We start from the raw sequence: 56,225 nt of genomic DNA, 5'->3' as shown, positions 1-56,225 counted from the left end.
TGGTCAGAACCGCCGCCGCCCCGATGCTCGTCAGGCGCTTGAACCGCCCTCGTGGGGCAGGATGCCTCATGAAGATCCTTCCGCACTGCTTCCGGCTTGCCGACACCGGAAGCGCACGGCGAGTCATGTCGCCGTAAACCCCCGGTGATAGCGATGTCGATCGTTACGATAGTCGTCGTGACCCTCCCATGGGGACGCTTGCCGGAAAGGAAATACATGCAACACCGACGCGCGTGGGCCCTGACCGCCGCAACCGTGGTACTTCTCGGCACGGTGGGAATTGCCCTTTTCGCCCGGTTCTCCAACGATGATCCGAAGCCGGCGGCCGCGCCTTCCGCGTCCTCCTCACCGGCTCGGGTCCTCGTGCCCGGCAAGCCCGGGGAGTCCGCGTCGGTCACCGATGCCGATCACGTGCAGCCCCCGGACGCCTCGCCGTACAACAAGGCCGACGTCACGTACGCCCAAATGATGATCGCCCACCACGCGCAGGCGCTGCAGATGGCAGATCTTGTACCCGACCGGGCAGCGGATCAGGGCGTGAAGAACATCGCGAGCCGGATCACCGCCGCTCAGGGGCCGGAGATCGCTATCCTCCGCACCTGGCTGAAGGACCGCGGGCAGCCCGAGTCGGATCCGGCGCACGACCACACCACCATGCCGGGCATGCAGTCCGCCGCCGCCCTCACCGATCTGGGCGCGGCCCGTGGCGCGGACTTCGACCGTCGTTTCGTCACGATGATGACCGAGCATCACCGGGGCGCCCTGCAGATGGTCGACGTCCTCTTCACGAGCGGCTCGGAGGAGCGGCTGGCGAAAATGGCCAAGGAGACCGCCATCGAGCAGGACATCGAGATCCGCCGGATGGCCGACCTCGGGGTGAGCTGACCCCGGGGCCGGCCGGGCCGGGGTCAGAGCAGCATGCCGCCGGAGACCTCGATCCGCTGGCCGGTGACCCATCCGGCGCCCGGGCCGAGCAGCGCCGCGATCACGCCGGCGATCTCCTCGGGCTCGCCGACCCGGCCCATCGCGGTCACCGATCCGATGTGGGCGCGGACCCGCTCGTCGTCGCGGAGCGCGCCACCGCCGAACGTGGTGGCGACCGGCCCCGGGGCCACCACGTTCGCGGTGATCCGGCGCGGCCCGACCTCCTTGGCGAGATAGCGGGTGAACACCTCGACGGCGCCCTTCATCGAGGCGTACGCCGCATACACGCCGTCGCCGGTGAAGCGGGCCAGGCCGGTGGAGAGGTTGACGATCCGGCCGCCGTCGGCGATCAGCGGCAGCAGCGTCTGGGTCAGGAAGAAGACGCCACGGAAGTGCACGTCGAGCATCTCGTCGAAGGCCTCGACCGGGGTCTGCGCGATCGTGCCGGCATGGCCGACACCGGCGTTGTTGACCAGGAAGTCGAAGTCGGCACGGTCGTACCGGTCGGCGAGCACCCGGCGCAACTCGGTCGCGAAGGCGGCGTACGACCCGAGGTCGCCGACGGTGAGCGGCAGCGCCACGGCGTCGATCTTCTCGCCGGGGTCGCCACGGTACGTGTAGATCACCTCGACGCCGGCCTCGATGAGAGCCAGGGCGGTGGCCCGTCCGAGTCCACGGTTGCCGCCGGTGATCAGAGCGATTCTGGGCATGGCGAAGCCTTCTTTCGTACCGGAGAAAATGGTGTGCAGGGGTTTGTCAGGCGCTGACGGCGGCGAGCATCTGCAGCTTCTCGTAGCTCGGCGAGCCGGGCGCCGCGGTGAAGACCAGCAGCGTCTGGAGCTGGCCGGGGTCGTGCAGGGTCTGGCAGTAGAGGTCGAGCGGCCCGAGCTCCGGGTGCAGGAGCGTCTTGCGGTCGGTGTGCGCCAGGCCGATGCCGTGCTCGGCCCAGATCCCGGCGAACTCCGGGCTGGCCGCGAGCAGGGCGGTCACGATCTCCCCGGCCCGGCTCCGCGGGACGGCCGCGTACGCATCGCGCAGCTGGGCCGCGAAGATCCGGCCCTGCCGGTCGTGGTCCTCGGCCGGGTAGAGCCGCCGGGCGGCGGGATCGGTGAACCACCGGTACCAGCAGCTGCGGGCCAGCCCGGTGAACCGGCTCTCGTCGCCGACCAGCGCGACGGCGGGCGCGGTCTGCAGCAGCGTCTCGCCGTATCGGGAGATGACCATGGCCGGGGTGTCGCCGAGCCGGTCCAGGATCCGCATCATCCCCGGGGCGATGTGATCGTCGCGGGACACCCGCTGCGGCGCCGGGTGCCCGCCGAGCCGGAACAGGTGATCCCGCTCGGCGAGGCTCAGGTGCAGCGCCCGGGCCAGGGCGGCGAGCATCTGCTCGGACGGGCCCGGGCCACGCTGCTGCTCGATCCGCCCGTAGTAGTCGGCGGACATCCCGGCGAGGGCGGCCACCTCCTCCCGGCGCAGGCCGGCGGTGCGCCGGCGAGGCCCGCGCGGCAGGCCCACGTCCTCCGGCCGCAACGACTCGCGCCGGGTGCGGAGAAAGTCCGCGAGCTGTGCCCGATCCATGTCCCCGCCCCTTCCGGCCCGGCCTGTGGGATCAAGCCTGGCGCGTCACCGGGACGCGATGAAGGCCACACACATCCCCGGACAGGTGATCCCTGGACATGGGTCAGCCCCGGCGCAGCGCGGCGCGTACCTGCTCGGCGCCCTGGCTGAGCAGGCGGAAGCCGTCGTCGCTGAGATCGTCGTCCGTGCGCAGGTCGCGGAGCTTGCGCTGGAACTCCTCGACCTTGCGCAGGGCCCCTTTCGTGTCACCGCGGGAGAGCCGCTGGGCGGCCTGCTCGAGCCGCCGGGCCAGGGACTCGGCGTCGTCGTCGTCGACCTGGTCCTCGTCCTCCAGGATCCCGATCGCGCTCACCAGCGCGGAGATCAGCTCGGCCGGCTGGGCCGGTCGCACGGACGGCGTGGTGGTGGTGGTCGCGGACGGCTCGGGCTCCTCGCTCTGCCCGGCCGTCCCGGTCGCCTCGGGCTGCGCCGGGGCGCTGGTCGCGGCCGCCGAGGGCGCCGGGGCAGCCGTGATCGGGACGGGCTCGTCGTCGTCGGCGAACAGCCACACCACCAGCAGGAGCAACGCGGCTGCGGCGCCGCCGGCCACCACCAGGCCGGCGCGCCGGTGGTTGGCCGCCCGGTACACGCCGCGCGGCTCGACCACCGGCAGCTGAGCGGTCGGCTGGTGAAGATCGTGAGGCTCCGGCACGGCCGACATCATGCCAGGTCAACCCCCGGTACGGCGCTCACCGGTGTCTCAGCGGGCGCGAGACACCGGTGAGCGCCACACGGGTCACAGCAGGACGGGCAGGTGGTAGAGGCCACGCAGCAGGGTGCCGGGCCGCCAGGGCAGCTCGTCCGCGTCGACGGCCAGCCGCAGGTCGGGGAACCGGTCCAGCAGGGCGGTGAACGCGATCTGCGCCTCCAGCCGGGCCAGTGGCGCCCCGAGGCAGTAGTGGATGCCGTGCCCGAAGGCCAGGTGGTTGTTGTTGGCACGATCGAGCCGCAGCTCGCCGGCGTCCGGGAAACGGTCCTCGTCGCGGTTGGCCGAGAGCAGCACCACGATGACCGGGTCACCGGCCGCGATGGTCACGCCGCCGATCTCCACCGGCTCGGTGGCGATCCGGAACGTGGACGTCTCGACCGGCCCCTCGAACCGCAGGAACTCCTCGATCGCGGCGGGCAGCAGGGAGCGGTCGGCGCGCAGCCGCTCCCAGCGCTGCCGGTCGCGCAGCAGCAGCCAGACCCCGTTGCCGATCAGGTTGACGGTGGTCTCGTGACCGGCGATGAGGAGCAGGAAGACCATCGAGGACAGTTCCTCGGCGGAGAGCCGGTCACCCTCCTCACGGACCTGGATGAGACCGGAGAGCAGGTCGTCGCCGCCGTGCTCGCGGCGCTCGGCGAGCAGCGCGGTGATGTACTGGATCAGCGCGGTCACCGCCGGGGCCAACCGGTCACCGGCCAGCGATCCGGCGACGATCACATTGGACCACTCCCGGAACTCGTTCTGATCCTCGGCCGGGACGCCGAGCAGCTCACAGATCACCTGGATGGGCAGGGGGAAGGCGAACGTGTCGATCAGGTCGGCCTCGTGCCTGCCCGCCAGCGCGTCCAGCAGGTCGGTGGTGATCTCCTCGATCCGCGGCCGCAGGCCCTCGATCCGCCGGGCGGTGAACGCCGCCGAGACGAGACGGCGCAGGCGGGTGTGGTCGGGCGGGTCGACGGCGAGCATGTGCCGGGAGATCGGCGTGGTGAGATTGGGCTGCCCGGCGCCGGCCGACCCGGCCGCGTGGATCGACTTGGACAGCCGCGGGTCGGTGAGCGCACGCCGGGCGTCGTCATACCGGGTGACCAGCCAGGGCTCCAGGCCGCTGGGCAGTTTCACCCGTCGCACCGGGCCGGTGCGCCGCATCTGCGCATACACCGGATGGGGATTGTTCTGGAACGCCGGGTCGGTGAAATCGATCTGGAGATCCTGCGTCATCACGCCCTCCGGGCCGCCGGGAACCGGATTCCGACGATACCCGTCGATACCGCTCCCCGGTGCCCCGTCGGGCGTTCAGACCGGGCTGCGGCGGGGCGCGCGGGGCGACCGCGGCGGGCGGATCGGCAGGTGCGGGCGGCGGGCGGTAGGGCGGCGGGGACGGCGCGGTCGCGGCACCGGCGAGGCGACGACGATCACGACGTACGCCCGGGGCTGCGCGGAATCGGCCACTGGCATGGATCACCTCCAGGGAAGGCGTCCACTATCCGCCGTGCCGGCCGCCGATCGGCCGTCGTTCAGACTTTCTTAATGATCATCTGTGCCAGAGGTAAGCCATTCGGGCGCCTCGTCGCCGCGGTGACGCTGCTGATCACGGCCGGCTGCACCGCGGACCCGGCACCGCCGGCCCCGGTCGTCACGCCCGCCACGTCGCCGCCCGCCGTCCTGGCCTCCCCGGCCCCGCCGCCGAACATCGTGCTGGTGCTCGTCGACGACCTGTCGATGAACCTCGTGCCGTACATGCCGAACGTGCGCAAGCTCCAGCGGGACGGCACCACGTTCACCGGCTACACCGTCACCGACTCGCTCTGCTGCCCGTCGCGCGCGTCCCTGTTCACCGGGCGGTTCCCGCACAACACCGGGATCGTGAAGAACCACGGGTCGGACGGCGGGTTCCGGCTCTTCCACAGTCGCGGCCTGGAACGGTCCACCTTCGCCACCGACCTGCGCGGCGCCGGGTACCGGACCGCGTTCCTCGGCAAGTACCTGAACGAGTACGAGCCCGGGGAGCGGATGGGCGGCGACCGGCCGTACGTGCCGCCGGGCTGGGACCAGTGGTACGCCGGTGGCAACGCCTACCCCGGCTTCGACTACCAGCTCAACGAGAACGGGCGGGTCGTCTCCTACGGGTCGAAGCCGAAGGACTACCTGACCGACGTGCTCGCGGGCAAGGCGGTGGACTTCATCAGCGCCACGGCGACGACCGGGAAGCCGTTCCTCATCGAGGTCGCCACCTATGCGCCGCATCACCCGTACACGCCGGCGCCACGGGACGCGAACCTCTTCCCCGGCCTGCGCGCGCCCCGGACCGCCGCGTGGAACCGGGCGCCCGAGGACACGGTGTGGCTGGCCGGCAAGCCGGAACTGACCGCGCGGCAGGAACGGGACATCGACGAGGACTTCCGGCTGCGGGTCCAGTCGGTGCAGTCGGTGGACCGGATGATCGGCCGGCTCCGGTCGGCACTGGCCACGGCGGGCGCCGCCGACCGGACCGTGGTGGTGTTCACCTCGGACAACGGTTACCACATGGGTGAGTACTCGCTGCCCGCCGGCAAGCAGACCGCGTTCGACACCGACGTCAACGTGCCGCTGGTGATGGCCGGGCCGGGGATCGGCGCCGGACGGGACGCCGCCGCGGTGGTGACGAACGTCGACCTGCGTCCCACCTTCGCCGAGTGGGCCGGCCTGCCCGCCCCCGCCGAGGCCGACGGGCGCAGCATCACGCCGCTGCTGTCCGGGAGCACGCCGGCCGGGTGGCCCCGTGCCGCGCTGATCGAGCACCACGACCCGGCCACCGATCCCCGGGACCCGGACTTCGAGCGGGACAGCATGAACATCCCGCCGTCCTACGACGCGCTGCGCACCGCCACGTTCACCTACATCGAGTACGTCGACGGAACTGTGGAGTACTTCGACCGTACGTCCGATCCGGACATGCTCCGCAACGTGGCGGGGACGCTCGGCCCGGAGCGGCTCACGGCGTTGCGATCAGCGGTACGCGGCCTCGCCACCTGTGTCGGCGCGGACGCCTGCGGAGCCGCCGCCGACGCGGTCAAGTGAGCCAGCTCGGCGCGCTCTGACCGCTCGCGTGCCCGAACGGCGCATCGCCCGACCCGTCCGGGCGCCGCACCACCGGGTAGACGCTGGAGTGCGCCTGCCACGACGGCTGCGGGCGCGGGCGGGCCTCGGACAACGCCCGGACCAGCGCCTCCAGCATGTCCTGGAGAGCCACGTGCAGGCGGCCGTCGGTGATCACCCCGGCGCCGTCGATCGACGCCATCTCCAGCGGCAGGCGGATGCAGGCGGGCCGCAGCAGCCGGGCGCCGCCGTGATCGAGCACCGCCTCCAGGCCGGCCCGGGCGCCCTCGTCGACGCCCGGCCGGACCACGGACAGCCAGGCGGCCGGCTTGCCACCCAGCTCCCCGCCGTCGATCAGCCAGTCGAGCAGGTTCTTCAGGCTGCCGGGCAGCGAGCCCGCATACTCCGGGGTGCTGAACAGCAGCGCGTCGGCCGCGTCGACCATCGCGCGCAGCTCGGCGACCACTCCCCGCGGGGTCTCGCCGGGCACGAAGGCGGGCAGCTCGGGCAGGTCCTCGTACAGTGTCGCGTTGATCTCCTGCGGGGCGAACCGGGCCGCGGTCCGCAGGGCGGCGGTGTGCAGGGAGCCGGGCAGGGTGCTCCCCGAGATCAGCAGGACGCGGGTCATGCCGCCGACGATACGACCCCGCCGGGCCTCAGCCGTCCATCCGGAGGGCTCGGACCGTGGCGGCAATCCGACCGCATCCCAACAGTCCCACCGCCCGGAAGAGACCGGCCACCGCTCGAAAAAGGCCGGCCGCCACCCGGAAGAAGCCGTCACCCGGGAGAAACCAGCCGCCACCCGGGAGAAGCCGTCACCCGGGAGAAACCGGCCGCCACCCGAAATAAGACCCCGGGAGAAGCCGGCCGCCGCTCGAAAGAGGCCGGCCCGCCGCCGGGAAGGGTCAGGCCGTGGCGGCTTTCCGGGCGATCAGCAGCCGTCCGATGCCGGCCATCGCCATGATCGTCAGCACCACGAGCATCGCCTGGTAGTTGGCGCCGGCCGCGTCGGCGGTCTCGGCGACCGGGTTGGACACGCCGAGCCGGTCGAGCACCCAGCCCACCGCGGCCGCCCCGGTCAGCGCCGCCCCGCCGATCCGCAGCCACGGCTGGACCGGCAGCCGGGCGAGCGCCAGCAGCGCGGGCAGCGCCAGCGCGACCAGCAGCAGCTGGACCAGTTCGATGCCGAGGTTGAACCCGAGCAGGCTGAGGGCCAGCTGCCCGGTGGACAGCTGCAGTCCGGCGAGGGTGAACGAGAACGCCATCCCGTGCCCGAGCCCGAACAGGCCCGCGACCAGCGCCTCCTGTCCCGGGAAGAGCGGGCGGACGGCGTGCGCGGCGCCGATCAGGATGCTCACCGCGATGAACACCTCGACCGGCCGCGCCGGGATCTGCACCCGGAACAACGCGCTGAGCACCAGCGCCACGGAGTGCCCGAGCGTGAAGGCGAGCGTGATCCAGCCGATCCGCCGGATCGCCCGCCGTGGCCCGGCCGCTCCGGTCCAGCGTCCCCGTCGCGCGATCAGGGGCGCGGGCAGCAGCAGGATCAGCAGGAAGAGCAGGTGGTCGGTGCCCTCCAGGATGTGCAGGCCGCCGAGCCGGAGCATGGCCAGGAAGCCCTGCCACGAGCTGCCCGCGCCGAGGTCGACGGTGAGCTTCGGCACGGTCATCGTCCGGTTGTCGACGGCGATGACCCCGACCTGCTCGGTTTCGCCGCACTCGGTGATCCGGCCCGCCGCCCAGTCCTGCCGGACCGAGACGAGAGTGGTGTGCGTCACGACCTTGTGCACGATGACGTCGTAGCCGAGTGTGAAGTGCCGTACATCACCACCGGCCGGCGGGGCGAATTCGATCTCCACGGCGACCTCCTGATAGGGCCCGGTGGCCGTCTGCTCCGCCGCGGTCAGCTCGGGGTCACCGACGGTCACCGTCCAAGCGGCGCCGTCCGCTCCGGCGGGCCGCACGTGCGCGGCGAGGTAGGCCCGCAACTCCGCGGCGCGCGCGGGCAGATCGGTGGCGATCCCGCTGGCGGTGGCCAGGTCACCGGCGGGCAGCTCCAGCGATGCGGTGACCGACGTCTCGTGCACGTCGAGCAGGACCACCGAGTGCGGCATCGGGTGCGCGGCCGCGGGCTTCGCGCCGAGGAACACCAGCAAGGGTACGGCCAGGAGCACTGCAATCCGTCTCACCTGCCACATGATTGTCAACGAAATCGTCGGCAAACAGTGCCTGGGCCGTCTTCACAGCAAGTCACAGAAACGCCGATGGCCCCACCGGATCGGTGAGGCCATCAGTCAGAGGTGCGCCGCGTAGGACTCGAACCTACAACCCGCGGATTAAGAGTCCGCTGCTCTGCCAGTTGAGCTAGCAGCGCGTTACAACGGGCGAAATTTTATCACACCCATCGGTCGTCAGCAGGGAGAGTGCGCCGCGTAGGACTCGAACCTACAACCCGCGGATTAAGAGTCCGCTGCTCTGCCAGTTGAGCTAGCAGCGCTCTGCCGTGCAACGAGGAAAACGTTAGCACGGGCTCGGAAGATCCTTGAAATCGGCTGCTAACCACCGGAAGGGGGACCCGCTGCTTGCACCGATGCGTCAGGATGTCTGCGCTGAGAACTAAAGAACGGGGCTTGACGATGGTTGTCCTCCGCCGCTCACTGGCGACGATCATGGCGATCGGCCTGATCGCCTCCACCGCCGCGTGCAGCGACGATTCCGAACCGGCCTTCGCCGAGCCGGGCCCGTCCGCGGGCGCCGGTTCCGGCGCGCCCGCCCCGGTCACCGAGAGCACGACCGCCGCCGAGCCGGTGACGCTGGCCATCACACCGGCCGCGAACAAGAAGGACGTGCCGGTCAGCGCAGAGATCGGGGTCAAGGTCACCGGCGGCGAGGTGTCCTCGGTCACGCTCACCGACGGCAAGGGCAAGGCGGTCTCCGGCAAGCTGCGTGAGGACAAGTCGGCGTGGGTGCCCGACAAACCTCTCAAGACCCGGCAGAAGTACGCCGCCAAGGTCGTCGCCACCGGCGCGGACGGCAGCAGCACCACCGCCACCACCTCGTTCACCACGATGGGCGCGCCCGGCCGGGAGACCGGGACCGGTCTGTACCTGTTCGACGGCAACACCTACGGCGTGGCGATGCCGGTCGTCGTCGAGTTCAACCCGGGCATCAAGAAGGCCGACCGCGCCGCCGTGCAGAAGCGGATGTTCGTCGAGACCTCGCCGGCCCAGCCGGGTGTCTGGTCGTGGACCGAGGCCGGCACGCAGGCCTACTACCGCGCGCCGGAGTACTGGCAGACCGGCACCTCGATGAAGGTCCGGATCGCGGTCGGCGGCCTGCCCACCGGCGGCGGGCGCTACGGCGACCAGGACCGCTCGGCGACCGTGAAGATCGGCCGCAAGCTGGAGATGAACGTCGACAACAAGGCGAAGAAGATGACCGTGCTCAAGGACGGCGCGACGGTCAAGACGATCCCGGTGAGCCTGGGCAAGAGGAGCACCCCGTCGTCCAGCGGGCACATGGTGGTGATGGAGAAGAAGGCGGCGACCGTCTTCGACACCACCGACACCGACGGCGCGGCCGGTTACCGCACCGACATCGAGTACGCGCAGCGACTGACCTGGAGCGGTCAGTACATCCACTCGGCTCCCTGGTCGACCGGATCGCAGGGACGCACGAATGTGTCACACGGATGTGTCAACGTGTCCCCGTCGAACGCCCGCTGGCTCTTCGAGAAGACCTTGATCGGCGACCCGGTCGTGGTGAAGGGCACCGAGGACGAGCTGGACTACGGCGACGGCTGGACGCCGTGGGACGTGAGCTGGGAGAAGTTCAAGGAGGGCAGCGCCCTCTAGGGTTCTCCTCGTGGTTTCTTCTCCCCGGCGGGGTACATCGATGGCGTAAGGCCGGTCACGGCACGAAACCGGGATTGGTGCGACGCTGTTTTTGGAGCACTATTGGGCGCCGGGGAGAACGACGCCGTGAGGGGACCATGGAGATGGATGGATTTCGGTCGGCAGAGCGGTCAGCGCCGGCCGGTCGCCGCGGGCGCCTGCGTCTCGCCGTGGCCGCGGTGCTCGCGAGCACACTGCTGCTGACCACCGCGTGCAGCGGTGACGACAAGCCCTCCTGGCAGGGCGGCGGCAACACGCCCGAGGGGACCAGCGCGTCACAGCCCCCCGCGTCCCAGCCGGCCCTGAGCACCGTCGCGGTGACGTCCCCCGCGGCCGACGCGAAGAGTGTCGAGCTCTGGTCCGAGGTGAAGTACAACAGCGAGGACCCGGCGAACACCGAGGTCAAGGTGACCGCCAAGGGCAAAGAGGTCAAGGGCACCGTCGACAAGGACGCGAAGGTCTGGCGCCCGGCCGAGGGCCTCGCGTGGAACACGACGTACACGGTGGACGTCAGCACGCCCGCCGCGGACGGCAAGACCACCAGCGCCACCAGCACCTTCACCACCATGAAGGAGCCGTCGAAGGTGGTCCGGGCGACCAGTTTCCTGGCCGACGGGCAGAAGGTCGGCGTCGGCATGCCGCTGATCATGAAGTTCGGGCGGGCCATCCCGGAGAAGTATCGGGCCGAGGTGGAGCGCCGGATGGTCGTGACGGCGACCCCCGCGCAGGAGGGCGTCTGGCGCTGGAGCAGCCCGACCGAGGTGCAGTACCGGCCGAAGACCTACTGGAAGCCCAACTCGAAGATCTTCTACAGCGTCAACCTCAAGGGCGTGGAGATGGGTGACGGCTGGTACGGCCGGACCAACCTGACCGTCGACCTGAGCATCGGCCGCGAGATGATCATGACGGTCAACAACAAGACCAAGCAGATGACGGTCAAGCAGGACGGCAAGGTCATCAAGACGCTGCCGGTCAGCCTGGGCAAGGCCAGCACCCCGTCGGCCAGCGGCACCATGGTCGTCATGGAGAAGGCGGCGCACACCGTCTTCGACACCACCGACGAGGACCCGGTGAACGGCTACAAGACGCCGATCGACTGGGCGCAGCGCCTGACGTACAGCGGCCAGTTCATCCACGCCGCCCCGTGGTCGGAGGGCGTGCAGGGCAAGCGCAACGTCTCGCACGGCTGCGTCAACGTCTCCGAGGCGATGGGCAAGTGGCTCTTCGACCGGACCCTGATGGGTGACGTGATCGTCGTCTCCGGGACCGAGGAGAAGCTGAAGAACGGCGACGGCTGGACCAACTGGAACATGAGCTGGGAAGAGTACAAGAAGGGCAGCTACCTGAGCTGACGTCTTCTCCCCCGGCGTGCGAGGCGGGCCCCCGGTCATCCGGGGGCCCGCCTCCGTCATTTCGCCGGGAAGGCGCCGGTCACACCGGCCTGTTCGGCGCCCGCGGTGGCCACTGCCGCGTAGGTGTCGTGTGCCGCGTCGCGTTCGGCGTCGGCCCGGGTGTACTGCACAGCGAAGACGTAGCTGCCCGGCGCCAGGGTGCCCTGCTTCAGCGTGAACCGGTAGACGAACCGGTCCTTCTCCTCGGTCACCGCCATGGTGATCATGTCGACCGGGATGGTGGTCCACCGGCCGGCGTCCTTGACTCCCGCGGTCTTCGCCACGGTGACCACCACGTCCAGCGCGGTGACCGCCGCGGTGGTGGTGAGGGTGACGTTGCCCTGCGCCCACGTTCCGACCGAGTGCCCGTCGACGACGGCGGCCGAGCTGAGGAACCGGTCGGCGGCCTGCCGGCTCGGGGTGACGACGGCCGGGGGTGGTGGCGGTTTCTCCACCGGCTCCGGCGGCTCCGCACGGCCCGGCTTCTCCTCGCGGGCCGGCGTCTTGCTGCGAGCTGCCGGGGACGGCGACGGCGCCGGTGAGGGCTCGGTGGCCGCCGGCGTACGGTCCCCTTCGGGACGGTCGCCGGCGAGCTTGATGCCGGCGAACCCGACGACGAGCGTGGCCACCACCGACGCCGCGGCGGCGACCGGCCGCAGTGACCAGGCCCACCGGCTCGGCGCCGGCTCCATACGGCGCTGGACGATCCGGGTCAGCATGAGATCCCGGTCCGGCAGGTGCCCGTCGGCCTCGTGGCGCAGCACCGTGCCCAGGTCGGGCTGGGGGCGCTCAGCCATGGTGGCCTCCCATCATCAGCGGCATCCCGCGCAGGAACTCGCTCAACTGGGCAGCGCCCCGCGAGGTGTGACTCTTCACCGCACCGACCGAGATGCCGAGGATCGTGGCGACCTCCCGCTCCGGCACGTCGAACGCGTACCGCAGGACCACGCATTCGCGGCGGCGCTGCGGAAGCCGCTGCAGGGCCGCGCGCACATCGAGCACCGCGGGGGTGTCGCTCTCGCCGCGCTCGCGGCGCAGCAGGCCCAGCCGGAGCAGCCCGGATCGTTCCCTGGTCTGCTTCCTGATCCACTGCCGGGCCAGGTTGGTCACGATGCCGCGAGCGTACGCGATCGGGCTGTCCGCGGCCTGGACCCGCTCCCAGTGCCGCCACACCTCCACGAACGCGTCCGCGGCCAGGTCGTCGGCGGCCTGCGAGTCGCCGGTCACCAGGTAGGCGAGCCGGGACAGGTCGATGTGGTGGTCGTCGAAGAACCGCCGGAAGGCGTATTCGGTACCGATCTCGGACAAGGGGACCGTTCCTGACCGTCGGGGTTTGGGGGGAACGACGGTCGCCCCGGGCCGTGGGGACGAGCCCGGGGCGACCGGGATCAGGCGATCTTCACGGAGTACGCGCTGGTGTCGAGCCGCCCCGAGCCGGTGAAGATCTCGGCGCCCTGGGAGGCGGCCGGGGTCTTCGACACCGATGGGGACGGCATCACCGACGGCGAGGAGGAGAAGGAAGCCGCCGGCGACGCGACGGCGCCGCAGATCATCCCGTTGACCGTGAACACCGTGGGGATGGCGTTGCCCTCGCTCCAGCCGCCGTTGAAGCCGACCGTCACCGTGGCGCCCGGGGCGATCGTCCGGTTCCAGCCCGCGTCGGTGACGCTGATCTGGGCGCCGCTCCGATGCCCGGAGCCGTTCCCGCCGCCGGCCGGCAGCCGGCCCGACGGGAAGGCGAACGCCAGCTTCCACCCGTCGATGTTCGTACCGCCGGTGTTCTTGATCCTCACGTCGCCGAAGTACGTGACCGAACAGCCGGTGGCCTCGGCGGCGTTGAGGACACCGGCTACGGCGGCCGCGCTGCCGACGGCCGGCACCGAGAGCGGTGCGACGATGCGCTTGGCGAGCATAGGGGTCTCCTGGGGACGACGAGTGATCCACACCCCTGTGGCTCGGAAGTCGCAAAAGGTTGCGCGCTCCCACGAGAAATTTTTCGGCCGCTCACCATATGGGAGCGAGCCCACCGAAAGACTTGCAGAACGAAAGGCCCCGTCCGCAGACGGGGCCTTTCACATGGGGTGATCGACGGGATTTGAACCCGCGACACCCGGGACCACAACCCGGTGCTCTACCAACTGAGCTACGACCACCATGCCCACGACGGTCTTCCAACCCCGTGGTGCCGCACAATCATAACGACCGCCCCCCGGGGGTCGTCGAGCGGGTTACCTACAGCTCGGCGGCGACCGCTTTCGCGGCCTCCACGTCCGGCCCGGGCTGGGGAACGAAGATCGTGCGACGGTAATACTCCAGCTCGCGGATGCTCTCCCGGATGTCGGCGAGCGCCCGGTGCGAGAGGCCCTTGGCCGGCTGACCGAAATACACCCGCGGATACCACCGGCGGCACAGCTCCTTGATCGACGAGACGTCGATCATGCGGTAGTGCAGGTGGGCGTCGAGCGCCGGCATGTCGCGGGCCAGGAAGCCGCGGTCGGTCGCGATCGAGTTGCCGCAGAGCGGCGCGGTCCGCGGGTTGGGCACATACTCCTTGATGTACGCCAGGACCGCCTCCTCCGCCTCGGCCATGGTGATCGCCGACCGCCGGACCTCGTCGGTCAGCCCCGACTTGGCGTGCATGTCGCGCACCACCGGCGGCATCGCGTCCAGCGCCTCGTCATCGGCGTGGATGACCAGATCGACGCCCTCGCCCAACACATTCAGCTCCGGATCGGTGACCAGGGCCGCGACCTCGATGAGCTTGTCCTTGCCCAGGTCGAGACCGGTCATCTCACAGTCGATCCACACCAGAAGATCCGCCACGCCGACAGCCTACGCCGGGCGGCACGCCGTTGTTCGGCACGTACGTGACCCCAGCCGCTCTCCGTGCTGTTTGTCCGGTTTGTAGCCCCGACTTCCCAGTTCGCCGAATGCCGGGTAAAGTGTACTTAACGGACGAAGCCCCCCTTCGGTTACTCCGTTCCCCCCGGTAAAGGGCCCTCCGTGTCGGCAGCACGGAGGGCCCTTTCATGCCCACCGGACCTGCGGCGTCTTCCCCGGCGCCACGAAACCGGCCAGCCGCTCCGCCTCCGCCTCCACCGCCGACCGGTCCGCGGCGGCCAGCGGACGAAACGGGGCGATCTCCACCAGCGGGCCCTTCCGTGACCAGGTCGCCGCCACGAAACCGTCCACCAGCACCGTCGGATGCACCACCGACCCGCCCGGCATCACCAGCGGGCGATCACCCGGACGCAGGATCCTCGACCGGTCCGCGTGCCCCAGGACGGCGTTGTCGAACTCGGGCAGGAACACCACCGGGGCCGGGGTGTCGCCGTCCTCGATCGGCGCGTGCGGTAGGTCGTACAACTCCCGGCCGTCCTCGCCCCGGAAGACCCGCAGCCGCGGCCGCAACGTCTCGAACAACGCCGCCATGCGGGTCAGACCCGACCAGACCTGGACATCCTTGGCCGACGCCGGCCCGAACGCCGCCAGATAGCGCAACACCAGCGTCTCCGCGCTCGGCGCGGCGTCCAACGGACGCCCCAGCCAGACCCCGGCCGGGACACATCCGATCCGCCCGCGATGCCCCCACGTCCCGGCAGGCGGCGGGTGCAGGAGCGCAAATCGCAGGTGTACGACCAGAGCGAGCTCCCCGAGGTCCGCCTCCGGGAACCGTGCCGCCAGGCGCCGGGCGATCTCCGGCCGGGTCAGCACACCCTCCGCCATGATCTCCCGGCCGGCCGCGTCGAACGCCTCCGGATCGCAGCCGCCCAGCCGACCGGCCCGGCCCGCCATCCGCTCCAGCGCCGGTTGCATCGTCGGCCGCAGCCAGCGGTAGTCGTCGGCGGTGGCCAGATGCTGGGTGCCGCGGAGCAGAGCGCTGCGCACCACCGTCCGGTCGTGCAGCGCTCCGGTCAAGTCGGACATCGCGAACCCGGGCGAACGCGCCCACAGCCCCAGGTAGGGCGCATCCGGCTCCTGGCCCTGCATCGCCACCAGATGCCCGACGATCTCGGCGGCGGTCCGCGGCGTCCGGCCGGTCAGCAACTGACGTCGTAGGTAGGTCCGGTTCAGGACGCGCGTGGAGAGGACTGTCATGGTGTGACAGTAGGTTCGTTTGCGGCCACTTCCTGACCGCAAAGGCGAGTGGGCCGCCCCGATCCTCCGGGACGACCCACTCGCCTGCTTCCCCGCCTACCCCTTGGGGCCGGCGTCACCCTGCCCGCCGGTCGCCGGAGGATCGGTACGCGGCTCCGATCCGGGACGGCTCCGGCCGCCGACCGTTCGCTTGCGGCGGCGTTCCCCGTCTCCGGCGCCGGCCAGCAGTTCGGCAGCCTCCTCGCGGTAGCTGAGCAGCCGGCTCGGCGGGGGCGACGGCACCGGCTTTCCGTCCCCGTCCGGCGCGGGCGGGGTCTTCTCTCCACCCGTCCGGCCGGCCCGCGCGGCCACCGACTCGGCGGCCTTGATCCAGGCCGCGGGAGCACGCCGTGCCGTCGGCGCAGGCCGGGCCGGGGTCGCCTTGCCACCGGACCGTCCCTGAGCCCGGGCCACCAGATCGTCCCCGCCCTTGCTTCCGGTCACCTTCCGCTGCCGCTTCGCCGCAGTGGCGTTCTTCACCCCCGCCACGGCGTCCTCGCTCACCTCGTTCGGCTTTCCTCCGGTTGCGTCAACCGGCTTCGTGTCGCCCGTCGGTTGCGGGCTGCTCTCGTTCTTCTCCGGGGTTCCGGCGGCAGCTTCCGGGACGGACTCGGATGCTCCGGCAGGGTTCCCGGCCAGGACGCCGGGTGCGGCTGCCGCGGCGCCGCGAGTCGGGACCGGCGACGGCTCTCGCGGGAGGATGCCCGGGCCATCCGCTTCGACGGCGTGTACCGACCGGCGGGCCTCGGCGGACTGCGGCGTCGCTCGCTCGACGACCGGGACGACGGCTTCCTGCCCGGAAGGGACGCTCGCCGACGGCACTGCGGGGATCGTGGCCTCCGCCGCGTGGATCGACGCACGGGCGGATCCGGCTGTCGTGGTCGCGTCGGTGCCGGTCACCGGGGCTTCGCCGTCCACCAGCGGCCCTGACCGATGAGCGGGAGCCGGGACGCCGGGCTTCTTCTCCGGATCCGCATGTCCCGGGGTGGCCTCCTTCGGCTGTCCCGCTTGCGAGTCCGCCGCCTTCGCCCCGGCAGCTTCCTGCGCGGCTCGGGTCTGTGCCGTGGCTCCGGTCCCCTGGCCGGGCGTCGACCGCCCAGGGTCGCCTGCTGCCGGTGCGGGCTTGGGCTGCTTCGGCTCGGTGGCCTCCTGGCCGGGCGTGGACTGCCTCGGCGCTCCCGTCGATGTCGCGGCTGCGGGCTTCTTCGCCGGGGTGGCGGCCTTCTCGACTGCTGCCGGGACGGCCTTCTCGGCCACCACCGGAACAGCCTTCTCGACTACCGCCGGAACAGCCTTCTCGACTGCTGCCGGAACGGCCTTCCCACCTACCGCCAGGACGGCCTTCTCGGCTGCTGCCGGAACGGCCTTCTCGGCTACCGCCGGGACGGCCGGAGCGTCGACGGCCGGCGTTCCCCTCGGCGGCCACTCGGGCGGCGTTCCGGCAGAACGCGCGCTCGTGTCATCGGCCACGGCACCGTTCGAGGACCGCACGGAGTCGTCCGGTGCGGGCTTCTGCGACGGCGCCTGGGCCTTCGTGGGAGCACTCGCCGTGGGGGTGGGCCTCGGGGAGGGACGGGGAGCCGGCCGGGGTACGGGGGCCGGACCGATGCGGCTGGTTCCGGTGGCGATCCAGTCGGTCACCGCAGGACCGGTGTGCACAGCGATGCGCGTGATGGTGGGGTCGCCTTCGACCGACTGCGCACCGCCCTCTTCCTGAGACGTCGCGAGAGCAACGGCCGAGTCTGTCCCGTAACCAGCCGTGTCCGCCTTGCCGTCGACGGTTGAAGCAGCAACGGCTGGAGCGGTCTCGTCACCAACTCCGTCCGCCTTGCCGTCGACGATCGAAGCAGCAACAGCCGAATCGGCGCCCTCACCAACCACGTCAGCCTTACTGCCGCCGATCGAAGCAGCAACAGCCGAATCGGCCCCGTCACCAGCCACGTCAGCCTTGCCGTCGACGATCGAAGCAGCAACAGCCGAGTCGGCGCCCTCACCAGCCACGTCGGCCCTATTGCCGCTGATCGAGGCGGCAACGGCCGGACGGTCCTTGCCTGCAGCGGTCGGCGAAGGAATGGCCGGGACAGCCGCGGGGTCGGTGGCCGCTTGCGACGGGGGCGCCGCCTCGGCCGGGGCCGGGGTGGGGGTGTCCGTCGGGGTCTGGGCGGGGAGGTCGCCGTTGTCGCGGCGGGGAGCCGCTATCGGGATGCGGACGTTCGGGGGTGTGTTGCGGCTGCCGGGCTGGGTGGGGGTGAACTTGCCGGCGTTGCGGCGGGCGGCGGCCTCGGCCAGGCGGGCCGCGGCGCGGGCCTCGGTCTGGCGGGCTCGTTCGGGGGCGGTCGCGGCGACCCAGGCGCCGACCGCGGTGGCCTGGAACTGCGGCACCTCGGCCAGGTCGGCCGGACGCTTGTCGCCGCGGCGGGCCGGGACCTGTCCGGGCTGGAGCGCGGCCGGGGCGGCGGCCTCACCGAGCATGCTCAGCGGCTGGCCGGGGGCGGGGGTGCGCGCACCCGCGGGGGCAACGTCCGCGTGCGCCGTCCCGGACGTGGCGGCGAGCGCCGTCCGGGTGGGGGCCGTATCGGCACCGCGGCCCGCCGACGGGACGGTCGCGGCCGGGGCGGACCGGCGACCCGCCGACGGGACGGCCGGGACGGTGTCGGAGCGGTGGCCCACAACGGCCGGGTCGGTGTCGGAGCGGTGGCCCACGACGGCCGGAGCGGTACCGGGGCGGTGGCCCGCCGACGGGACGGCCGGGGCGACGAGGGTGGCGACGGCCGTTGTGCCGGCCGGGTAGCCGGCGTCGGGGTCGTCGTCGAAGGAGTCGCGGGTGGCCGTACCGCCGGGGGTGGGGTTGAGGGTTGCGGTGGCGAGGGTGACCGGCTCGCCTGCCGGGAGTTCGGGGGTGCGGGCCGCGGGGGCGTTGGGTGGCCAGGCGAACTGTGGGAGCGCCGGCGGGCGGGGGCTGGTGTCGGCGAGGGTTCGGGGGCGGTGGGCGCCGCCGGTGCGGGCGCCGGCGAAGTAGGCGACGCCGCCGGGCAGGGGCAGGGGGGCGCCGATGGCGTGCATGAGTTCGGGGACCTGGCTGGGTTCGACGACGTAGACGACCTCACGGCGGCGGCCCGGCCAGACGAGGACGATCACTCCGGCCATCACCAGGAGGGTGCCGAGGGTGAGCAGGCCCCAGGTGCCGGAGCCGAGCCAGCCGGGGCGGACCTCGGCGACGACGGCGAGGCGGAGGACGGCGGCGCCGTCCGGGTTCATCAGGACCAGGCTGTACGGGCGGTCGGTGAGTTCGGCGGGGGTGAGGCTGATCTGGCCGTGCCCGCTGGCGGTCCAGAACGGCTGCCGGGCGGGTGTTCCGGTGGGTGCGCCGTGCCCGCCGACGCGGGAGGCGGTGACCGGGAGGACTCCGGTGCCGATGTCGATGCCGTCGATCCGGGTGTACGGCACATGGGCCAGATACCGGGCGACCGCGTCGGACGGGGCGAGCCCGAGGAAGGCCCGGCCCTCGACGGTGGCCGCGGAGAGCCGCAGCTGGGTGTCGTCGATGCGGGCGAACGGGGCGTGGTCGCGCAGGAGCCGGTCGATGTCGGGGATGACGACGGCGTGCCCGGGGACGGTGAGCCGTTGGAGCTCGCCACTGAACGCGCCGCCGGGATCGCGATGCTGCATGACCGCCCACAGGCCGCCGCCGCCCAGCAGTGTGGGCAGTCCGATGGTGAGTAACAGCATGCCGAGGATCGTGCGGAACACCCGCATCTTCTCTCCCCCTTCCCGGGCCCTACCTCGCGCACCATACAGACGCAAATAACCCCAAAGTGGTCAAATCGGCACGCGTTCCCCGATAGATGTGAAACGAGGCCCGAACCCCGTGGGGGCCGGGCCTCGCCGAGCGCGTGAAGTCAGGAGATCTTGGCGGTCATGGTCAGGGTCTCCTGATCGATCTCACTGGTCCGGGCGGTGAACTTGAACGTCCACTCCCCCGCCTGCGGCAGCCCGATGTCACCGATCGCATGGAAGTCGGTGATCCGCAGCAGCGGGATCTCGATCGCCTCGATCCCCTTCGACGGCAGCGCGGCCGTCGCCTTCCACTCCACGACCGGCAGCGGCTTGCTGTCGAGCGTGTACGCGTACAGGTGGATCGAATTGTTCCCGACCGTCGCCGGATAGATGCTGACCTGCATCGACATGGACTTCGAGGTGAGCGTCTGCTCGACGGTGGTGCTGGTGGACCCGGTCTCGGCGGCCTCCACGGTCCGCGGCGGCGGCTCCTGCACCAGGAAGGACGTCACCCCGAGGATGACCACGATGATCGCCAGCTCGGCCGCGACGATCCGGCGCAGCGGGCCGGGCGAGTCGTCGTCGGCCCGCTTGCCCACCAGCTTGCGGGAGAAGGCCGCCACACCGATCACCAGCGCCGCGAGACCGATCTTGGCGAGGATCATCCGCCCGTACGTGCTGCTGATCAGCCCGTCGAAGTCGGACACCTCGATCAACGCCTGCACCACCCCGGCGAAGACCAGCACCCCCACCGCGGTCATCGCCCAGCGTGACCAGATCGGGAGGATCGCGCCGAGCTCCCGCCCGGTCGCGCGGGGCAGCAGGAACCCGAAGAGCATCACCAGGCCGCCCACCCAGACGGCCATCGCGCCGAGGTGCAGCGCATCGATCACGACCGACACCCCGGCCACCGGCGAAGCCGTCGGATGGCCGGTCAACGGCCAGGTGGCGAGCGCTGCCACGCCGAGCACGCCGAGCAGCGCCAGATCGAGTCTCGACTCACCGCCACCCGGCCCGTCGAGCAGCGGGCGCAGCAGGAACGCGGCGGCCGTCACCACCCCGAGACGGACCAGCATGACCGCCCCGAACGTGCTGCCGAGCACCTCCCTGACATCACTCACCGTGACGTCGAACAGGCCGGTGCCCAACGTGTACGGCGCCTGCAGCCAGAGGCCGAGCAGGGTGCTGCCGGCGACCAGGCCGATGCCGGTCCAGACCAGCCGGCCGGGCCCGCGCCGGTCCAGCCGGTGCGGCCACAGCAGCGCCAGGACCAGCACCGGGCCGACCAGGAGCACCAGTCCGGCGTACCCCAGATATTTGCCGACCGGGATCAGTGCCTTGACCAGCGGATCCACCGTGACGCTCGCATCGCCGCCGTCCGCCGGAGGCGTCGAGGGCGCGCCCACCGAATAGGTGATCGTGCCCGCCACCGGGTGGCTGTCCGCCGAGGTCACCCGATACGTGATCAGGTACGTCCCGCGGGCGCCGGCCGGGCGCAGCGGGATGGTCACCTCGGCGCCGCTGACCGTCGGGTCGCCCTGATCCGCGCGGGAGCCGTCCGGCGCGAGCACCCGGATCTTGCCGGCGATCAACTGGACCGACTCGCTGAACTTCAGCGTCACCCGGTTGGGCGCATCCGGGACGACGGAGTTGGCCGCCGGATCGCTGCCCACCAGAGCGGCGTGCGCGCTCGCCGGCGCCGCTGCCAGCAGCGACCCGAAGAGTCCGATCAACAGCCCGACCAGCGCTGTCGTCACCCGGCGTCGGTTCATGGTCATGACTGGCATCCCTGCATGGTTCCAGATCGGCACTCGCATAGGGGGAGCGCGTACCATGACGCCTCGTGACGGCAGGCGACGCAGAGACGGACGAGACCACCGCGCTGGCGCTGGCCGCCCGCGACGGCGACCGGGCGGCGCAGGCGGCGTTCGTGCGCGCCACCCAGGCCGAGGTCTGGCGGTTCACCGCCGCGCTGGTCGATCCGGGCGCGGCCGACGACCTCACGCAGGAGACGTTCCTGCGGGCGTTCCGCGCTCTCGACACGTTCGCCGGCCGGTCCAGCGTGCGCACCTGGCTGCTCGGCATCGCCCGCCGTGCCTGCGCCGACCACCTGCGGTCGGTGGTGCGGCGGCGCCGGCTCGACGCCCGGCTCGCGGCGCAGGCCGTCGTCGAGTCGCCGGCGCCCGACCCGGCCCACCGGCTCAGCAGCGCCGACCTGCTCAGCCGCCTCAGTGAGGACCGGCGGACCGCGTTCCTGCTGACCCAGGTGCTCGGCCTGTCGTATGCGGAGGCGGCCGAGGTCGAGTCGGTCCCGGTCGGCACCATCCGCTCCCGGGTGGCCCGGGCCCGCGACGAGCTGATGGACGCCGTGACACAGGCCAGGGCGAGTTAGGACTTCCGCCCCTAGTCCTGTGAAGATGCTGCGAATCACCATGGCCGGGAACCTCAGCGGAACGGACTCCGACTACCCCAAGGTGACCATGGAAACCTCACGGCAGACCCGCATGACGGTCGCGTGGCCTTGGATCGGCACAGCGGCACGGCTCGGCCTCGCCGCGGTCTGGCTGATCGCCGGCGCTCTCAAGGTCGGCGATCTGGCCGCCTCGGCCCGGGCCGTCAACGCGTACCAGGTGATGTCCTACGACACCGCCAAGGTGGTCGGGGCGGTCCAGCCGTTCCTCGAGATCGCGCTCGGCCTGCTCCTGCTGATCGGCCTGTCGACGCGGCTCACCGCCGTCATCTCGGCGCTGCTGCTGGCGGTCTTCGTCGCCGGCATCGCCTCGGCGTGGGCGCGCGGCCTGCGGATCGACTGCGGGTGCTTCAGCAGCGGCGGCGAGCTGGGCCGCGGCGAGAGCACCGCGTACGGCGTGGACATCGCGCGTGATCTGGCGTTCCTGGCGCTCTCCGGGCTCCTGGTGTGGCGGCCCCGTACCCGGTTCTCACTCGACGGCGTCCTCTTGGGGGAGAAATGAGCAAGGGCAAGGACCGCGCGGCCAAGGCGCGGCAGATCGTCGCCGATCAGCGAGCGGCCGAGCGGCGCCGTACCGTGACCCTCTGGACGTCGGTCGCGGTGGTGCTGGTGCTCTTCGTCGCCGGGATCGTCGGCTACACCGTGATGAGCGGCAAGGACGAGGGCAAGCTGGTCACGCCGAGCGTCGCCGTCGACGAGGGCACCGCCTTCGCCGTCGGCAGCGGGCCGGTCGTCGTCGACGTCTACGAGGACTTCATGTGCCCGGCCTGCGGCAACTTCGAGACCACCAGCGGACCCACGCTGAAGAATCTCGCCGGCGCCGGCAAGGTCACCGTCCGGTTCCACCCGGTGGCGATCCTCGACCGGTTCTCCAACGGCACCGAGTACTCCACCCGCGCCGCCGCAGCGTCCGCCGCCGCCGCCCAGGAGGGGAAGTTCACCGAGTTCCACGACGTGCTCTACGCCAACCGGCCGGAGGAGAACAGCGACGGCCTGAGCAACGCCAAGATCATCGAGTTGGCCGCGTCGGTCGGCCTGACCAGCGACACCTTCGTCACCGCGGTGAACGAGGGGACCTACCAGCCGTGGGCCACCAAGGTGACCGAGACGTTCTCCGACCGGCACTACACCGGCACCCCGACGGTCGTCGTCGCCGGGCAGAAACTCGACAACCCGACCACCGAGGCGCTCACCGCGGCCGTCACCAAGGCAGCCGGGTGAGACGGCTCCTCCCCACGATCCTGGCGGTGGCCGGCGCGATCCTCGTGCCGGCCACACCCGCGTCGGCCCACGCCGGCGACGCCACCTCGGTCAGCGACTACCGGGTCGCCGTCACCGGGCTCAGCAGCCCCCTCGACGGCTTGACCGTGCGGGTCGTCGAGGGCGGCGCGCGACTCGAACTCAGCAACGACAGCGACCGCACCGTCGAGATCCTCGGCTACTCCGGCGAGCCCTACCTCGAGGTGCGGCCGGACGGCACCTATGAAAACGTCAACTCGCCGGCCACATATCTCAACCAGACCCTCGGCGGCGAGACACCCGTCCCCGCCACCGCTGCCCCGACCGCCGCGCCCACCTGGCGGCGAGTCTCCGGCGACACCACCGTCCGCTGGCACGACCAGCGCGCCCGCTGGACCGAACCGGCGCCCCCGCCCGCGGTCACCACCGACCCCGGCTCGGCCCACCGCGTGCGCGACTGGGCCATCCCCCTGCGCGACCAGGCACGCACCTTCGAGATCCAGGGCACGATCGACTACGAGCCACCCCCGGCGGCCTGGGCCTGGTGGCTCGGCTCGGCCCTGCTGGGCCTCACCGTCACCCTTCTCGCCCGGCGGTGGCCCAGGTCCGCGGGCCCGCTCGCGTTCCTCGGTGGTTCGATCACCTTGGGGTACGCCCTGACGACCACCCTGGACGGAGCCGGCTGGGCGCCCGTGCCGATCCTCGCCGGACTGCTCGCCTGCGCGGCCCTCCGGTGGCAGCCGCCGTTCTACCTGACCCTGTCCGGATTCATCCTGGCCGCCTTCGCCGGTTTCGGCAGCGCCGACGTCTTCTTCGCCGCCGTCGTCCCGTCCGCCGGGCCCGCCTGGTTCCCCCGGGTCGCCGTGGCCTGCGCGATCGGCGCCGGTGCGGGGCTGGCCCTCACCGGCGTCCTGCGCCTGCGCGCCGCCGTCCCGGAGCCGGTCGCCTAGCTCTCCGGCCTCCCGCGCCGCCGTCGCCCGCCTCACCCCGCGTCGCGCGTCTGCGCGCTGCCGTCGCCGGGCTCTTCCCGCGCCGAGCGTCTGCGCGCCACTGTCGCCGGGCTCTCCCCGCGCGGCGCGTCTGCGCGCCGCCGTCGCCGGACTCTCCCCGCACCGCGCGTCTGCACGCCGCCGCCGCCGGGCTCTCCCCGCACCGCGCGTCTGCACGCCGCCGTCGCCGGGCCGGGGCGCCCGGCTCGCCCCGTGTCCCGCGCCTGCGTGCCGCCGTCGCCGAGCCGGCCGCCCTGGTTTCGTCCTTCGGTCAGACGCCCGCGATGTCGTCGACGTTGACGTTGACGGCCAGGACGTTGAGGCCGTAACCCTGCAGTGCCGCGGTCACCGCCTGCTGGACCGCGGCGGTCACCTCGGCCACCACCCGCCCGGCCTCCAGGACCAGCACCACGGTGACCGTCACATCGCTGCCGGTCACCTTCGCGGTGACGCCGCGGCTGCCGTCGCCGACCTGGTCCAGCCCGACCTTGTCGAGGACGCTGTTGAAGAAGCGGGCCACATCGCCGCCCAGCTCCGCCACCCCCGGCACGGCCTTCGCCGCCGCGACCGTGATCTTCTCGACGACCTCGCTGGAAACCGTGGTGGTGCCCGCCGGGGTCGTGCCGTCCGTAGCCTCGCTCATCGCGCTGATCTCCACTCTCGACGCCTGTGCCGCGCAGCGTACTTCCGCCCGGCGCGCCGGTGCCATCCCGGTCGGCGTGAAATTCTCGCGAAGGCTGTCACTCGATGTGCAGAACACCCTGCGGAACGCCGTTGTTTCCGTTCCCGAACCGCATTCGGATGTGCCGAAAGCCGACTTCCGAATGGCCGTCGAAACGGAATCCACGGGGCTCGATTATTGGCATGAACCATTACGGACACGAGGCGTGAACAATTGCTAACGTTCAGTCACGGCATTACCTGAGGAGGAACGATGCTCGACCATTACGGAGACGAACTCACCCTCCGGCTCTCCGACATCACCCGGACCGGGCTCCTCGACGACGACGCGGCCCTCACCCGGTTCATGCGTGACCTGGTCGACCGTATCGGGATGACGGTCATCGCCGGCCCGCTCGTCGCCACCGAGAACGGACCGCCCGAAAAGGCCGGGAAATCCGCCGTGGTCATCCTCGCCGAATCACACGCGGCCATCCACACCTACCCGCACCTACGCGAGATCTTCGTTGACATCTTCTCCTGCAAACCGTTCCGCGAAGCCGATGTCCTCGACGAATTCCACCGCCTCGTCGGCGACTACCGGATCAGCGAACGCACCCTCACCCGCCGAGGCGAGGAATGGCCCCGCGATCTCGCCGCCGCCCGCGAACTGTGGAGCACACAACGAATCCCCGGATGACCGGCACTATCGTCGGTTCCATGACAGACAACGCGCGCCTCGGCGCCGGCGACGCCGCACCCGACTTCACCCTCCCCACCGACACCGGCGACAGCCTCTCGCTCAAGGACCTGCGCGGGCGCAAAGTCGTGCTGTACGCGTACCCCGCCGCCCTGACACCCGGCTGCACCAAACAGGCCTGCGACTTCCGCGACAACCTCGCCTCCCTGCAGGCCGCCGGATACGAGGTCGTCGGCATCTCCCCCGACAAGCCCGCCAAGCTCGCCAAGTTCCGCGAGCACGACGCCATCACGTTCCCGCTCGTCAGCGACGAGGACAAGAGCACCCTGACCGCCTACGGCGCCTTCGGCGAGAAGCAGCTGTACGGCAAGACCGTCACCGGCGTCATCCGCTCCACCTTCGTCATCGACGAGAACGGCGTGATCGAGCGCGCCCTCTACAACGTCAAGGCCACCGGCCACGTCGCCAAACTGCGTCGTGACCTGGGCCTGGACTGAAAAGTCAGCGGAAAAGCCCCAACTCCGGGCGACCCCGGCCGATGGTGAGAACGACCCGCCCCCGGCAAGCGGAACCCGGACTCACGGCGGCCGTCATGCGGTACCAACCCGCAAGGCGGCCGCCGTGCACGATTTCCCTGGTTTATACGCCGCCCGCCCTACCAGGCCTCACGGCCGGACAAGCCCGCTCCACATCACATTCTCAGCCTCGACCATGCGCATACCAACTTGCTCATTGCCTATCGGCTCCAGTACAGTAGCTACATGCCTAGAGTGAAGTACACCGCCGAAGTCCTGACCGCCGCAGCCGAGCAATCCGCCAGCGTCGCCGGCGTGCTGCGGGTGCTGGGCATCCGACCCTCCGGCGGCGCACATGCCCACATCAGCCGGAAGTTAAAGCGCTTCGGCATCGACACCTCGCACTTCACCGGCAAAGCGCATAACCGCGGTGACCGAGGAGTCTGGAACATGCCTCCACACCAACGCCTTGTGCTCCTCCCGGAGGGGTCTCGCCGCATCCCGGGAAAGCGGCTACGGATCGCACTGCTCCGCATCGGATTACCGGAGCACTGCGAGAAATGTGGATGCGGCACCCATTGGAACGGCCGACCCCTGACACTTCACGTGGATCACATCAATGGTGACTTCCTAGACAACCGCCCACGCAACCTCCGCTTCCTCTGCCCGAACTGTCACAGCCAGACGGCGACCTACGCGAACACCAAACGGCTGCCGGATCAGGGCGACGACGACGTCGTCTTCGACGATGAGGCGGTCACCCCTACCGGGGTTCTCCTGGGCAGACGCCTCCCGCCTCGACAAGAACACCGATCGGATGTGTACATTTATGCCTTCGAGGGGCCGTAGCCCAATTGGCAGCAGGCACACGGTTTAGGTCCGTGACAGTGCGGGTTCGAGTCCCGCCGGCCCTACGAGAACGACGGGTCGTCCACCCGGCCGAGTGGCCTGGTCGACGACCCGTCGGCGTAGCTGGTGGTCAGCAGGAGGACGGGGCCTGTTCGGCGGCGGCCAGGTCGACCAAGGGCTGGTTGGCGGCCGGGGGCTCGGCGCTCGGGGCCGTGGTGGACTCCGGGAGCGCGGCGGCCGGGGTCGCCGACGTGGACGGGGCCGCTGACTTCGTGGTCTTGGCGGGGGCGGAGGTGGTGGTCTTCGCCTTGGGGGCGGTGGCCTTCTCGACCGTGGCGACCGTGGTGGAGCCGCCGGTGATGCGGGTGCTGGTCTTCTGGACGGTTCCGGGGGACATCTTCACGCCGGTTACGGTGGCCGTGTTGCCGTACACATCGGTGATCTTGATTTTGAAGGGTCCGGGACCTGCCCCGGCGTCGATGAGCCAGTAGTTGTAGTCGGTGCGGTGGGCGCTCTTGAAGCTGCCGCCGCCGCTGGCGACCTTGACCGACGCGAGCAGGTTGGCGTGGTTGTCGATGCGGGCCGCGAACCAGTACTGGGAGGCGCCCTCCTTGATCCGCACGCTGATGCCGGCGGGGGTGGCCGGGTTCGTGACCAGCTTGTACTTGATCGGGATGATGCCGTCGATCTCGTTGCCGATCTTCTTGAACGCGGTGCGGCTCAGGTCGAGGTGGCCGGCGGGGCATTCGGGGCAGGAGTCGAAGACCTTGACGCGGACCTTGCCCTTGGGGCCGGTGACGTCGAGGTAGGCGCCGCAGGAGGCGGCCTCGGAGTACTCGGAGGGGCCGAGCGCGACGTAGAGGTCGTCGGCGGGGACCTCGAGGGAGCAGTTGCCGGAGGTGCCGGCGAGGTCGTAGAAGGTGGCCTTGCCGGTTTTCTGGGTGGTGCTCGGTGGGGCGGCGCAGGCCGATCCGCCGTTCGTCAGGAGCATGGCGACGCCGAGGACGGCGGCGAGGACGGCGGCGCCGCCGGCGGCGAGCCATCGGGCGCTGAGCGGGGATCGATGAGCACTCACGACCTGGCATCCTGGTCGCCCGACCGGGGTGGGGGCAAATCTTCTAAGACTCTCCTAAGACGCCGTCACTCTGCACGGTGACCTGGTCACCGACGTGGAGGTGGCCGGTCTGGCCGGCGGTGAGGTCGGGGATGAGGTTGACGGCGAAGAGGAGGCCGTTGCTGAAGCGGCGGTGGCGGCCGAGGACGTGCAGTGGCTGGCGGCCGGTTTCGCCGGTCTCCTGGTCGATGGTGGTGACGCGGCAGCGGTCGCAGGGTTTGGCGACGCGGAAGGTGACGTCGCCGAGGTGCAGGCGGTGGCCGATCCAGTCGTCCTCGGCCCAGGCGGGGGCGCCGTCGATGACGATGTTGGGGCGGAAGCGGTGGATGGGGACGGGGTCGTCGCCGCTTTCGGTGAGCCAGTCGTTGACGGCGTCGAGGGAGGCGGTGTTGGCGAGCAGGACGGGGTAGCCGTCGGCGAGGTTGACGCGGTCGCCGGGCCGGGCGAAGTCGGGGATGGTGCGGGTGGTGGGGTCGGCCTGCCAGACGAGGCTCGCGTCGCGGCCGAGGAAGGCGGTGACCCAGGCGGTGTCGGCGATGCGGGCGGGGATGTGGGGTTTGTTGCGGAAGATGCGGACCTGGGTCTTCGGGCCGTCGGCGGGTTCGGCGAGGTCGAGGCCGGGCATGCCGGGGGCGCTGAGGTGGAGGCCGCCGGGGCGGGGGCGGGCGGTCAGCTGGGTGAGGGTGGCGCTTTCGCGCTGGGTGATGCCGACGCCGTCGGCGTCGACGATCATCCAGCGGCGGTCGGTGGCGAGGCCCCACGGTTCGACGGCGGCTTCGTCGTGGTCAAGGCGGTGGCAACCCTTGACGGGGTACGTGTGGAGCGAGCTGATCCGCATGCCGGCAAGCCTGTCACAGTGCCGTCGGGGGTGGGGGTGCCCGAGCGCCCGGTCGGGTGTTGATCGGCCGTGGAGTCTGGTTTTCTGAAAGTAATTATGCATAAGCTGCTGGGGTGAATGACGGAGCGGTCAAGACGGCCGGGCGGGTGCTGGATCTCTTCCAGGGCGCGCGCCTCACCCCCACCCAGCGGCGCATCGCGCACAGCCTGGTCGAGCACGCGGCGAAGGCGGCGTATCTGTCCGCTGCCGAGGTGGCCGAGCTGGCCGGGGTGAGTCAGCCGTCGGTGACCCGGTTCGCGATGGCGCTGGGCTATTCGGGTTATCCGGCGCTGCGCCGGGAGCTGCGGGCGCTGACCGCGGACGCGCCGGCCGAGCCGGCGGCGCGCAACGCGATGCAGCGTGCGGTGCATGCGGAGACCGAGCACTTGCGGCGGCTCGCGGAGCAACTGCACGACCCCGAGGAGGTACGGAGGGCTGCCGCCCTGCTGATCGGGAGCCGTCCCCTGCCGGTCCTGGGCCTGCGGGCCGCGGCGCCGCTGGCGGCGTACTTCGGGTATTTCGCGGCCAAGGTGTTCCCGGGGGTGCGGGTGCTCGACGGCGGGGGGACGAGCCTGCTGGACCGGCTCGATCAGGCCCGCGCGGACGGAGCCGGTGCGATGCTGGCGATCGTGCTGCCCCGCTATCCGCGTGAGTCGGTGGAGGCCGTCCGTGAGGCCCGGGCGGCGGGGCTGTCGGTGGTCGCGATCACCGATTCGGCGGTGAGCCCGGTGGCCGAGCACGCCGATGTGGTGCTGCCGGCCGCGGTGGGCACGCAGCTGGTGTTCGACCTGCACACCGGCCCGATGGCGATGGCCATGGTGCTGTTGCAGGCGATGTGCGACGCGGCCCCGGAGCCGGTGCAGCGCCGGCTCGAGGAGTTCGAGGCCACTGCCGCCCGCCGGCACATTTTTCTCGCGTAGAGCGTTGTGGGAGGAGACGAGGATGTCGGAGATCCGGGCGCCGCGCGGTACGGCGTACACCGCTCAGGGTTGGCCGCAGGAGGCCGCCAAGCGGATGTTGATGAACAACCTGGACCCGGAGGTGGCCGAAAGGCCGCAGGATCTGGTGGTTTACGGCGGGACCGGCAAGGCGGCGCGGGACTGGCCGTCGTTCCACGCGATCGTGCGTGAGCTGGATGCGCTGAAGGGCGACGAGACGCTGCTCGTGCAGTCGGGCAAGCCGGTCGGGGTGCTGCGGACGCACGAGTGGGCGCCGCGGGTGCTGATCGCGAACTCGAACCTGGTCGGCGACTGGGCGACGTGGCCGGAGTTCCGCCGGCTGGAGCAACTGGGCCTGACCATGTACGGGCAGATGACCGCCGGTTCGTGGATCTACATCGGCACGCAGGGGATCCTGCAGGGCACGTATGAGACGTTCGCCGCGGTGGCCGCCAAGAAGTACGGCGGCGACCTGGCCGGGACGCTGACGCTGACCGGCGGCTGTGGTGGCATGGGTGGCGCGCAGCCGCTCGCGGTGACCATGAACGGTGGCGTCTGCCTGATCGTGGACGTGGACCGGACCCGCCTGCAGCGCCGTGTCGACACCCGCTATCTGGACGTGATCGCCGGCTCGCTGGACGAGGCCGTGTCGGTGGCGCTGGCGGCCAAGGCGGAGCGCAAGGCGCTGTCGGTGGGTGTGGCGGGCAACGCCGCGGAGGTGTTCCCGGCCCTGCTGGCGCGGGGTGTCGAGATCGACATCGTGACCGACCAGACCAGCGCGCACGACCCCCTCAGCTACCTGCCGGTCGGTGTCGAGCTGGCCGACATGGCCGAGTACGCGCGGGTGAAGCCGGAGGAGTTCACCGACCGGTCGCGGGTGAGCATGGCGAAGCAGGTCGAGGCGATGGTCGGGTTCCAGGACGCCGGGGCCGAGGTGTTCGACTACGGCAACTCGATCCGTGGTGAGGCGAAACTGGCGGGGTACGAGCGGGCGTTCGACTTCCCCGGGTTCGTGCCGGCGTACATCCGGCCGTTGTTCGCCGAGGGCAAGGGGCCGTTCCGGTGGGCGGCGCTCTCCGGGGATCCGGCGGACATCGCGGCCACCGACCGGGCGGTGCTGGAGCTGTTCCCGGAGAACGACCCGCTGGCCCGGTGGATCCGGATGGCCGGGGAGCGGGTCGCGTTCCAGGGGCTGCCGTCGCGGATCTGCTGGCTGGGGTACGGCGAGCGGGACCGGGCCGGGGTGCGGTTCAACGACATGGTGGCGCGTGGTGAGGTGAGCGCGCCGATCGTGATCGGGCGGGATCATCTGGACGCCGGGTCGGTGGCGTCGCCGTATCGGGAGACCGAGGCGATGCTCGACGGCTCCGACGCGATCGCCGACTGGCCGCTGCTGAACGCGCTGGTCAACACGGCGTCCGGGGCGAGCTGGGTGTCGATTCACCACGGTGGCGGGGTGGGCATCGGGCGCAGCATCCACGCCGGTCAGGTGTGTGTGGCCGACGGGTCCGCGCTGGCCGGGCAGAAGATCGAGCGGGTGCTGACCAACGACCCGGCGATGGGTGTGCTGCGGCACGTCGACGCCGGCTACGAGTCGCACTCGGCCGGTGGCGTGCGGATCCCGATGGCCCGATGAGCGATTTCGGGAAGCTGTGGGCGGAGATCTCGCCGATCGGGCGGGCCGGCAGCGGCGGTTATCTGCGGTTCGCGTTGACCGAGCCGGAGCTGACGCTGCGGGACTGGTTCCGGGGGCAGGCCGCGCAGCGGGACATGACGGTCACCGACGACGGGAACGGGAACCTGTTCGCGTGGCGGGGTGAGCCGTGGGCGCCGGGGACCGTGCTGACCGGGTCGCATTTCGACTCGGTGCCGCACGGGGGCGGTTACGACGGTCCGCTGGGGATCGTGAGCGCGTTCCTGGCCGTGGACCGCATTCCGGCGGATCGCAACGTCGGGATCGCGGCGTTCGTCGAGGAGGAGGGGGCGCGTTTCGGCGTACCCTGCCTGGGGTCTCGGCTTTTGACCGGGGTGATGGATCCGTCTCGGGCCGCCGCCCTGACCGACCGGGACGGCATCTCGTTCGCGGAGGCGCTCGGCGCCGAGCCCACCGGCGCGGACGCCCGGGTCGGCCGGCTCGCGGCGGTCGTCGAGCTGCACATCGAACAGGGTGTGGCGCTGTCCGAGCCGGTGGGGGTGGCCAGCGCGATCTGGCCGCACGGCCGGTGGCGGATGGACTTCGCGGGCGTCGGTGACCACGCCGGCACCACCCGGATGACCGACCGGCACGACCCGATGCTGACCTTCGCCCACACGGTGCTGGCGGCGAACGAGGAGGCCCGGCTCTCCGGGGCGCACGCCACCGTGGGCCGGGTCCAGGTCGAGCCGAACGCCACCAACGCCATCCCGTCGCTGGTCCGCGGCTGGCTGGACGCCCGCGCCGCGGACACCGGCACCCTCGGCCGGGTCGTCGACGCGGTGGTGAAGTCGGCGACCGAGCGGGCCGGGCGGGACGGCACCACACTGTCGGTGACGCCCGAGTCGGTGACCGCGGAGGTGGCCTTCGACACGGCGCTGGCGGCCCGTCTGAGCGCGCTGCTCGACGACGCGCCGATCCTGCCGACCGGCGCCGGGCACGACGCCGGGGTGCTCTCCGCGCACGTGCCGACGGCGATGCTGTTCGTCCGCAACCCGACCGGTGTCTCGCACTCCCCGGCCGAGCACGCGTCCGACGCCGATTGCGAGGCCGGTGTCGAAGCCCTGGCCCGGGTGCTGGAGGACCTCACATGAGGTCGGTCTTCCACGCCCGGCACGCCTGGATCGGCGACGGCGTGGCCGAGGACGTGCGGATCGAGATCGAGAACGGCCGGTTCACCACGGTCACGCCGGGTGCGCCGGTCGACGGTGAGCCGCTGCCCGGTCTGGTGCTGCCCGGCCTCGCGAACGCGCACTCGCACGCCTTCCACCGGGCGCTGCGCGGCCGTACCCACAGCGGCCGGGGCAGTTTCTGGACGTGGCGGGAGCAGATGTACGCGGTCGCGGCGACCCTCGACCCGGACGGCTATCTGGCGCTGGCGCGGGCCGTCTACGCCGAGATGGCGCTGGCCGGGATCACCTGCGTCGGCGAGTTCCACTACCTGCACCACGCTCCCGGCGGGGTGCGGTACGCCGACCCGAACGCGATGGGCGCGGCGCTGATCGCGGCCGCCGACGAGGCCGGCATCCGGATCACCCTGCTCGACACGCTCTACCTGACCGCCGGCGTGGACGGCGCGCCCCTGCAGGGCGTGCAGGAACGGTTCGGCGACGGCGACGCCGCCGCCTGGGCCGATCGGGTCGGCGCGCTGAGCCCGTCACCGCACGCGGTCCTCGGGGCGGCGATCCATTCGGTACGCGCGGTGCCCGCCGACCAGCTTGCCGAACTCGCCGGGCGGGCCCCGCTGCACGTGCACCTCTCCGAGCAGCGGGCCGAGAACGATCAGTGCCGGGCGGTGCACGGCTGCACCCCGGCGGAGCTGCTCGACCGGCACGGGGTCCTCGGGCCCGGCACCACCGCGATCCACGCCACCCACCTCACCGACGGTGACGTCAAGCTGCTCGGCGACAGCGGCACCGGCGTCTGCTTCTGTCCCACCACCGAACGCGATCTGGCCGACGGCATCGGACCGGCCCGCCGGCTCGCCGACGCGTACGTGCCGCTCAGCCTCGGCAGCGACAGCAATGCGGTGATCGACCCGTTCGAGGAGATCCGCGGGCTGGAGATGAACGAACGGCTGGCCAGCGAGAGCCGCGGCCATTTCCCGGCCGCGTCGCTGGTCGCCGCGGCGACGGCGCACCGGGCCCTCGGCTGGGACGACGCCGGCGCCATCGCTCCCGGCCTGCGCGCCGACCTGGTGGCGGTTTCTCTTTCCACGGTACGGACCACCGGCGCCCACCCGTCGCAGGCGGTCCTCGCCGCCACCGCCGCCGACGTCACGCACGTCATCTCCGGCGGCCGGCGGATCGTCGCCGACGGTGTGCACACGCTCGTCGACGTCCCCCGAGAACTGGCGAAGGTGCTCCGATGAGTCTGCTCGTCACCAACATCGGTGAGCTGGTCACCAACAGCGACCGCCGGCTCGGGCTGGCCCGCGACATGGCGGTGGTGACCGAGAACGATCGGATCGCCTGGGTCGGGCCCGCGCACCGTGCCCCGGCCGCCGACGACATCCTCGACGTGGACGGCGCGGCGGTGCTGCCCGGTTTCGTCGACAGCCACACCCACCTCGTCTTCGCCGGGGACCGGGCGGCCGAGTTCGCGGCGCGGATGGCCGGCGAGCCCTACACCGGCGGCGGGATCCGCACCACGGTCGGGGCGACCCGGGCGGCGCCGGACTCCGTGCTGCGCGACAACACCACCCGGCTGGTCACCGAGATGCGGCGGCAGGGCACCACCACGATCGAGATCAAGAGTGGGTACGGACTGAACGTCGACGACGAGGTCCGGTCCCTGCGGATCGCGGCCGAACTGACCAGCGAGACCACCTTCCTCGGGGCACACGTGGTGCCCGCCGAACACGCCGGCGACCCGTGGAAGTACGTCGGCCAGGTCGTCGGGCCGATGCTGGCGGCCGCCCGGCCGTACGCCAAATGGATCGACGTGTTCTGTGAACGCGGCGCCTTCGACGAGGACCAGGCCCGCACCGTTCTCGCCGCCGGACAGGCCGCCGGACTCGGGCTGCGCGTCCACGGCAACCAGCTCGGTCCCGGGCCGGGCGTACGGCTCGCCGTCGAGATGGGCGCCGCCAGCGTCGACCACTGCACACACCTCGACGACGCCGACGTGGACGCGCTCGCCTCCACCGCGATCGACTGCATGTGCGCCGACGGCGGACACTCCACCACGGTCGCCACCCTGCTGCCCGGCGCCGAATTCTCCACCCGCTCCCCCTACCCGGACGCGCGGCGGCTGCTCGACGCGGGAGTCACCGTCGCTCTCGCCACCGACTGCAATCCCGGGTCGTCGTACACCTCCTCGATGCCCTTCTGCATCGCCCTCGCCGTCCGCGAGATGCGGATGACCCCGGCCGAGGCGGTATGGGCGGCAACCGCCGGCGGCGCACACGCGCTGCGCCGCGACGACGTCGGCCGGATCACGGTCGGCGCCCGCGCCGACCTGATCGTCCTCGACGCGCCCTCCCACCTGCACCTGGCCTACCGGCCGGGTGTTCCCCTGATCCGTTCCGTCCTGCACAACGGAGTGCCGCAATGATCGTCACCGTCCATTCCACCGGCGTCTCCCCGGCCGACGTCATCGCCGTCGCCCGCTCCGGCGCCGGTTCCGCTTTCACCACCGCGGGCGGTTCCGCCTTCACCACCGCGGGCGGTTCCGCCTTCACAACCGCGGGCGGTTCCGCCTTCACCACCGCAGCCGACGGCCCCGGTTCCGCCCTCACCTCCGCAGCCGACGGCCCCGGTTCCACCCTCACCTCCGCAGCCAGCAGCCCCGGCGCTACCTCTACCTCCGCAGCCAGCAGCTCCGGCGCGGCGGGCGGCTCCCGCCCAACGGACGCCTCCCGCCCCACAGGCACCTCCGGCGCAGCGGGCGGCTCCGGCCCGGCGGGCGGCTCCGGCCCGGCGGGCGGCTCCGGCCCGGCGGGCGGGCCGGTTCGGGTCGAGATCTCGGCTGAAGCCGTTGCGGCCATGGCCACCAGCCGGGCCATCGTCGACGGGATCGAAGCCTCCGGGCGGCCCGTCTACGGCGTTTCCACCGGATTCGGCGCCCTCGCCGGCACCTCCATCGAACCGGCCCGCCGCGCCGAACTGCAGCACGCCCTGATCCGTTCGCACGCCGCCGGCATCGGCGCGCCCATGCCCCGCGAGGTGGTACGGGCGATGATGCTGCTGAGGGTGCGTTCGCTGGCACTCGGCCGTTCCGGGGTCCGCCCGGCCCTCGCCCAGGGCCTGGTCGACCTGCTCAACCACGACATCACGCCGTGGGTGCCGGAACACGGATCGCTCGGCGCCTCCGGCGACCTGGCCCCGCTCGCGCACTGTGCCCTCGTGCTGCTCGGCGAGGGTTGGGTGCTGGCCAAGGACGGCTCGCGGATCGCCGGTGCGGAGGCTCTGCGCAGCGCCGGGCTGAACCCGCTCGACCTGGCCGCCAAGGAGGGGCTGGCGCTGATCAACGGCACCGACGGCATGCTGGGCATGCTGCTGCTGGCGATCTCCGACGCCCGTCACCTGTTCACCATGGCCGACGTGACAGCGGCCCTGGCCATCGAGGCGATGCTCGGATCGGACCGGCCGTTCCTGCCCGAGCTGCACGAGATCCGCCCGCACCCCGGACAGGCCGCCTCGGCCGCGAACATCCACCGGCTGCTGCAGGGCTCGGCGATCATGGACTCGCACCGGGACGACCTGGCACACGCGGTGCAGGACGCATACTCGATGCGGTGTGCCCCGCAGGTGGCCGGCGCGGCCCGCGACACGCTCGACTTCGCCGCGCTGCTGAGCTCCCGGGAACTGGTGTCGGTGGTCGACAACCCGGTCGTGCTGCCGGACGGGCGGGTCGAGTCGACCGGCAACTTCCACGGCGCGCCGCTCGGGTTCGCCGCCGATTTCCTGGCCATCGCCGCGGCCGAGGTCGGCGCCATCGCGGAACGCCGGGTCGACCGCCTGCTCGACGTCACCCGCTCCCGGGAGCTGCCACCGTTCCTCTCCCCCGATGCGGGCGTCAACTCCGGTCTGATGATCGCCCAGTACACCGCGGCCGGGATCGTCGCCGAGAACCGCCGGCTCGCCTCCCCGGCGTCGGTGGACTCGCTGCCGACCAGCGGCATGCAGGAGGACCACGTGTCGATGGGGTGGGCCGCCGCCAAGAAGCTGCGGACCGTCCTGGACAACCTGACCAGCCTGCTCGCCGTGGAGCTGCTCTCCGCTGTCCGTGGCCTGCAGCTGCGTGCCCCGCTGAGCCCGTCGGCCGCCGGGCGGGCCGCGCTGGCCGCTGTAGCGCCGTTCGCCGGCGAACCGGGGCCGGACCTCTTCCTGGCCCCGATCCTCGAACAGGCCCGCGCCGTCGTCGCCGGTCCGGACCTGCGCGCCGCGATCGAGGCTGAGGTCGGCCCGCTCAGCTGACCATCCCGCCGGCCGCCGATCGTGGCCCGCTGATCCCCGCAACCGGTGGTGGCTCATGCCGGATCGGCGGGCCGGGCAGGCCCGGCAGGCCGGGCAGGCTCGGCGGGCTCGGCGGGCTCGGCGGGCTCGGCGGGCTCGGCGGGCTCGGCGGCGATGATCAACTCGGGGACGGCTCGTACGGTGACCGCCACCGAGATCAGCGTGAGCAGGCCGCCGGCGATGATCGCCGGGCGTGGGCCGATCCATGCGCCGGCGGCGCCGTGCAACAGGTTCGCCAGTTGTGGGCCGCCGGTCAGCACCACGGTCAGCAGGCCTTGGACCCGTCCGCGCAGCGCGTCGTCGGTGTGCGCCTGGGTGATCGCGTTGCGATGGGTGCTCAGCACGAAATTGACCGCGCCACCGAGCACCAGGGCAGGCAGCGCCAGCCACAATCGGGTGGTCAGGCCGAGCAGGACGACGGTTGCGCCCCAAGCGAGCGCGGCGGCGGCCATCGCCCGGCCGGACCGACGGATCCGGGTGAACGTGCCGGAGAGGAGCCCCGCCGCGATCACCCCGGCCGGGTAGGCGGCGTAGAACAGGCCCAGCACCGGGCCACCGCCGGCCGCATCGCCGTAGGTGTCGCGGGCCAGCTCCGGAAAGAGCACGACCGGCATGCCCAGCACCATGGCGGCGAGGTCAACCGCCAGGACCGCCATCAAAAGGCGGCTCGTCCGCAGATGCCGAAGACCATCGCGGAGACCACCATTGCCCCGCGCCGTCGACAACCCGGGACGGTCACCGCCCCGCCCGGAGCGGCCATCGTCCCGCCCAGAGCGGCCACTCAGCAGCAGCGCGCTTCGGGTCGGACGGGCTGGGGGTATCGGGGGCATCGCGGGCAGTCGGTGCACGGCGAGGAGAACGGCCAGGAGGGCTATCGCGTCGCAGAGGTAGAGGGTGTTCAGGCCGGCGCGTGGGATGAGCAGGCCGCCCAGGAGTGGGCCCAGGATCCAGCCGCCGTAGCGGACCAGGGAGTTCAGGCTGTTGCCGGCGGCCAGCAGGTCCGGTGGCAGCAGGCGGGGCAGGACCGCGCCCACGATGGTGGAGATCGCTCCGAAAGTCAGGCCCTGGCAGGTCACCAGGGCCAGCAGGATCGGCAGCGGACCGTCGAGGGTGGCGTGGGCCCACAACGCCGCATACGTCATGGCGAGACCGGACTGTGCCGCCAGCAGGACCACCCGCCGGTCCCAGCGGTCGGCCAGCGTGCCGGCGGTCAGCGCGCCGATCACCAGGCCGGCGAACGACAGCACCGCCGAGCCGCCGAGCGCGGCGGACGAGCCGGTCTTCGCATACAGCTGGGCCGGGACCGCGACCACACTGAACGAGCCGCCGACCGCTGTCACCAGCGACGCCGCCCACCAGCGACGGAACGCCGGAACGGCCAGTGGGCGACGGTCAGTGAGGGCCGCCCTCACGCGGCGACCACGTCGGCGACCACCGCCGCGACGTTGTCGTCGGCACCGGCCGCATAGGCGCGGGCGATCAGCTCGTCGAGCACTTGCCGTGGGTCTCCCGGGCCGGTCAGCACCGTATGGAGATCGCCGGCGGGGACGGCCGCGGACAGGCCGTCGGAGCACAGCAGATAACAGTCACCGACCGCGGCCTCGTGCACCGACAGATCGGCCTCCGCTCCGGCCGGGCCGGTCAGCGCCCGGACCAGCAGGGACCGCTGTGGGTGGGTGTCGGCCTCCGCCTCGCTGAGCCGGCCCTGATCGACGAGGGACCGCACATAGGTGTGATCGGTGGTGATCAGGCTCATCGCACCGCCCCGCAGGCGGTAGGCGCGGGTGTCGCCGATGTGGGCGAGCGCGAGCTGTGACCCGGACCAGAGCATCGCGGTGAGGGTGGTCGCCGCCTCGCCCTCGATCGCTCCGACCGCCCGGCCGGCGTCGCGGACCGCCTCGGCGAGCGCGCCGAGCAGATCCTCGGCCGGCACCGAGACCGTCTCCAGTGGTTTCAGCGCGTCGACCGCGGCCGCGCTCGCGCGGTTACCGGCGCCGCCACGCACCCCGTCGGCCACCGCCATCAGCCGTGGCCCGGCATAGGCGGTGTCCTCGTTGCTGTCCCGCACCGGGCCGGCCTCGGACCGTGCCGCGTAGCGGATCCCCAGAGCTCCCATCGCGCTGCCCCTCCCGGAGAGGTGGTCGACGAGGAAGGTGGCGAGCCGGCCCCGGTCGGCGGTCTCCGCCAGCACCCGCTGCCAGTAGGCGTCGACCTCGGCGGCTGCCTCGACGGCGGGCAGATCGCAGATCCGCCGGATCGTCGCGAGCGGCATGCCGAGCCGGCGCAGCCAGGCGATCAGGCGGGCCTGGTCGAGCTGCTCCGGCGCGTAGAGCCGATAGCCGGAGCCGTCGTCGACCGCGGCCGGCCGCAGCAGACCCAGCTCGTCGTAGAGCCGCAGCGCCTTCGGCGACAGCCGGGCCGCCCGGGCGAACACGCCGATCGTCAGCAGCTCGGGCACCGTGCCTCCCACCCCCGTGTCCTCGTGCCGGCCACCCCGGCCGGCTCCGACGATGCTGGGCCCTGCCCCAAGGGGAAGGTCAAGCCAGCTCCCAGAGAGCGCTGATCGGGACCGCGCGCATCCGGTCGCCGAACGGCAGGGTGCTCGCCCCGGTGTAGAGCACAATGCCGGCGATCAGGTCGTCGCCGAGACGGTCGGCGATCCGGCGCAGGCCCGCGAAGTCGTCGGAGCGGACCGTGGAGGCGGCCTTGACCTCGATGGCCACGACCTGGCGCTGCCTGTTCTCCAGAATGACGTCGACCTCGACCTTGTTGTGGTCGCGGTAATGATGGAGGTCGACCGTCTCCCGCGACCAGGTGGCCTGACGGGCCAGCTCGGACACGACGAAACCCTCCAGCAGCGGCCCGAGCGGCTGTCCCGGGCGCAGCAGCGCGTGCGCGTCGACGGCGAGTTGCTGGGCCGCGATGCCCGAGTCGACGAAGACGAGTTTCGGCGCGTGGGTGACCCGGCTGCCCAGGTTGCGGGACCAGCCGGGGATCCGCTTGATCAGGTAGACCTCTTCGAGCAGCTGCATGTAGCGGGCGATGGTGGGGCGGCTCAGGCCCAGCTCGGACTCCAGCGCGCCGGGCGCGATCAGCGACGCCGAGCGGGCGGCCAGCAGGCGGATCAGCGTCCGCAGCTGGGGCGCCTGCTCGATCCGGGCCAGCTCGCGCACGTCCCGATCGATCAGCGCCTGCACGTAGCCGTCCAGGAACCGGCCGCGGCGGCGGGCGTCGGCCCGGGTGACCGCCTCCGGGAGCCCGCCGCGGACGATGCGGCTCGCGTAGTCGGCGCGGGTCGCCGTGGACTCGTGCCGCACGTCGGGGCCGAGCCGGAAGACCGCGTCGATGAAACCGTCCGGCGTGCCGTCGATCTCGCCCTGGGAGAACGGCCACAGCTCGACCGTCTCCATCCGGCCGGGCAGCGCGTCCGGCGCGGCGCGCAGGCCGAACAGGCTCGACGAGCCGGTCAGCAGGAAACGGCCGGGGCGCGGGTCCTCGTCCACCGACACCTTGATGGCCAGCAGCAGGTCGGGGACACGCTGGATCTCGTCGATCACCATGAGCTCGTCGAAGGCGACGAAGCCGGACGGGTCGGCTCGCGCGGCGGCCCGGTCCTGCTCGCGGTCGAGGTCGCGGCGCTCGGCGGCGCGATCGCCGGCGGTCAGGCGCACCAGTGTGCTCTTGCCACTCTGCCGGGCGCCGCTGACGAGCACGACGCGGGTGTCCGCCAGGGCGGCCGCGATGAGCTGCTCGGCGTGTCTCGGGCGCAGGCCGGAGGGGTCCACCGGCCCCACGCTACCGGGTCCGGCTTGAGTTCCGCGAGGGCCCGGCTTACGTTGCGCGAGAGCCAGGCTTACGTTCCGCGAGAGTTGAGCTTTCGATCCGCGGGATGTCGGCTTTCGGTTCGCGACAGGTCGGCCTTCGATGTGCGAGCCGGTCGCCACCGGGGTTCCGGTGGCCGCCGTCGATACGGGAGGCTCGGAGCATGATTCATCGTCATTCCGGGCTCGTGTTCGCCGGGCACACTCTGGCCGTACCCCTGAATCATGCGGATCCGGACGGACCGCGCATCGAGATCTTCGCGCGGGAGGTGCGCGAGGCCGGGGTCGCTGCCGAAGGCAGGCCGTTTCTGCTCTACCTGCAGGGTGGGCCGGGGAACCGGTCGCCGCGGGATCTGCCGGTGTGGCTGCGGCGGGCGGCGCGGGACTACCGGGTGGTGCTGCTCGACCAGCGGGGCACCGGGCGCAGCACGCCGCTGACCCGGCAGACGCTGGCTGGGGTGGAGGATCAGGCGGGCTATCTGGCGCACTTCCGGGCGGACAGCATCGTGGCCGACGCCGAGCTGCTGCGCGCCCATCTGGCGGGCGACCGGCCGTGGAGTGTGCTGGGGCAGAGTTTCGGCGGGTTCTGCGCTGTCAGCTACCTCAGCTTCGCGCCGCACGGGCTCCGCGAGGTGATCATCACGGGTGGCCTGCCGGGGCTGACGGCGACCGCGGAGGACGTCTACCGGGCCGCCTATCCGCGGGTGCTGGCGCACAACGAGCGGTATTTCGAGCGGTATCCGGAGGACGAGGCGATCGCCCGGCGGGTCGTCGACGCGCTGCGGGACCAGGACGCCCGGCTGCCCGCCGGGGACCGGCTCACCCCGCGCCGGTTCCAGACGCTCGGCATCCACCTCGGGTCGAACGCTCGTTTCGACTCGCTGCATCACCTGCTGGAGGAGGCGTTCGCCGGCGACGACCTGTCGGAGCTGTTCCTGCGGCGGGTGGACGCCGCGGTCTCCTTCGTCGAGCAGCCGCTGTTCGCGGTGCTGCACGAGGCGATCTACGGGCAGGGCGCGGCCACCGGGTGGGCGGCGCACCGGGTCCGTGACGAGTTCCCGGCCTTCGACCTGGACGCCGGTGGGCCGGTCCGGTTCACCGGGGAGATGATCTACCCCTGGCTGTTCGAGGAGGACCCGGCCCTGGTGCCGCTCGCCGGCGCGGCGGCCCGGCTGGCCACGAAGGCCGACTGGGCGCCGCTCTACGATCTCGACCGGCTGGCCGCCAACGAGGTGCCGGTGGCGGCCGCCGTCTACTTCGACGACATGTACGTGGACCGGGACATGTCGCTGGCCACCGCGCGTCACATCCGCAACGTGCGGCCGTGGGTGACCAACGAGTACGCCCATGACGGCCTCGGACGCGACGAACGTGTCCTCGACCGCCTCCTCACCATGGTCAAGGATTAGCGGGGCAGCTCCTTGGCGATCACCTTGGCCAGCTCGCGGAACGCCTTGCCACGGTGGCTGATGGCGTCCTTCTCCGCGGGGCTGAGCTCGGCATTCGTACGCTCCTGGCCGTCCCCGACGAAGATCGGGTCGTAACCGAAACCGCCCTCGCCGCGCCGGCTGCGCAACAGCCGGCCGGTCTGGCGGCCCTCCACCAGGTGCTCGCGCCCGTTCGGCAGGACCAGCGCCGCGGCGCAGACGAACGCCCCGCCCCGATGCTCGTCGCCCACGTCGGAGATCTGCGCCAGCAGCAGGTCGAGGTTGGCGTCGTCCTTGCCGTCGCCGCTCGTGCCGGACCAGCGGGCGCTGAAGACGCCGGGCATGCCGTTCAACGCGTTGACCGCGATGCCGGAGTCGTCGGCGACCGTGGGCAGACCGGTACGCTTCGCGCCCTCGCGGGCTTTGATCAGCGCATTCTCCCCGAAGGTGAGGCCGGTCTCCGGCACGTCGGGGTAGCCCGGGAAGTCGCCCAGACCAGCGAGCTCGATCTGGGCGACACCGAGGGCGGCGTCGAGGATGCGCTGCAGTTCGACGAGCTTCTTCTTGTTGCCGGTTGCCAGGAGAAGCCGTGCGCTCACGCGGCCAGCGCCTTCTGCTGCAGGATCGCCAGGTCGGCGCAGCCCTGCACACCGAGGTCGAGCATCGCGTCGAGCTGGGCCCGGCGGAACACGCCGTTCTCCCCCGTGCCCTGGACCTCGACGAAGTCGCCCGCGCCGGTGCACACCACGTTGAGGTCGACCTCGGCCGAGACGTCCTCCTCGTAGTCGAGGTCGAGGCGCGCCTCACCGTTGTGCATGCCGACGCTGACCGCCTGGATCGAGGTGTGCAGCACCTTGTCGATCTTGCCAGCCAGCGACTTGCGCTCGGCCAGCCAGGTGACGGCGTCGTACAGCGCCACATAGGCCCCGGTGATCGCGGCCGTACGTGTACCCCCGTCGGCCTGGAGCACGTCGCAGTCGAGGACGATCGAGTTCTCCCCGAGCGCCTTCAGGTCGATGCACGCGCGCAGGCTCCGGCCGATCAGCCGGGAGATCTCCTGCGTACGCCCACCGATCTTGCCCTTGACACTCTCCCGGTCGCCGCGGGTGTCCGTGGCCCTGGGCAACATCGCATACTCAGCGGTGAGCCAGCCGAGCCCGGAGCCCTTGCGCCAGCGGGGCACCCCCTCGGTGACGCTCGCGGTGCACAGCACCCGGGTGTTTCCGAACTCCACCAGCACCGAACCTTCGGGGTGGATACTCCAGCGCCGGGTCAGCGTCACCGGTCGCAGCTGATCGGCCGTCCGGCCGTCGGGTCGCGCCATGCTACGTACCTTATGCGTAGCGTGCGGCTCCCGCTTCGTCCGCCCCGGATTCGCGGCCGGGAGCGCTCACCCGGCGCGGCGACGGCAGGCCGCTGAACGGCACCGCCGGGCGGATGAGACCGGCCATCGGCGCAGGGTACGCCTCGTGGGCCTGCAGGAAGCCCTCGACCGATTTCGGCCATCCATACCGCTCGGCCTGGGCCCGCGCTCCGGCCCGCCGCTCCACCCTCGGCCGCTCCATGATCCGGCTGACCCCGTCGGCGAACGCCTCGGCGGTGCCCGGCACGGCCACCCCGGCGTCACCGACCACCTCGGGCAGGGCGCTGTGCTCGTTGACCACCACGGGTGTCCCGCAGGCCATCGCCTCCAGCGCGGCCAGCCCGAACGTCTCGATCGGGCCGGGTGACAGCACCACGTCGGCGCTGGCCAGCAGCGCCGCGACGTCGGCCCGCTCGGAGATGTGCCCGGCGAAGCGCACCGGCAGCCGGGCGGCCCGGTAGGCCAGCGCCGTCCGCCGGGTGCCGTCACCGGCCATCACCAGCACCGCCGGCACCTTGCCGTTGCGCAACGACGCCACCGTGTCCACCGCGAGCTCGGGCCGCTTGGCCGCGGAGAGCCGGCTGCAGTAGACCATCAGCAGCTCGTCGGGCCGGGCGTAGCGGGCGCGGACCGAGACGTCCATCTTTCCCGGATGGAACAGGTCGAGGTCGACGCCGAGCGGCACCTCGACCAGGTTGGGCACCCCGATCCGGCGGAACTCCTCGGCGGCGAACGACGTGGTGCATACGATCGTGTCGAACGCCTCGGCGGTGCGCCGGTTGAACCGGTCGGCGAGGGCGTCACGTTTCGGCATGCCCCAGACACCGAGGAGGCCGGCCAGGCTCTCGTGGGACACCATCATCGACCGGACCCCGCGCTGCCGGGCCCACCCGCCGGTCCAGCGCAGCGTGGTGCGGTCGGAGACCTCGATCCGGTCGGGCTCCAAACTGTCCAGCAGTTTGATCAGCTCACGGCGGCCGGCGAGCACGCGATAGCCGCCGGTGCGCGGCAGCGGGGCGCTGGGCAGGGTGATGACACGGCCCTGCTTGGTGACCTTGTCGGAGTACTTACGACCGGGAATGACCAGGACGGCCTCGTGGCCGGCGGCCTGATAGCCGCGGCCCAACTGGCGCAGCGCGGTCCGCAGGCCACCGGTATGAACCGTGACGAAGTTGGCCAGGCGAACAATGCGCATGCAACAACTCCAAGGTCACGACAGCCGGTCCCTTACCCCCCGGCCCGGCTCAGAGATCGTATCTGGCGCCGGGACGGACGACTTCGACCGGTCCCGCATAGGCGGCGGTAGCCGCCTCCACAATAGATGCCTCACTGGCCCAGGCTGGTACCAGATGCGTCAGCAGGAGCCTGCCGACATCGGCCTTCGTCGCCGCCTCGCCGGCCTCGCCGCCGGTCAGGTGCAGGTCGGGCGGGTTGGCCAGGCCGTCCTGGTAACTCGCCTCACACAGGAACAGGTCGGCGCCGGCGGCCAGGCGCAGCAGCGCCTCACAGGGCGCGGTGTCCGACGAGTAGGCCAGCACCCGGCCCCCATGCTCGATGCGCACCCCATACGTCTCGACGGGGTGGTTGACCCGATCGACGGTCACCTGCAGCGGGCCGATCGGGAAGGTGCCGGGCTGCAGCCCGTAGAAGGTGTAGACGTCGTCGACCGGCTCGCCCTCGGTGCTGTAGGCGGCGGCGATCCGCTCGGCGGCGCCCAGCGGGGCGTAGACCGGCAGGGCCGGCAGCGGGCCGGACGGGTCGTAACGGCGCACCACGACGTAGGTGCACGCGTCGAGCATGTGGTCGCAGTGCAGATGAGTGAGGAGGATGGCGTCGACACGACGCATGTCCGAGTACCGCTGGAGGGCGGAGAGCGACCCGGAACCGAAGTCGATCAAGAGCCGGAACCCTTCGGCTTCCACGAGGTAGGCCGAACACGCCGACTCGGGGCCGGGGAAACTGCCGGCACAACCGAGAACGGTTAGTCGCATCCCGATCCCTCTGGCTCACACCGGGTTGCCCCACCGGACCGGCCGATGCCCGACCTCAACCTGGCCGAGCCGGACTTGTCTGACCAGTCAATCACGGAGCGAAGCGTACGCCGCGACCAGCGCTCGACGTTAACAACTGATCGATTTGTCGCTAAATCGACAACGCACATCACAGCATGATGACCAGGCTCATCACGTTTGCACCGTCACGTCCGGTGATCCATTCGCGTTGCTCAGGGTGAGTGCTCTGAAGATCATCGGATGGAGGCGACGTGACCGCGCTCGAGCAGGTCCCCACCACTCGCGTCGTGATGCCCGCGGAGGTCGTCGTCCGGCCCGCGCCCCCGCAGCCGGCGGTCTTCCGCTTCCCCGCGCCGGACGACCCGCCGCCGGGCGCCGGGCGGATGCTCGCGATCGCGACCTACAGCGCGGGACTCGGACTGTGCGGTGTCGCGGTCGGCCTCTATGCGGTGGTGGCCGTCTTCAGCGGGGCGCCGGTCTGGTATCTGCCGGCGCTGGCGGCGCTGACCCTGCTGAGCGTGGCGCTGGTGGTGGCCGCGTTCCTCGCCATCCACCAGCGCGCTCTGCCCTGGGTGTTGCTGCTGGCCGCGGCAGCGCCGATGGCCGCGAACGTCTACCTGACGATCTACCGCTAGGCCCAGAGCTGACCCTCGAGGGCCTCTTCGGCGTCGTTGAGAGTGCCGCCGTAGGCGCCGGTCGACAGGTATTTCCACCCACCGTCGCAGACCACGAACGCGACGTCGGCCCGGCGGCCCTCCTTGGCCGCCTCGTGCGCCACCGCCAGTGCGGCATGCAGGATGGCGCCGCTGGAGAAGCCCGCGAAGATGCCTTCGACCTCGATCAATTGACGGGTACGCAGAACCGCGTCCCGCGTGCCGACCGAGAACCGCCGGGTCAGCACCGAGGCGTCGTACAGCTCCGGCACATACCCCTCGTCGATGTTGCGCAGCCCGTAGACCAGCTCGCCATACCGCGGCTCGGCGGCGATGATCTGGATGCCCTCGACCTTCTCCCGGAGGAACCGGCCGGTGCCCATGAGCGTGCCGGTGGTCCCCAGACCCGCCACGAAGTGCGTGATCGTGGGCAGGTCGTGCAGCAGCTCCGGGCCGGTGGTCTCGTAGTGGGCGCGAGCGTTCGCCGGGTTTCCGTACTGGAACAGCATCTTCCAGTCGGGGTGCTCGGCGGCGATCTGCTTGGCGGTGGCGACGGCCTGGTTCGACCCGCCCGCCGCCGGCGAGAAGATGATCTCCGCGCCATACATCCGGAGGAGCTGGGTCCGCTCGGCCGACACGTTCTCCGGCATCACGCAGACGAGCCGGTAGCCTCGCAGTTTCGCCACCATGGCCAGCGCGATGCCGGTGTTGCCGCTGGTCGGCTCCAGGATGGTGTCACCCGGGCGCAGGTGACCCGACTCCTCGGCCTCGCGCACCATGAAGAGCGCGGCACGGTCCTTGATGCTGCCGGTCGGGTTGCGGTCCTCCAGCTTGGCCCAGAGCCGCACCGGCGGCGCCCCCTCGGGCACCGCCGGGGAGAGGCGGGGCAGGCCGACGAGCGGCGTGCCCCCGCACGCGTCCAGCAGGCTCTCGTAACGAGCCATCGATCTTACCGACTGCCGAGCAGGGCCGCGGCCGCCGCGAAACCGAGCGCGCCACCGGCGACGGCCGGGAGGATGGTGATCGAGTCGCCGTCCTTCACCTTGGCGTCGAGCGCGCCGAGGAAGCGAACGTCCTCGTCGTTGACGTAGATGTTGACGAACCGGTGCAGGCCACCCTCGGGGGTGATCAGCCGGCCCTTGAGGCCGCTGTGCTTGGCGTCCAGGTCGTCGATCAGCGCGGTGAGGGTGTCACCGGCGCCCTCGACGATCTTGGCGCCGCCGGTGTAGCTACGCAGGATGGTGGGAACGCGAACTTCGATGGCCATGGCTGAATTTCTCCTAGAGGAGTCGAAATGAAAGGACGAACGGGGTCGGTCTGGTCGGGTCGCACGCGTTAGCGGCAGCGACACTCATAGAAGACCGACGCCGGGCTCTGCCCGAACATGAACGACTGCACTGCTGCGGAAATCACGCCTTCACCGTCGCATCCACGATGTTGACCTCTTCTTCGGTCACCACACCGTCCACGATACGGAACGACCGAATCTCCTCCGAGTCCGGCTCGCGGGTCGAGACCAGGAGGTAGTGCGCGTTGGGCTCGCCGGCGAACGAGATGTCGGTCCGTGACGGATACGCCTCGGTCGCGGTGTGCGAGTGGTAGATGACCACCGGCTCCTCGTCGCGATCGTCCATCTCGCGCCAGACCCGCAGATGCTCCATCGAGTCGAACTCGTAGAACGTCATCGAACGGGCGGCATTGTCCATCGGGATGTGCCGGGCCGGCACGTCACTGTCGATCGGGCCCGCGACGACGCCACAGGCCTCGTCCGGGTGGTCCCGGCGGGCGTGGGCGACGATCGCGTCAACGATCGCTCGGTCGATGGTCAGCACGGCGTTCACATTACCGAAGCAATCCGCCACCTGACCGGTGGCGGTGCACACACCCGCAATCATTGAATGTCGGGTAGCGCGTTCAGCAGCGACTCCTGTAGGTAGCCGAGATACGCATACACCGACAGCTGGAAAACGCGGCTCGACCCCGGGTCCTCGAGCACCGCCTGGTCCAGCTCGTCACCCAGATCGGTGTCGGCATGGATCTCCAGCCGGGTGCCCATGGCGAGGCGCGCGTCGTTTATCGCACGGAGCCAGGCCTCGGCGGCCTCGCCGTCCAGCCGTACCTCCCCCTCGCCCTCGTCCGGAAGGGCGGCGAGGATCGCGCCCGCCTGGTCGATCTTGCTGGTTTTCAGATCGCCCTCGGTGTAGAGCCGGAACTCCTGCGAGTCCTCCGGACGATCCGGGTAGATGTCCGGGAAGAGGCGGGAGACCACCGGATCGGTGTGGTCCATCCCGTCGGTCAGCAGGCCGACCACCTCAGCGGCCACCTTGCGCAAGACCCGCACCTCGTCGTGCGCGAACGTGGCAACACAGTGGCTACCGCTGCGTCGGAACATGTGCTTTACCCCACCCGATCGCCGATAAATTCATCCGGCCGGCCGACGGTCAACCGCGGTCGACCGTGGCCCAGAGACCGTATCCGTGCAGTTGGTTGGCGTCCATCTCCATGCGCTCCCGCGCGCCGATGGAGACCACCGCCTTCCCTTTCGTGTGCACGTCCATCATCAGCCTCTCGGCCTTTTCCTTGCTGTAGCCGAAGAGCTTCTGGAAGACCCAGGTCACATACGACATGAGGTTGACCGGGTCGTCCCAGACGATGGTCACCCACGGCCGGTCCTCGGCCGGTACTTCCTCGATCTCCGGCGTCTCCACGGGAGCAACCTGAGGCAACGCCATGCCCCCCATGGTGCCACCGGATCCGGCGAACCGGTGAACCAGGCATCCAACCCCAGGTCAGCGGCCGCGTCGCGCCCCATCGCCGGGCTCGTCGTAGGGTATGACCGTGGAGACGATCGCGCCGGCCCTGATGACCGACCAGTACGAGCTGACGATGGTCAGCGCCGCGCTGCGCGACGGCACCGCCGACCGGCACTGTGTCTTCGAGGTCTTCGCCCGGCGGCTGCCGACCGGGCGGCGCTACGGCGTGGTGGCCGGCACCGGGCGGCTGATCGAGCTGATCCGTGACTTCCGGTTCGAGCCGGGCGAGATCGAGTTCCTGCGGTCGGCCGGGATCGTCGACGACGCGGCCGCCACATGGCTCTCCGGCTATCGCTTCAGCGGCGAGATCGAGGGGTACGGCGAGGGCGAGCTGTTCTTCCCGGGCTCCCCCATCCTGACCGTCACCGGCAAGTTCGCCGAGTGCGTGGTGCTGGAGACCCTGATCCTGTCGGTGCTCAACCACGACTGCGCGATCGCGGCCGCCGCGGCCCGCATGGTCACCGCGGCCCGCGGGCGCCCGATCATCGAGATGGGCTCCCGGCGCACCCACGAGCACGCCGCGGTCGCCGCCGCCCGGGCCGCCTACCTGGCCGGGTTCGCCTCCACGTCCAACCTGGCGGCCGGCCGCGCCTACGGCATCCCGACCACGGGCACCTCGGCACATGCGTTCACGCTCCTGCACGACGACGAGCCGGCCGCGTTCGCGTCCCAGGTGGCGGCGCTCGGCAAGAACACCACGCTGCTCGTCGACACGTACGACATCAGCCAGGGCATCCGCAACGCGATCGCGGTGGCCGGGCCGGACCTGCGCGCCGTCCGGATCGACTCCGGTGACCTGTCCGTCCTCGCCCAGCAGTCTCGTGAGCTGCTCGACTCGCTCGGCGCGACCGAGACGAAGATCATCGTCTCCGGCGACATGGACGAGTATTCGATCGCCACCCTCGCCGCCGAGCCGGTCGACATCTACGGCGCCGGCACCGCCGTGGTCACCGGCTCCGGGGCGCCCACCGCCAGCCTGGTCTACAAGCTCGTCGAGGTCGACGGCCGCCCGGTGGTCAAGCGCTCGGAGAACAAGGCGACGGTCGGCGGCCGCAAGACCGCGATCCGCCGGCACAAACCCACCGGCACCGCCACCGAGGAGATCATCTACTCGCAGGGCGTGCCCGACCACCAGACCAACGACCGGCTGCTGCAGCGCACCTACGTCGCCGGCGGCGAGGTGCTCGACACACCGAGCCTGGCCGAGTCGCGGGAGCACCTCCGGCAGAATCTGATCTCCATCCCGTGGGAGGGCCTCAAGCTCTCCGCGGGCGACCCCGCCATTCCGGTCGTCATCGTTCCCACCGCCTAGGGGGCCACCATGTCACGCGCACTGATCATCGTGGACGTGCAGAACGACTTCTGTGAGGGCGGCTCGCTGCCGGTCACCGGGGGCGCGGCCGTCGCCAAGGGCATCTCGCTGGTCCTCGACAAGGCCGGCGACCGGTGGGATCACGTCGTCGCCACCAAGGACTACCACGTCGACCCGGGCACGCACTTCAGCGACCACCCCGACTTCGTCGACACCTGGCCGGCCCACTGCGTCGCCGGTTCCGCCGGCTCCGACTTCCACCCCGAGCTGGCCACCGGGCGGATCGAGGCGATCTTCCACAAGGGCGCGCACCAGGCTGCCTACTCCGGCTTCGAGGGCGCGACGGAGGAGGGCGAGACCCTCGCCGGGTGGCTGCGGGGCAAGGGAGTCACCGAGGTCGAGGTGGTCGGCATCGCGACAGACCATTGTGTACGAGCGACCGCGCTCGATGCCGCGAAAGAGGGATTCACCACCACCGTGCTGCTGGAACTGACCGCCGGGGTGGCCCGCGCCACCACCGACGCGGCCGTCGAGCAGTTCCGTGCCGCCTCGATCGAGACGACCGGGAGCCCCGTCGTTGACGCCTGAGGTCCGCCCGTTCACGGAGTCCGACTGGGCGGCGGTGTGGGCCATCGTGCAGGACGTGATCCAGGCCGAGGAGACGTTCCCCTACGATCCGGCGATGCCCGAGGCCGTGGCCCGCGCCATGTGGGTCGAGCAGCCACCCGGCCTGACCGTCGTCGCCGTGGTGGACGGCCGGGTGGTCGGCACCGCCAAGATGGGCGCCAACCGGCCCGGCCCCGGCTCGCACGTCTCCACCGCCAGTTTCATGGTGGCGGCCGGCGCACGGGGGCGTGGGGTGGGCACGGCCCTGTGCCGGTTCGCCGTCGGCTGGGCCCGCCGCAACGGCTTCGCCGGCATGCAGTTCAACGCGGTCGTCGAGAGCAACACGAGAGCCGTCGAGCTGTACCGTCGCGAGGGCTTCCAGGTGATCGGCACGGTTCCGCGGTCGTTCCGGCACCCGGTCCACGGCCGGGTCGGCCTCCACGTGATGTATCACGAGTTCGACAGCCCATGAGCTTCCTGCTGCTGCACGGCTGGCAAAATCGCCGGCCGCCCGGCCACTGGCACCACTGGCTCGCCGGGGAGCTCACCGCGGCCGGCCGGCACGTCGTCTACCCGCAGCTCCCCGAGCCGGACAAGCCGGTCCTCGCCGACTGGCTCGCCGCCCTCCATGCCCACCTGGCGTCGATGCCCGCCGGTGAGCGGACCGTCGTCTGTCACAGCCTCGGCTGCCTGCTCTGGCTGAACGCGGCCGCCACCGGCCAGGTCACCCAGCCGGTCGACCGGGTGCTGCTCGTCGCCCCGCCCGGGCCGGACGTCACCGTGGCGATCCCGGAGATCGCCGGCTTCCTCCCGCCGCCCGCCACCACCGGGCAACTCGGCGCGGCGGGCCGGCACACGCGCCTGGTGTGCTCCGACAACGACCCGTACTGTCCCGCCGGCGCGGCAGCCGACTACGGCGTCCCCCTCGGCATCCCGGTCACGGTCCTGCACGGCGCCGCCCACCTCGACATCGACGCGGGGTACGGCCCCTGGCCCTCGATCCGGGACTGGTGCCTCAGCGGCTCCCCGGACGCGCCGCTGTCGGCTCGGGCGGGCTGAGGGCGTACCCCTGCATCAGCTTCTTTTTAATCAGTTGACGTCGATATCATGACCCGATGGCGCGACGGGGCCGCTTGTCCGACAGCAGATACCGGCTGTCCTATCTGTACGCGGCGATCGGCGCGCTCCTGCTCGTGACCGCGTTCGCGCTGCTCCATCCCGCGCGGCACACCCCCGGCTTCGCCGACGAACTGCGCATCAGCATCGGCGCCAACCTGATCGACCTCACCCTCGCCGTGCTCGTCCTGCAGCCGCTGGTCCTCTACCTCAGCCGCAACGCGGTGCGACGGCGCAACCGGCTCGACTACCGTGACGTCCTCGATCGCATCGAAACCGCCAAGGACCGCGTCGACCTGTGGAAACACTGGACCGGGCTGCTGGAGAGCCCACACGAGGCCCGCTTCGCCGAAGCGGTCCGCGGCGCCCTCGACCGTGGTGTCCGCTTCCGTATCATGCTGACCGACCCGTCGTCCCCCGACGCCGCCGAACGGGCCCGCCAGGTCGCGCCGACCGACGCCATCACCGCGATCCGGCAGAACATCGAACGCCTCGAAGCCTTCAGCGCCGCACTCCCCGCCCGGCACCGCCCCGCCTTCCAGGTCCGCATCAGCACGACCGGCCCGGCACACGCCTTCTACCGCGTCGACGACTGGCTGACGTACGGCGTCTTCCGCGACAGACGCGTCAGCGAAAGCTCCCAGCGCGAGGTCCGGGTGCACGGCGACCTCGGCGAGCTGGCCCTCGAAGCCTTCGAGAACCGCTGGAACGGGGTCGGCCTGCAGAGCATCGCCGCCCACTACCGGATGCGGTTGCAGCTCACGGTCAACGACGACACCTCGGAGTACGAACTCCGCTACGTCATCCACGACGGTGAACCGTGGGTCAACGTCAACCCGACCGCCCTGCCGCACGCCTTCCACCCCGACCATCGGGTCACCACCCCGGGACCCGGCGCCACCCGCTGGATCCTGGCCGCCGCCACCCCGGAAACGCTGGACCGCGTCACGGCGCTGTACACAGCCAAGTACGGACCCGGCGAGGGCCCGGTGCTCCTGCGCCTCACCGCACCCTGACCCCCTGCCGTCAGCCGTCCCGCACCGGGTTGTGCCGGCGCTCGACGCCGGCATGTGTCGTGCCACTGCTCGACACCGATCCGGGTCACGCGCTCCCGACAACGGCCAGGGCACTAGCACCTCCCAGCGCCATACCCCTGTCACACCGCCCTGCGGCGGTCGTCCCCCGCAAGTCCTGCCCCCGGCCGGACACAGTGCACAATCCGGCTCTGGACGAAGCCCCAACTATGAGGGCGAAACTCAAGCGACTGGGGAGGTGCCCTCCCGAACTCCTAGCTTCTCTGCATCCCAACCCGATTCATCCCTTTTCTGCCCGATCGCCGGCCATCTCGGTGGCCAGCCGCAAACATCCAGGCTCTCGACGATCTTGCTCGTTGCTCACCGCCCTGATGGGCATGGTCGAGCAGAGCCTGCTTCGCGTTGTGGGCCCTGCTCCCTCCCGCAGTTGCTGGGGTAGCGGGCGCGCAAGGCGAGGTCACGGCCGATCAACCATGCAAGGTCAGCTCACAGTGATGGCATCCGCTACTCCGATGCCGGGCGAACGTCGGCGGGCACAAGCAGGCAGGTCCGTCCCGACGAGGGTTGCCGCTCGGCGACGGCGTCCTCTCGACAAGAGGCAGCATCACGACAACGCGGCAGCCGACTCCGCCGGGCCACCGAAAGGACCCATGAGACGAGAGCAGCGACCGAGAAGCCCGCCCGACCAGGACCCTACCGCGGCGCGGGATCGGCGACCGATGGCTCCGCCGCCTCGACGGCGGAAGACGTCGCAGAAGCCGCAACAGACGGCTCCGCCGAGGCGGCAGCGGAAGACGCCCCAGGATCAACCCCAGACGCCTGCGCTGCGCCCGCAGCAGACGACGCCGCAGAACCCGCAACAGACGGCTGCGCCGCGTCGGCCGCGAAGGGTGCCACAGAAACAGCGACAGCCGGCCCCGCCGAGGCCGCAGCGGAAGACGCCCCAGAATCAACCCCCAGACGGCTGCGCCGCGTCGGCCGCGAAGGGTGCCGCAGAAACTGCGACAGCCGGCTGCGCCGGGGCGGAAGCGGAAGACGCCACAGGGACAACCCCAGACGGCTCCGCCGAGGCGACAGCGGAAGACGCCGTCTCGTCTGCCGAGGGTGGCGTCGGCGTATCACGACGGTGGCGCAACTCGGTCGGGAGGACCAGGAGGGCGACCAGCACGCCGACCGCGCCCACCGCCACGAACCCCCACGCCGGGCCCCAATGGTCGATCGCCAGACCCGCCAGCGGGGCGCCGCAGGCGACGCCGACGGTGAGGGCCGAATTGTGCAGGCCCATGGCCTCGCCCCGGGCGCCGGCCGGGATCAGGCGGCTGATGGCGTCGGAGCTGGCGGTGATGGTGGGGGCGCACAGCGAACCCGCCGGGATCAGCAGGAGGGCCAGCAACGCCCAGTGGTCGCCGCCCAGGCCGACCGGGATGGTGAGGACCGCCATCGGGGCGAAGAGCAGCAGCATCGGCACGCCGCGCTTGACCATGCCGTAGAGGAAGCCGCCGACCAGGGAGAACAGCGCCCACAGCGACAGGACCAGGCCGGCCCACTCGGTATGGCCGGTCTCGCGCAGGACCGCGACGACCGCCACGTCGGTGCCGGACAGGACCAGGGTGGCCGCCATCGTGACGGCGAGGATGGCGACGAAACGGGGCTTGAGCCAGCTCCGCCGGGGCACCCTCGCACCCGAGACGGGGGCCTCGTGGGCGGCCCGGACGGGCGGGTCGAGCAGCCACAGGCCGACGCCGGCCAGCAGGATGCCGACGGCCAGCATGATCATCGCGAAGCGGGAGCCGGCGGTGGTGACGATCAGGACGCCGAGCGCGGGACCGGCCATGAACGACAATTCGGTGGTCATCGAGTCGAGCGCGAACGCGGGCAGCCGATGTGACTCCGGGGTGAGCGCGGCGATCGCCTGCCGGGCCACGGAGAACGCGGGCAGCGCCAGGAAACCGCCGACCGCGGCGACCGGGAGCAACGCCCAATACGGCAAGGCCTGCGCCACCAGCCAGTAGACGACCTCGGCCACCGTGGTGAGGACGAGGATCGGCCGCAGGCCCCAGCGGTCGATGAGCCGGCCCATCACCGGGGCGCCGAACGAGCCGCCGATCGTGGACGCCGCGCCGACCAGACCGGCCGCACCGTAGGTCAGGTGGAGCCCCTCGACGACGTGCAGGGTGAGGACCACCGCGGCCGCCGCGATCGGGATGCGGGCGAGCGTGGCGACGACCAGCACCGACGTGATCTTCGGCAGGGCGAGTGTTTCGCGGTAAGGCGTGAGCGACATGGTGGATCCTGACCTCCACCGCACATCCTGCCGTGGGGGTACGACACAAAGCCAACCGCTCCCGGCCCCGCCCCTGGTCCTCAAGCGCCCGGTGTGACGAGCGACGCATCGTCGGCCAGGATCACCGCTTGGGTGCGGCGGCCGGGACCGCGCGGGTGACGAGGAAACGAAACGGCCCGCACTCGCGAGGAGTGCGGGCCGTTCGTGGTGACTACGGGTGATCAACGATCGCGGTCGCTGGCCACGTCTTCCTGGTAGGTCGCGCCACCGTCCGACTCCGCGGTGAGCGGCCGGGCGCCGCCCTCGGGCGGGCCGGCGAGGGAGTGACCGGCCGCCAGCTCCGGGAACTTGACGTCGAAGGCGGGGCGCTCGGAGCGGATCCGCGGCATCCGGTCGAAGTTGCGCAGCGGCGGCGGGCTGGAGGTCGCCCACTCGAGCGAGTTGCCGTGGCCCCACGGGTCGTCGGCGGTGACGACCTTGCCGACCTTGTACGACTTCCACACGTTGTAGATGAACGGCAGCGTCGACAGGCCCAGGATGAAGGAGCCGATCGTGGAGAACGTGTTCAGGAAGGTGAACCCGTCCTCGGGCAGGTAGTCGATGTACCGCCGGGGCATGCCCTTGGTGCCGAGCCAATGCTGCACCAGGAACGTGCCGTGGAAGCCGATCATCGTGAGCCAGAAGTGGATCTTCGCGAGGCGCTCGTCGAGCATCCGGCCGAACATCTTCGGGAACCAGAAGTAGATGCCGGCGAACAC

General features: G+C 71.3%; 54 protein-coding genes, 4 tRNA genes and 1 pseudogene (1 of these 59 running past the window's edge). 25 read left to right on the top strand and 34 right to left on the bottom strand.

The window, feature by feature from the left end; genetic code table 11:
- Positions 1–70 carry the 5' portion of a hypothetical protein gene (locus BM290_RS35350; protein ID WP_093620301.1) on the bottom strand. It extends 1,364 nt beyond the left edge of the window, so 70 of the gene's 1,434 nt are visible here — the first part of the coding sequence; the start codon lies at positions 68–70; the stop codon falls past the left edge of the window.
- Between the two features lie 83 nt (positions 71–153).
- On the opposite strand from BM290_RS35350, the gene BM290_RS35345 reads away from it, so the two are divergent.
- Positions 154–885 carry a DUF305 domain-containing protein gene (locus BM290_RS35345; RefSeq protein WP_239143942.1) on the top strand — a complete coding sequence of 244 codons (732 nt, stop codon included), beginning with the start codon at positions 154–156 and terminating at the stop codon, positions 883–885.
- A gap of 23 nt (positions 886–908) precedes the next feature.
- On the opposite strand, the gene BM290_RS35340 is transcribed toward BM290_RS35345, so the two are convergent.
- The 4 genes from BM290_RS35340 to BM290_RS35325 all read right to left on the bottom strand — a co-directional run bounded on the left by BM290_RS35340 (position 909) and on the right by BM290_RS35325 (position 4,468).
- Entirely contained in the window at positions 909–1,634 is a 726-nt protein-coding gene (locus tag BM290_RS35340) for an SDR family NAD(P)-dependent oxidoreductase (RefSeq protein WP_093620299.1), read from the bottom strand.
- 46 nt (positions 1,635–1,680) lie between these two features.
- Positions 1,681–2,502 carry a helix-turn-helix transcriptional regulator gene (locus BM290_RS35335; protein WP_093620298.1) on the bottom strand — a complete coding sequence of 274 codons (822 nt, stop codon included), beginning with the start codon at positions 2,500–2,502 and terminating at the stop codon, positions 1,681–1,683.
- A gap of 103 nt (positions 2,503–2,605) precedes the next feature.
- Positions 2,606–3,193, bottom strand: a complete 588-nt coding sequence (locus tag BM290_RS35330) for an FIMAH domain-containing protein (protein WP_143134034.1) — start codon at positions 3,191–3,193, stop codon at positions 2,606–2,608.
- 84 nt (positions 3,194–3,277) lie between these two features.
- Positions 3,278–4,468, bottom strand: coding sequence for a cytochrome P450 family protein (locus BM290_RS35325; RefSeq protein WP_177320025.1), 1,191 nt, complete (start codon positions 4,466–4,468; stop codon positions 3,278–3,280).
- A 309-nt stretch (positions 4,469–4,777) separates the two neighbouring features.
- On the opposite strand from BM290_RS35325, the gene BM290_RS35320 reads away from it, so the two are divergent.
- Positions 4,778–6,307, top strand: coding sequence for a sulfatase family protein (locus tag BM290_RS35320; RefSeq protein ID WP_093620296.1), 1,530 nt, complete (start codon positions 4,778–4,780; stop codon positions 6,305–6,307).
- Here the strand turns inward: BM290_RS35320 and BM290_RS35315 are convergent.
- The 4 genes from BM290_RS35315 to BM290_RS35300 form a co-directional block, all read right to left on the bottom strand.
- Positions 6,300–6,953, bottom strand: a complete 654-nt coding sequence (locus BM290_RS35315; RefSeq protein WP_093620295.1) for an NADPH-dependent FMN reductase — start codon at positions 6,951–6,953, stop codon at positions 6,300–6,302. The two genes, BM290_RS35320 and BM290_RS35315, sit on opposite strands and share 8 nt — an antisense overlap.
- A gap of 277 nt (positions 6,954–7,230) precedes the next feature.
- Positions 7,231–8,514 (bottom strand): HupE/UreJ family protein, encoded by a 1,284-nt coding sequence (locus BM290_RS35310; protein WP_177320024.1) that lies wholly within the window; start codon positions 8,512–8,514, stop codon positions 7,231–7,233.
- A gap of 112 nt (positions 8,515–8,626) precedes the next feature.
- Positions 8,627–8,699 (bottom strand) — tRNA-Lys (locus tag BM290_RS35305).
- Between the two features lie 50 nt (positions 8,700–8,749).
- Positions 8,750–8,822 (bottom strand) — tRNA-Lys (locus BM290_RS35300).
- A 139-nt stretch (positions 8,823–8,961) separates the two neighbouring features.
- Between BM290_RS35300 and BM290_RS35295 the strand changes: the two genes are divergently transcribed.
- Together BM290_RS35295 and BM290_RS35290 are read left to right on the top strand one after the other, a co-directional pair.
- Positions 8,962–10,179: a L,D-transpeptidase gene (locus tag BM290_RS35295; protein WP_093620293.1), complete on the top strand. Its 1,218-nt coding sequence runs from the start codon at positions 8,962–8,964 to the stop codon at positions 10,177–10,179.
- 143 nt (positions 10,180–10,322) lie between these two features.
- Positions 10,323–11,570, top strand: coding sequence for a L,D-transpeptidase (locus BM290_RS35290; RefSeq protein WP_093620434.1), 1,248 nt, complete (start codon positions 10,323–10,325; stop codon positions 11,568–11,570).
- A gap of 56 nt (positions 11,571–11,626) precedes the next feature.
- Here the strand turns inward: BM290_RS35290 and BM290_RS35285 are convergent, their stop codons facing one another.
- The 8 genes from BM290_RS35285 to BM290_RS35250 all read right to left on the bottom strand — a co-directional run bounded on the left by BM290_RS35285 (position 11,627) and on the right by BM290_RS35250 (position 21,301).
- Positions 11,627–12,406 (bottom strand): hypothetical protein, encoded by a 780-nt coding sequence (locus tag BM290_RS35285; protein WP_093620292.1) that lies wholly within the window; start codon positions 12,404–12,406, stop codon positions 11,627–11,629.
- On the bottom strand, positions 12,399–12,917 hold the full coding sequence (locus BM290_RS35280; RefSeq protein ID WP_093620291.1) for a SigE family RNA polymerase sigma factor: 519 nt from the start codon (positions 12,915–12,917) through the stop codon (positions 12,399–12,401). Before BM290_RS35280 ends, BM290_RS35285 begins: the two co-directional genes overlap by 8 nt.
- Positions 12,918–12,997: 80 nt before the next feature.
- Complete coding sequence (locus tag BM290_RS35275) at positions 12,998–13,522, bottom strand: cellulose binding domain-containing protein (RefSeq protein WP_093620290.1); 525 nt, start codon at positions 13,520–13,522, stop codon at positions 12,998–13,000.
- Between the two features lie 164 nt (positions 13,523–13,686).
- Positions 13,687–13,762, bottom strand: a tRNA-His gene (locus BM290_RS35270).
- Positions 13,763–13,841: 79 nt separating this feature from the next.
- Complete coding sequence (gene orn, locus BM290_RS35265) at positions 13,842–14,432, bottom strand: oligoribonuclease (RefSeq protein ID WP_093620289.1); 591 nt, start codon at positions 14,430–14,432, stop codon at positions 13,842–13,844.
- 204 nt (positions 14,433–14,636) lie between these two features.
- Entirely contained in the window at positions 14,637–15,707 is a 1,071-nt protein-coding gene (locus BM290_RS35260; protein ID WP_093620288.1) for a winged helix DNA-binding domain-containing protein, read from the bottom strand.
- Positions 15,708–15,803: 96 nt separating this feature from the next.
- Entirely contained in the window at positions 15,804–19,502 is a 3,699-nt protein-coding gene (locus tag BM290_RS35255; RefSeq protein WP_093620287.1) for a hypothetical protein, read from the bottom strand.
- Positions 19,503–19,645: 143 nt separating this feature from the next.
- Positions 19,646–21,301, bottom strand: coding sequence for a copper resistance CopC/CopD family protein (locus BM290_RS35250; protein WP_177320023.1), 1,656 nt, complete (start codon positions 21,299–21,301; stop codon positions 19,646–19,648).
- Between the two features lie 65 nt (positions 21,302–21,366).
- Here BM290_RS35250 and BM290_RS35245 point away from each other — a divergent pair, with 65 nt between their 5' ends.
- The 4 genes from BM290_RS35245 (at position 21,367) to BM290_RS48735 (ending at position 24,182) form a co-directional block, all read left to right on the top strand.
- Positions 21,367–21,915, top strand: a complete 549-nt coding sequence (locus BM290_RS35245; protein WP_093620285.1) for a sigma-70 family RNA polymerase sigma factor — start codon at positions 21,367–21,369, stop codon at positions 21,913–21,915.
- 88 nt (positions 21,916–22,003) lie between these two features.
- Positions 22,004–22,495 carry a MauE/DoxX family redox-associated membrane protein gene (locus tag BM290_RS35240; RefSeq protein ID WP_239143965.1) on the top strand — a complete coding sequence of 164 codons (492 nt, stop codon included), beginning with the start codon at positions 22,004–22,006 and terminating at the stop codon, positions 22,493–22,495.
- Positions 22,492–23,214 (top strand): DsbA family protein, encoded by a 723-nt coding sequence (locus tag BM290_RS35235; RefSeq protein WP_093620284.1) that lies wholly within the window; start codon positions 22,492–22,494, stop codon positions 23,212–23,214. The genes BM290_RS35240 and BM290_RS35235 overlap by 4 nt, the downstream gene beginning before the upstream one ends.
- The gene (locus BM290_RS48735; RefSeq protein ID WP_093620283.1) at positions 23,211–24,182 is read left to right on the top strand and encodes a hypothetical protein; all 972 of its coding nucleotides are present in this window, start codon (positions 23,211–23,213) and stop codon (positions 24,180–24,182) included. Before BM290_RS35235 ends, BM290_RS48735 begins: the two co-directional genes overlap by 4 nt.
- 310 nt (positions 24,183–24,492) lie before the next feature.
- Here BM290_RS48735 and BM290_RS35225 read toward each other — a convergent pair whose 3' ends face one another.
- A complete protein-coding gene (locus BM290_RS35225; protein WP_093620432.1) occupies positions 24,493–24,864 on the bottom strand; it encodes an Asp23/Gls24 family envelope stress response protein in 372 nt (123 codons plus the stop codon).
- 291 nt (positions 24,865–25,155) lie between these two features.
- Between BM290_RS35225 and speD the strand changes: the two genes are divergently transcribed.
- From speD to BM290_RS35205, 4 genes are all read left to right on the top strand, one after another.
- The gene (speD, locus tag BM290_RS35220) at positions 25,156–25,581 is read left to right on the top strand and encodes an S-adenosylmethionine decarboxylase (protein WP_093620282.1); all 426 of its coding nucleotides are present in this window, start codon (positions 25,156–25,158) and stop codon (positions 25,579–25,581) included.
- Between the two features lie 20 nt (positions 25,582–25,601).
- Positions 25,602–26,078 (top strand): thioredoxin-dependent thiol peroxidase, encoded by a 477-nt coding sequence (bcp, locus tag BM290_RS35215; RefSeq protein WP_093620281.1) that lies wholly within the window; start codon positions 25,602–25,604, stop codon positions 26,076–26,078.
- A 264-nt stretch (positions 26,079–26,342) separates the two neighbouring features.
- A complete protein-coding gene (locus tag BM290_RS35210; RefSeq protein WP_203779639.1) occupies positions 26,343–26,945 on the top strand; it encodes an HNH endonuclease signature motif containing protein in 603 nt (200 codons plus the stop codon).
- Positions 26,936–27,010: transfer RNA gene (locus tag BM290_RS35205), tRNA-Leu, on the top strand. Before BM290_RS35210 ends, BM290_RS35205 begins: the two co-directional genes overlap by 10 nt.
- A gap of 65 nt (positions 27,011–27,075) precedes the next feature.
- On the opposite strand, the gene BM290_RS35200 is transcribed toward BM290_RS35205, so the two are convergent.
- Positions 27,076–28,020: an expansin EXLX1 family cellulose-binding protein gene (locus BM290_RS35200; RefSeq protein WP_093620280.1), complete on the bottom strand. Its 945-nt coding sequence runs from the start codon at positions 28,018–28,020 to the stop codon at positions 27,076–27,078.
- A 43-nt stretch (positions 28,021–28,063) separates the two neighbouring features.
- Positions 28,064–28,897: an MOSC domain-containing protein gene (locus tag BM290_RS35195; RefSeq protein ID WP_093620279.1), complete on the bottom strand. Its 834-nt coding sequence runs from the start codon at positions 28,895–28,897 to the stop codon at positions 28,064–28,066.
- A 113-nt stretch (positions 28,898–29,010) separates the two neighbouring features.
- Between BM290_RS35195 and BM290_RS35190 the strand changes: the two genes are divergently transcribed.
- Genes BM290_RS35190 through hutH form a run of 6 tightly spaced genes read left to right on the top strand, consistent with a single transcriptional unit; the run spans position 29,011 to position 36,987 of the window.
- Positions 29,011–29,856 carry a MurR/RpiR family transcriptional regulator gene (locus BM290_RS35190; protein WP_093620278.1) on the top strand — a complete coding sequence of 282 codons (846 nt, stop codon included), beginning with the start codon at positions 29,011–29,013 and terminating at the stop codon, positions 29,854–29,856.
- A gap of 22 nt (positions 29,857–29,878) precedes the next feature.
- A complete protein-coding gene (gene hutU / locus BM290_RS35185; RefSeq protein WP_093620277.1) occupies positions 29,879–31,510 on the top strand; it encodes a urocanate hydratase in 1,632 nt (543 codons plus the stop codon).
- The gene (locus tag BM290_RS35180) at positions 31,507–32,661 is read left to right on the top strand and encodes an allantoate amidohydrolase (protein ID WP_093620276.1); all 1,155 of its coding nucleotides are present in this window, start codon (positions 31,507–31,509) and stop codon (positions 32,659–32,661) included. The genes hutU and BM290_RS35180 overlap by 4 nt, the downstream gene beginning before the upstream one ends.
- Entirely contained in the window at positions 32,658–33,938 is a 1,281-nt protein-coding gene (locus BM290_RS35175; protein ID WP_093620275.1) for a formimidoylglutamate deiminase, read from the top strand. The genes BM290_RS35180 and BM290_RS35175 overlap by 4 nt, the downstream gene beginning before the upstream one ends.
- Positions 33,935–35,122 (top strand): imidazolonepropionase, encoded by a 1,188-nt coding sequence (hutI, locus tag BM290_RS35170; RefSeq protein WP_093620274.1) that lies wholly within the window; start codon positions 33,935–33,937, stop codon positions 35,120–35,122. The genes BM290_RS35175 and hutI overlap by 4 nt, the downstream gene beginning before the upstream one ends.
- Positions 35,119–36,987, top strand: coding sequence for a histidine ammonia-lyase (hutH, locus tag BM290_RS35165; protein WP_373871130.1), 1,869 nt, complete (start codon positions 35,119–35,121; stop codon positions 36,985–36,987). The genes hutI and hutH overlap by 4 nt, the downstream gene beginning before the upstream one ends.
- Before the next feature lie 53 nt (positions 36,988–37,040).
- Here hutH and BM290_RS35160 read toward each other — a convergent pair whose 3' ends face one another.
- The 3 genes from BM290_RS35160 to BM290_RS35150 all read right to left on the bottom strand — a co-directional run bounded on the left by BM290_RS35160 (position 37,041) and on the right by BM290_RS35150 (position 40,811).
- On the bottom strand, positions 37,041–38,438 hold the full coding sequence (locus tag BM290_RS35160) for an MFS transporter (RefSeq protein WP_093620273.1): 1,398 nt from the start codon (positions 38,436–38,438) through the stop codon (positions 37,041–37,043).
- Complete coding sequence (locus tag BM290_RS35155; RefSeq protein WP_203779637.1) at positions 38,435–39,484, bottom strand: MerR family transcriptional regulator; 1,050 nt, start codon at positions 39,482–39,484, stop codon at positions 38,435–38,437. Before BM290_RS35155 ends, BM290_RS35160 begins: the two co-directional genes overlap by 4 nt.
- A gap of 79 nt (positions 39,485–39,563) precedes the next feature.
- Entirely contained in the window at positions 39,564–40,811 is a 1,248-nt protein-coding gene (locus BM290_RS35150) for an ATP-binding protein (protein ID WP_239143940.1), read from the bottom strand.
- 200 nt (positions 40,812–41,011) lie between these two features.
- Here BM290_RS35150 and BM290_RS35145 point away from each other — a divergent pair, with 200 nt between their 5' ends.
- Positions 41,012–42,256, top strand: a complete 1,245-nt coding sequence (locus tag BM290_RS35145; RefSeq protein WP_093620272.1) for an alpha/beta fold hydrolase — start codon at positions 41,012–41,014, stop codon at positions 42,254–42,256.
- Here BM290_RS35145 and rdgB read toward each other — a convergent pair.
- From rdgB to BM290_RS35125, 4 genes are read right to left on the bottom strand one after another with little or no spacing between them, the layout of a single operon-like run.
- Positions 42,253–42,873, bottom strand: a complete 621-nt coding sequence (gene rdgB, locus BM290_RS35140; RefSeq protein ID WP_093620271.1) for an RdgB/HAM1 family non-canonical purine NTP pyrophosphatase — start codon at positions 42,871–42,873, stop codon at positions 42,253–42,255. The two genes, BM290_RS35145 and rdgB, sit on opposite strands and share 4 nt — an antisense overlap.
- Positions 42,870–43,598 (bottom strand): ribonuclease PH, encoded by a 729-nt coding sequence (rph, locus tag BM290_RS35135; RefSeq protein ID WP_093620270.1) that lies wholly within the window; start codon positions 43,596–43,598, stop codon positions 42,870–42,872. Before rph ends, rdgB begins: the two co-directional genes overlap by 4 nt.
- Positions 43,599–43,608: 10 nt before the next feature.
- Positions 43,609–44,832 (bottom strand): glycosyltransferase, encoded by a 1,224-nt coding sequence (locus BM290_RS35130; RefSeq protein WP_093620269.1) that lies wholly within the window; start codon positions 44,830–44,832, stop codon positions 43,609–43,611.
- 49 nt (positions 44,833–44,881) lie between these two features.
- A complete protein-coding gene (locus BM290_RS35125; protein WP_093620268.1) occupies positions 44,882–45,628 on the bottom strand; it encodes an MBL fold metallo-hydrolase in 747 nt (248 codons plus the stop codon).
- Positions 45,629–45,900: 272 nt separating this feature from the next.
- On the opposite strand from BM290_RS35125, the gene BM290_RS35120 reads away from it, so the two are divergent.
- On the top strand, positions 45,901–46,284 hold the full coding sequence (locus BM290_RS35120; RefSeq protein ID WP_177320022.1) for a hypothetical protein: 384 nt from the start codon (positions 45,901–45,903) through the stop codon (positions 46,282–46,284).
- On the opposite strand, the gene BM290_RS35115 is transcribed toward BM290_RS35120, so the two are convergent.
- The 5 genes and pseudogenes from BM290_RS35115 to clpS all read right to left on the bottom strand — a co-directional run bounded on the left by BM290_RS35115 (position 46,281) and on the right by clpS (position 49,034).
- Positions 46,281–47,246, bottom strand: coding sequence for a PLP-dependent cysteine synthase family protein (locus BM290_RS35115; protein WP_093620267.1), 966 nt, complete (start codon positions 47,244–47,246; stop codon positions 46,281–46,283). The genes BM290_RS35120 and BM290_RS35115 overlap by 4 nt on opposite strands.
- A gap of 5 nt (positions 47,247–47,251) precedes the next feature.
- Positions 47,252–47,569 (bottom strand): MoaD/ThiS family protein, encoded by a 318-nt coding sequence (locus BM290_RS35110; RefSeq protein ID WP_093620266.1) that lies wholly within the window; start codon positions 47,567–47,569, stop codon positions 47,252–47,254.
- A gap of 68 nt (positions 47,570–47,637) precedes the next feature.
- Positions 47,638–48,134, bottom strand: a pseudogene (locus tag BM290_RS35105) (M67 family metallopeptidase).
- 59 nt (positions 48,135–48,193) lie between these two features.
- Complete coding sequence (locus BM290_RS35100) at positions 48,194–48,694, bottom strand: DUF2017 domain-containing protein (RefSeq protein ID WP_093620265.1); 501 nt, start codon at positions 48,692–48,694, stop codon at positions 48,194–48,196.
- 49 nt (positions 48,695–48,743) lie between these two features.
- Positions 48,744–49,034: an ATP-dependent Clp protease adapter ClpS gene (gene clpS, locus BM290_RS35095; protein ID WP_093620264.1), complete on the bottom strand. Its 291-nt coding sequence runs from the start codon at positions 49,032–49,034 to the stop codon at positions 48,744–48,746.
- 106 nt (positions 49,035–49,140) lie between these two features.
- On the opposite strand from clpS, the gene BM290_RS35090 reads away from it, so the two are divergent.
- Genes BM290_RS35090 through BM290_RS35070 form a run of 5 tightly spaced genes read left to right on the top strand, consistent with a single transcriptional unit; the run spans position 49,141 to position 53,165 of the window.
- Entirely contained in the window at positions 49,141–50,427 is a 1,287-nt protein-coding gene (locus tag BM290_RS35090) for a nicotinate phosphoribosyltransferase (RefSeq protein ID WP_093620428.1), read from the top strand.
- Between the two features lie 9 nt (positions 50,428–50,436).
- Entirely contained in the window at positions 50,437–51,015 is a 579-nt protein-coding gene (locus tag BM290_RS35085; RefSeq protein ID WP_093620263.1) for an isochorismatase family protein, read from the top strand.
- Entirely contained in the window at positions 51,005–51,505 is a 501-nt protein-coding gene (locus tag BM290_RS35080) for a GNAT family N-acetyltransferase (protein WP_093620262.1), read from the top strand. Before BM290_RS35085 ends, BM290_RS35080 begins: the two co-directional genes overlap by 11 nt.
- A complete protein-coding gene (locus tag BM290_RS35075) occupies positions 51,502–52,092 on the top strand; it encodes an RBBP9/YdeN family alpha/beta hydrolase (protein WP_093620261.1) in 591 nt (196 codons plus the stop codon). Before BM290_RS35080 ends, BM290_RS35075 begins: the two co-directional genes overlap by 4 nt.
- Positions 52,093–52,148: 56 nt before the next feature.
- Positions 52,149–53,165 carry a hypothetical protein gene (locus BM290_RS35070; protein ID WP_143134033.1) on the top strand — a complete coding sequence of 339 codons (1,017 nt, stop codon included), beginning with the start codon at positions 52,149–52,151 and terminating at the stop codon, positions 53,163–53,165.
- Positions 53,166–54,132: 967 nt separating this feature from the next.
- Here BM290_RS35070 and BM290_RS35065 read toward each other — a convergent pair.
- Both BM290_RS35065 and BM290_RS35060 read right to left on the bottom strand, forming a co-directional pair.
- Positions 54,133–55,467 carry an MFS transporter gene (locus BM290_RS35065; RefSeq protein WP_093620259.1) on the bottom strand — a complete coding sequence of 445 codons (1,335 nt, stop codon included), beginning with the start codon at positions 55,465–55,467 and terminating at the stop codon, positions 54,133–54,135.
- Between the two features lie 221 nt (positions 55,468–55,688).
- The coding region (locus BM290_RS35060; RefSeq protein WP_177320021.1) for a cbb3-type cytochrome c oxidase subunit I at positions 55,689–56,225 on the bottom strand (537 nt) is incomplete at its 5' end.

Origin of the sequence: Actinoplanes philippinensis, from assembly GCF_900113015.1 — a bacterium.
In the GTDB taxonomy this organism is placed as follows: domain Bacteria; phylum Actinomycetota; class Actinomycetes; order Mycobacteriales; family Micromonosporaceae; genus Actinoplanes; species Actinoplanes philippinensis.
Note: the sequence above shows the minus strand (reverse complement) of the source record. Positions and strands in the feature narration are given on the sequence as shown.

Excerpts from the sequence above, each read along its gene's own strand:
- BM290_RS35345 (WP_239143942.1), top strand. The coding sequence starts at position 154 with ATGTCGATCGTTACGATAGTCGTCGTGACCCTCCCATGGGGACGCTTG.
- BM290_RS35340 (WP_093620299.1), bottom strand. The coding sequence starts at position 1,634 with ATGCCCAGAATCGCTCTGATCACCGGCGGCAACCGTGGACTCGGACGG.
- BM290_RS35335 (WP_093620298.1), bottom strand. The coding sequence starts at position 2,502 with ATGGATCGGGCACAGCTCGCGGACTTTCTCCGCACCCGGCGCGAGTCG.
- BM290_RS35325 (WP_177320025.1), bottom strand. The coding sequence starts at position 4,468 with ATGACGCAGGATCTCCAGATCGATTTCACCGACCCGGCGTTCCAGAAC.
- BM290_RS35320 (WP_093620296.1), top strand. The coding sequence starts at position 4,778 with ATGATCATCTGTGCCAGAGGTAAGCCATTCGGGCGCCTCGTCGCCGCG.
- BM290_RS35315 (WP_093620295.1), bottom strand. The coding sequence starts at position 6,953 with ATGACCCGCGTCCTGCTGATCTCGGGGAGCACCCTGCCCGGCTCCCTG.
- BM290_RS35295 (WP_093620293.1), top strand. The coding sequence starts at position 8,962 with ATGGTTGTCCTCCGCCGCTCACTGGCGACGATCATGGCGATCGGCCTG.
- BM290_RS35290 (WP_093620434.1), top strand. The coding sequence starts at position 10,323 with ATGGATGGATTTCGGTCGGCAGAGCGGTCAGCGCCGGCCGGTCGCCGC.
- BM290_RS35285 (WP_093620292.1), bottom strand. The coding sequence starts at position 12,406 with ATGGCTGAGCGCCCCCAGCCCGACCTGGGCACGGTGCTGCGCCACGAG.
- BM290_RS35275 (WP_093620290.1), bottom strand. The coding sequence starts at position 13,522 with ATGCTCGCCAAGCGCATCGTCGCACCGCTCTCGGTGCCGGCCGTCGGC.
- BM290_RS35260 (WP_093620288.1), bottom strand. The coding sequence starts at position 15,707 with ATGACAGTCCTCTCCACGCGCGTCCTGAACCGGACCTACCTACGACGT.
- BM290_RS35255 (WP_093620287.1), bottom strand. The coding sequence starts at position 19,502 with ATGCGGGTGTTCCGCACGATCCTCGGCATGCTGTTACTCACCATCGGA.
- BM290_RS35250 (WP_177320023.1), bottom strand. The coding sequence starts at position 21,301 with ATGACCATGAACCGACGCCGGGTGACGACAGCGCTGGTCGGGCTGTTG.
- BM290_RS35240 (WP_239143965.1), top strand. The coding sequence starts at position 22,004 with ATGGAAACCTCACGGCAGACCCGCATGACGGTCGCGTGGCCTTGGATC.
- BM290_RS35235 (WP_093620284.1), top strand. The coding sequence starts at position 22,492 with ATGAGCAAGGGCAAGGACCGCGCGGCCAAGGCGCGGCAGATCGTCGCC.
- BM290_RS35225 (WP_093620432.1), bottom strand. The coding sequence starts at position 24,864 with ATGAGCGAGGCTACGGACGGCACGACCCCGGCGGGCACCACCACGGTT.
- speD (WP_093620282.1), top strand. The coding sequence starts at position 25,156 with ATGCTCGACCATTACGGAGACGAACTCACCCTCCGGCTCTCCGACATC.
- bcp (WP_093620281.1), top strand. The coding sequence starts at position 25,602 with ATGACAGACAACGCGCGCCTCGGCGCCGGCGACGCCGCACCCGACTTC.
- BM290_RS35210 (WP_203779639.1), top strand. The coding sequence starts at position 26,343 with ATGCCTAGAGTGAAGTACACCGCCGAAGTCCTGACCGCCGCAGCCGAG.
- BM290_RS35195 (WP_093620279.1), bottom strand. The coding sequence starts at position 28,897 with ATGCGGATCAGCTCGCTCCACACGTACCCCGTCAAGGGTTGCCACCGC.
- hutU (WP_093620277.1), top strand. The coding sequence starts at position 29,879 with ATGTCGGAGATCCGGGCGCCGCGCGGTACGGCGTACACCGCTCAGGGT.
- BM290_RS35180 (WP_093620276.1), top strand. The coding sequence starts at position 31,507 with ATGAGCGATTTCGGGAAGCTGTGGGCGGAGATCTCGCCGATCGGGCGG.
- BM290_RS35175 (WP_093620275.1), top strand. The coding sequence starts at position 32,658 with ATGAGGTCGGTCTTCCACGCCCGGCACGCCTGGATCGGCGACGGCGTG.
- hutI (WP_093620274.1), top strand. The coding sequence starts at position 33,935 with ATGAGTCTGCTCGTCACCAACATCGGTGAGCTGGTCACCAACAGCGAC.
- hutH (WP_373871130.1), top strand. The coding sequence starts at position 35,119 with ATGATCGTCACCGTCCATTCCACCGGCGTCTCCCCGGCCGACGTCATC.
- BM290_RS35145 (WP_093620272.1), top strand. The coding sequence starts at position 41,012 with ATGATTCATCGTCATTCCGGGCTCGTGTTCGCCGGGCACACTCTGGCC.
- rph (WP_093620270.1), bottom strand. The coding sequence starts at position 43,598 with ATGGCGCGACCCGACGGCCGGACGGCCGATCAGCTGCGACCGGTGACG.
- BM290_RS35130 (WP_093620269.1), bottom strand. The coding sequence starts at position 44,832 with ATGCGCATTGTTCGCCTGGCCAACTTCGTCACGGTTCATACCGGTGGC.
- BM290_RS35125 (WP_093620268.1), bottom strand. The coding sequence starts at position 45,628 with ATGCGACTAACCGTTCTCGGTTGTGCCGGCAGTTTCCCCGGCCCCGAG.
- BM290_RS35115 (WP_093620267.1), bottom strand. The coding sequence starts at position 47,246 with ATGGCTCGTTACGAGAGCCTGCTGGACGCGTGCGGGGGCACGCCGCTC.
- BM290_RS35110 (WP_093620266.1), bottom strand. The coding sequence starts at position 47,569 with ATGGCCATCGAAGTTCGCGTTCCCACCATCCTGCGTAGCTACACCGGC.
- BM290_RS35100 (WP_093620265.1), bottom strand. The coding sequence starts at position 48,694 with ATGTTCCGACGCAGCGGTAGCCACTGTGTTGCCACGTTCGCGCACGAC.
- clpS (WP_093620264.1), bottom strand. The coding sequence starts at position 49,034 with ATGGCGTTGCCTCAGGTTGCTCCCGTGGAGACGCCGGAGATCGAGGAA.
- BM290_RS35085 (WP_093620263.1), top strand. The coding sequence starts at position 50,437 with ATGTCACGCGCACTGATCATCGTGGACGTGCAGAACGACTTCTGTGAG.
- BM290_RS35075 (WP_093620261.1), top strand. The coding sequence starts at position 51,502 with ATGAGCTTCCTGCTGCTGCACGGCTGGCAAAATCGCCGGCCGCCCGGC.
- BM290_RS35070 (WP_143134033.1), top strand. The coding sequence starts at position 52,149 with ATGGCGCGACGGGGCCGCTTGTCCGACAGCAGATACCGGCTGTCCTAT.
- BM290_RS35065 (WP_093620259.1), bottom strand. The coding sequence starts at position 55,467 with ATGTCGCTCACGCCTTACCGCGAAACACTCGCCCTGCCGAAGATCACG.